Here is a 57671-nt window from a genome sequence, read left to right as displayed (position 1 = left end):
CTCTTTCTACGTTAGCACCTAAGTCTCGTAATTTTTGGTCGAAATTAACGTAGCCACGATCTAAATGCTGTAGTTCGGTCACAATGGTGTGCCCTTCTGAAATTAAGCCAGCAATGATTAAAGCCGCAGCAGCGCGTAAGTCAGATGCTGCAACCTCAGCCCCTTGTAAAGCAGACGGGCCCTCGATAATCGCACTACGACCTTCAATTTTGGCGACAGCGTTCATTCTTCTGAATTCTTCAACATGCATAAATCGGTTTTCAAATACGGTTTCACTAATGACACTGGTCCCTTTAGCTCTCATTGCTAATGCCATGAATTGAGATTGTAAATCTGTTGGGAAACCAGGGTATGGCAATGTCTTAATGTCTACGGCTTTGAGTGAGCCATTGCCGATGACGCGAATGCTATTTTCATATTCTTCTATTTTGACACCCATTTCTCGCATTTTCGCAATTAATGAGCGTAAATGATCGGCAATCGCGCCTTCAACGGTCACATCACCACCCGTAATCGCAGCAGCAATCATAAAGGTACCTGCTTCAATACGGTCTGGAATGATGGAATGTTCAATCCCTTTTAATGTTTGCACACCTTCAATACGTATCGTTTCCGTGCCAGCACCTACGACTTTACCACCCATTTTATTAATATAGTTTGCTAAATCTACTATTTCAGGCTCTCTAGCACAGTTTTCGATGACAGTTGTACCTTCTGCTAGGGCGGCAGCCATCATTAGGTTTTCGGTTGCACCAACACTAGGAAAATCTAAATAAATACGCGCGCCGACTAGTTTTTCTGGAACAAATGCTTCCACATAGCCATTACCAACATGGATTTTAGCACCCATGGCTTCAAATCCTTTCAAATGTTGGTCAATTGGGCGTGAACCAATGGCACAACCACCAGGCATGGCAACTTTTGCGTGACCATACCTCGCTAATAATGGCCCCAATACTAATACTGAGGCTCTCATTTTTCTAACATATTCAAATGGCGTTACAGTATTTAATTGATTAGAAGCGTCAATAACTAATTCGCTTTCGGTATCTAAAACATTTATATTCATATAACGTAAAACTTCACTAATGGTATCAACATCGGCTAAATCAGGTACTTGGTAAAGGGTACTTTTTCCTTCACTAGCCATTATACTAGCTGCAATGACAGGTAGTACGGCATTCTTTGCGCCTTCTACTCTAACCGTACCACTTAATTGGTTTCCACCGGATACTATGATTTTTTCCAAGGTTTTTCCCTCCGTGTCGATATTCCGTATGTTATTTAATATTCAATTACTAGGATAGGTGTTCCAATTGTAACGGTTTTCTTGTTATTTTTCCCTTCACGCACGGCAAATTGAATATTAATTTTTCCTTCGTCCATAGGTATATATTGTTCAAATTGATCAGATATTCCGCTTATTACGATAAATTTTTCTTCATCTATTACTTTAGTATTTTTGACATCGAAATAATTTACTATTTTATTAGTTATAAAATTACTTTTTATTTTACCATCAAAATTCGACTGAAAACAAGAGAATATTTGTCCATTTTTAAAAAATTGTCGAAAATTATCATTTGAAAGTTGATTTTCTAGATACTTTTTAACGTCTTGGTTCCACCCATCACTTGTTAACTCATAGATGACTTTCACTAGATTTTGGTTTAAAGGAACTACATCATATTGTTCGTCAATGCTATCTGGTTTTTGGGCGTTACCCTGCATCTTTTCTATAAACGCTTCAGCTTCCGCACGATCAGCTTTCGTATGAATCAATATCCCCGTATGATTAATTTCCCAATTTTGTTCTTCAAAGAATTTCGCCATGTCATCCGCAGCTGACAAATCACTTAATGCGGAGCTGCTAGATTGATAGAAAAACGGAATACTACTGACCAATAAAGCTACAATTAATAAAAATCGCATGCTATCTCCTCCCCTTACGTAACCTTGAAATTTATGATTAATACAAGGTTGGACAATAGCGTGCGATTTTAAACATTAATTAACCAAAAAGATGTTGTAGCTGTCTAGACCAGCGTATGAAATCGATGAAGAAATTGCTGACTGTCGTCCCGATGACAATGGATAACATAATAAAAAATATTCGGCTTTCTACCACTCTATTTTGTTTAAAAATCTTTTCGATATGAACGGCTTCTAACGATTTCCAAGCGATAATGATAAATATAATGTGCGAAAACATAAAAATAACTGAATCAATCGCTAAATCTGAAAACATACCTTCACCCCTAATTTATGATTATTTTCTGCATTTCCCAGGAAATATCGACACGAAATATGGGAAATAAGTCAAACTTAAAAGGCTAACAACTTCAACCCACCCATTGTATGAAAAGGAAAAAAGACCTGACATTCTCCGTCAGGTCTTTTCTTATTTTTCCGAAACATCTATACGATTGATCGCGCGTTGTAATGCTAATTCCGCGCGTTTGAAATCAATATCTTCTGCTTTTTGGTTCATACGTTGTTCAGCGCGTTCTTTCGCTTGTTTCGCACGATCAACGTCAATGTCGGAAGGTTGTTCTGCTGCTTGTGCTAGGATTGTCACATGATCTGGTCGTACTTCAACAAATCCGCCGGTCACAGCAAGATATTCAGTTTGACCTTCCTTTTTCAAGCGCACTGCACTGATTGTTAATGGAGCAACTAATGGGATATGGTCCGGTAAAATACCAAGCTCTCCACTCTCTGCTCGACAACTCACCATTTCATATGAACCTTCAAGTGCAGGGCCGTCAGGAGTGACAACACTCACGTTTAGTGTTTTCAATCTTACCCCTCCTCGGGCACGTGTGGAGCGGTGAATGATTCACCGCTTACGCTCCCATTATTGTTGTTCCATTTGCTCAGCTTTTTCAACAACTTCTTCGACACGTCCAACAAGACGGAACGCATCCTCTGGTAGGTCATCATATTTACCAGTTAGGATTTCTTTGAATCCTTTGATCGTTTCTGCAACTGGTACATATGAACCTGGTTGTCCCGTAAACTGCTCAGCAACGTGGAAGTTTTGAGATAGGAAGAATTGGATTCGACGAGCACGAGCAACGGTTTGCTTGTCTTCGTCTGATAATTCGTCCATACCTAGGATTGCAATGATATCTTGCAATTCTTTATAACGCTGTAGTGTTTCCTGAACTTCACGCGCAACTTCATAGTGTTCTTCACCAACTACGTTAGGGTCTAGAGCGCGAGAAGTTGATGATAGTGGGTCCACCGCTGGGTAGATCCCTTGCTCAGATAAACTACGTTCTAAGTTTGTTGTTGCATCTAAGTGTGCGAACGTTGTCGCTGGAGATGGGTCTGTATAGTCATCGGCAGGTACGTATACCGCTTGTATTGACGTGATGGAACCTTTATCCGTTGACGTAATACGCTCCTGCAGTTGACCCATTTCCGTTGCAAGTGTTGGCTGGTAACCAACGGCAGATGGCATACGGCCAAGTAGGGCGGACACCTCTGTACCTGCTTGCGTGAAACGGAAAATGTTGTCGATGAATAATAATACGTCTTGACCTTCTTCATCACGGAAGTATTCAGCCATCGTTAGACCTGTTAATGCGACACGCATACGAGAACCAGGTGGCTCGTTCATCTGACCGAATACCATAGCTGTTTGTTTAATAACTCCAGAGTCGCTCATTTCGTAGTAAAGGTCGTTACCTTCACGTGTACGCTCACCTACACCAGCGAATACTGAGATACCGCTGTGCTCTTGAGCAATGTTGTTAATAAGCTCCTGGATGAGTACGGTTTTACCAACACCCGCACCACCGAATAGACCGATCTTACCACCTTTTACATATGGTGCTAATAGATCTACTACTTTAATACCTGTCTCTAAGATTTCTGTTTCAGTCGCTAAGTTTTCGAACTTAGGTGGTTCGCGGTGAATCGGTTCACGTGGAACGTCTGCAGGGATCTCATCACCTAAATCAATATGATCACCTAATACGTTAAACACACGACCTAATGTTGCTTCACCAACTGGTACTGAGATTGGATTGTTTTTGTTTTCAACTTCAACGCCACGGACAAGTCCGTCAGTTGAACCCATCGCGATAGCACGTACCATATCGTCACCTAAGTGAAGAGCAACTTCAAGTGTTAGTTCATCACGGCTGTCATCACCGCTAATGACTAGGGCGTTATAAATTTCAGGTAAGTCGCCGCTGTCAAATTTGACGTCAACAACTGGACCCATTACCTGTGTTACGCGTCCTTTACTCATCTTTTTCCCTCCTCACGAATTCATGTCAAACGTTATTCTAACGCTGCTGCACCACCAACAATTTCGGTAATTTCTTGCGTGATGGCTGCTTGACGTGCACGGTTGTATGAAAGTGTTAAATCATCAATTAATTCATCGGCGTTATCAGTCGCACTACGCATGGCTGTCATACGTGATGCGTGCTCACTCGCCTTACCATCTAACAATGCACCGTAAACAATGCTTTCTGCGTATTGTGGCAATAGTGTTTTAAGAATCTGTTCTTCATCTGGCTCATACTCATATGAGCTTAGTTTCTTACCTTCTGTTTCAATATCCGTTAATGGCAATACTTTTTTATCCGTTACTTTTTGTGAAATAGCACTGATGAAGTGGTTGTAGAAAATGTGTAATTCATCAATTTCTTCATCAGAAAAGAGATTCACAGCGTAACTTGCGATTTCTTTAATTTCAGCGAAATCAGGTTGGTCTGGCAAGCCTGTTACTTCTTTAGCGATTGGCATGCCATTTTTCTTACAAAAGTCACGGCCAACTTTACCAAGCGGTACAACGGTGTATTCATCTGTTGATGAATGGTTGTTTTGTACCTTTTGGTTAAGGGCACGTAAAACGTTACTGTTGTAAGGTCCTGCTAACCCACGGTCTGATGTGATCACAATGTAACCAGTCTTTTTAACCGGTCTGGATTGTAACATCGGATGATCAGCACCTGTGTTTCCGCCGGCAATATTAGTCACAACGTCTTGTATTTTATCCATATATGGGACGAAAGCTTTTGCGTTTTCTTCTGCTTTATTAAGCTTCGATGCAGAAACCATTTCCATAGCTTTCGTGATCTTTTGCGTACTTTTCGTCGAATTAATACGATTTTTGATGTCACGAAGCGATGCCACTACGTCTCACCACCTTTTTTCGAGACTTCATCATCATTACTCACTTACAGCAAATGAATTTTTAAAGTCTTCAATTGCTTTGTTGAAATCTTCTTTTTCTGGTAATTGACCTGTTTCGCGAATATGGCTGAGAATGTTTGATGCATGTTGATCTAGGTAATCATGCAACTCAGCTTCGAAACGTTGAATATCTTCAACTGGTAGATCATCTAGGTAACCGTGCACAAGTGCATAGATAATCGCTACTTGATATTCAACTGGTTGTGGTTTGTTTAGACCTTGTTTTAGAACTTCTACTGTACGCTCACCACGATTTAGTTTCGCTTGAGTCGCTTTATCAAGGTCAGAACCGAACTGCGCGAATGACTCTAGCTCACGGAATGAAGCTAAGTCTAGACGTAGCGTACCGGCTACTTTCTTCATCGCCTTGATCTGTGCGGAACCACCTACACGTGATACCGATAGACCTGGGTTGATCGCTGGGCGTACACCAGAGTGGAATAAGTCAGATTGTAAGAAAATCTGTCCGTCTGTGATTGAGATAACGTTCGTTGGGATATACGCACCAATGTCACCCGCTTGTGTCTCAACGAATGGTAGAGCTGTTAATGAACCTCCACCTAAATCATCGTTTAACTTCGCCGCACGCTCTAGTAGGCGTGAGTGTAGGTAGAATACATCCCCTGGGAATGCTTCACGACCTGGTGGACGGCGTAATAGTAATGACAATTCACGATAAGCTGCTGCTTGTTTAGATAAGTCATCGTAAGCAACTAAAACGTGTTCACCGTTATACATGAACTCCTCACCCATTGATACACCAGCATATGGAGCTAGGTATAGTAATGGAGCTGGGTCAGAAGCACCTGCGTTAATCACGATGGAATAATCTAATGCACCGTTTTTACGTAGTGTCTCAACGAAACTACGTACAGTCGAATCTTTTTGACCGATTGCAACGTAGATACAAATAACGTCTTGGTCTTTTTGGTTAATGATCGTATCCATGGCAATGGATGTTTTACCTGTTTGACGGTCACCGATGATTAACTCACGCTGACCACGACCAATTGGTACCATGGAGTCGATAACCTTAATACCTGTTTGTAGTGGTTCATCAACTGATTTACGAGCCATAACACCTGGTGCTGGCGATTCAATTGGACGAGATTTACTTGTTTCAATCGGGCCTAAACCGTCTACGGGCTGACCTAATGGATTGACAACACGTCCTATTAATTCTTTACCAACTGGTACTTGCATAATGCGTCCTGTACGACGAACTTCATCGCCTTCACGGATGTCTGTAAATGGTCCAAGGATGACGATCCCTACGTTGTTTTCCTCTAGGTTTTGCGCCATACCCATGACACCATTTGAAAACTCAACTAGCTCTCCGGCCATGACATTATCAAGACCGTGAGCACGTGCGATACCGTCACCGATTTCGATAACTGTACCGACTTCGTTTGTTTCAACTTCAGAATCATAGTTTTCAATTTGCTGCTTTATAAGCGCACTAATTTCTTCTGCTTTGATGCTCATCCATTTCACCCCTATCTTTACTTGTTTGCAGTTACTAACTTCTGTTCTAAACGTTTAAGCTGTGTCTGGACCGTTCCGTCATAGATTTGGTTACCGACACGAATTTTTATTCCACCTATAATCGATGGGTCTACGGTGTTGTTAATGCGAAGGGTGTTAATCGTCATTTTTTTCGCAAACACATCTTGGATTTGTTTCGTTTCCTCATCCGTTAATTCACGAACAGAATAAACGTCAGCTTCTGCAATTCCTCTTGATTCATTCTTCATTTCGACAAATGCTTTTACCACATCTTCAATGGAGTCGATTCGACGTTTATCGATGAGTAAAAGCAGTGTATTTAATGTGTCTTGTGAGACGTCTTTAAAAACGTTACGAATGAATTCTTTTTTCTGATCCCCAGATACGCGAGGATTATCTAAAAAAGCGTTTAACGATTCGTCATTTTTAAAAACATCGTCGATCACACGTAGTTCTTCTTCTAGTTGATCTAAATTAGATTTACCCATTCCAATTTCAAACAAGGCTACGGCATAACGCTTTGCAACTACTGATTGACTCATTTGTTTTCGCCTACTTTATCTAAGTATTCTTTAATGAGATCATCTTGTTCATCTGCAGAAAGCTCTTTTTCAATAACTTTACTAGCAATTTGAACAGAAAGCGTAGCCACTTGTTCTTGTAATGCCTGAACCGCTTTGTCGCGTTCTTGGGCAATGTCTTCACGAGCGCTTTCTTTAATACGCTCGGCTTCTTTCCTTGCATCGTCTAGCATAGAAGACTCTTGTGTTTTAGCTGTTTGTTTAGCATCTTCAATAATCTTCTGTGCGTTTTGACGAGCCTCTTTTAATTCAGCATTAGCGTCATTCATCAAGCGCTCTGCTTCTTGACGATTGTTTTCAGCTGTATCTATTTCATTCGCAATATGATCCTCACGTTCTTTCATTACTTTCATGAGTGGGCCCCATGCGTATTTTGCTAAAAGAGCTAAAAGGATAATGAAAATAACTAATTGCGCTAACATATCACCGAGATTAATAGACGCACCTAAAACTAAGTTGGTACCTAACACAGCCTTCACTCCTTTCGACTAACTCTTCACGTTTTCTACATAAAGGAATGGCGAAGTTTGTCTCAATCAACTTCGCCATTTAATTGTCTATTAGTGCTTCACTACATGGACATGAATGCAATAACAACAGCGATGATCGGAAGCGCCTCAACTAACGCAACCCCGATGAACATTGTTGTTTGTAAAGTACCACGAAGTTCTGGTTGACGAGCAATACCATTAACTGTACCATTTACGATTAAACCGTTACCAATACCTGCACCTAATGCACCTAATCCTACTGCGATTGCAGCTGCTAACATAATAAATTCCTCCTCAAAAGATATATTTAAGTTTTGTATTTTTTATACTTTCAAAGTCTTATAGAACGAAAGTATAAGGACAAACTACGTTCTTGTTACAAGACATAGTCTGTGCGCCTATAGCCTCACCTTAAGGATCACTTTAGGCAATGTTTTATGATAATACTTGACGTTAATCAAGTACTAGTTCACTAACATTAGTGGTCACTGCTCACTTTGTGAGACATGTAAACCATGGTTAACATTGTAAAGATGAATGCCTGAATAGCACCGATAAAGATACTAAATCCTTGCCAAGCGATCATTGGTATGAAACCACCAAGCGCTCCGGCAACAGTACCTGATGCAACTAAACCTGCGAGTAGTGTTAATAGAATTTCACCCGCATAAATATTCCCGTAAAGACGAAGACCTAATGTCAACGTATTGGCAAACTCCTCAATAATGTTGAGTGGGAATAAGAATGGTAGTGGACGGAAATAGTCTTTCGTATATTCCTTTGGTCCTTTCATTTTCACACCGTAATAGTGTGATAACACAACTACCATTGTTGCCAATGTTAATGTAATACCTGGGTCTGATGTCGGTGATTTCCACCATAGTTCATGGTCGAATGTCACCATGGTGATAACCCCAAGCATATTGGATACGAAGATATACAATAATAATGTAAGTCCTAAGCCCATAAAGCGGCGTCCCGTTTCGTAATCCATCGTGTTTCCGATCATATCTTTTACGAATTCGACGATCCACTCCATGAAGTTTTGGAAGCCTGTTGGTTTGCGTTGTAGTTTACGACTTGCAGCTACAGCAAGTATAAACACAATGGTTGATGCAACCAACATCATGAGCACGTTTGAAAGGTTGAAGTCCAGCCAAGGGATTCCAAACACATCGCGTGCCATTGGATTTTCGTGATCCACTTCATTCACCTCTCTTCCTCGTGGTTAGTTCGGTTTGATGAAACAAATAATCTATGATAATGACCAAATAAGGTGTCATTAAACCAATAATCACGGCAATCATGTCGAATATTTCCGGGTAGCGAATCGTTATGACGGCTGCCAAAGCAGCTGTAGCTAGTCTTGTTAACATTCCGAGGGTACGTTTTTTCTCATCACGGTCGACAATGCCTTGTCCAATTCGATTAATTTTGACCTGTAAAAACCACAAATTAAACGCACTGATCCCAGCACCTAATATCATGCCGGAGAAGAATGTTTGATAGTCTGTAAATCCCCAACCCAAAACCAGGATTGCTAGAAGATAGAACATCCATTTTAATTGGCGCCTCATCATGTATGAATAGTCGCTCATGTCACTCGTCTCCTAGAAACTTTTTAACCAACACAATCATACCATACACGCCTGAAGCCAAACCAATTAACAGACCTATAATTAGAAATAGCGGGGAAGTTTCAAAGTATTGATCTAGCCATCTACCTAAAAGTATGCCGACAATCGTCGACCCGGATAAATAACTCAAAATACTCGTTGTGATTGCGATACCTCGAAGTGGATATTTATTCAGAATCACCACTCCATTCCATTTTGTAGGTGGAAAACAAAAGCTTTCCGAACTAGCAGGAATTTTGCTCAAAAATGAACAAGTAGATTTTATAATTCTTGGGTAAAATGTTAGAAAAATTTCTTCATCAAAAACTCTTATAAACATCTACCCACACTAAATTAGATTACAATACGAGTATATTAAAGTCAATTGTAAAATCATAGAATTTGAAACAACTTTGTGACAGATATCACATTTTATTTGGAAACGGTTACATTAGCCTTTTATGTCAGGCAAAAAGATTTCTTTTTCTTCGGTAAATGTTTCACCATTTTGTTCAATTTCAAAGATCGCTTTAAATTGTCCAGTCGGTAAATTCTCGAATTCAAATTCGCGTTCAAACTGACCTGATTTGATATCTGAAGCTGTGAAAAACTCGGTAAAAGTTAAGTATTTTTCATCAACTAACGTGACGTTCAGCTGATCAATTTTTTCCGGCACGTAAAATCTTAAGGTCAAATGCTCTTGTTGAAAAGGGGAAACATCCAATTCTAGACCGGTAATTCTTGGATAGTCGGTTGTTTCATTTACAAATAAGTAAGGTAGATGTTTGGTGTCATGGTTGAATTCGACCTCAATAAAACCTTCATGTGTGCCTTGTTTTAGGCGGTCAGTCGTAATGGATGCGCCGACTTCAAAGGTACGTTTCGTTTGTGGTGAAAGCGTCGTGCTTAAAGGTAAATCCCAAACGATTCCGGATTGTCGTTTTGGTATATCCCAACGAATCGTGACCGGCTTCGTATCATGGTTCGTGATCGTAATCGATTGTTTAACCCTGCTTAGTGTATCGTTTACTTTGCCGAAATTTAGCCGGCTGTGGTTAATCGTGTATTGAGAGGTTAACGCCTCTTTCGTATCGACAAATCCTGTCCCTTGCTCAGAGGGTGGAACATCTTTTTCGTCATTTTCAAAAGGATCTGATGATGAGAGCAGGCGTGCTTTAAGCTGCTCAGGCGTATCGTGCGGATAAGCTTCTTTTAATAACGCTACGACACCTGTAATATAAGGTGCCGCCATACTCGTGCCCTGAAGTGACGCATACCCGTCTGGTACGGTGCTGACGATATCAACACCTGGCGCTAATATATCGGGTTTAATATTCCAAGATGATGCGACAGGGCCGCGTGAGCTAAAAGGGGCTAATTCATTTTTAACGGTTTGGTATGTGGTTTCCACCCACTCATCACCTTTTGTCAGTTGTTCTGCTTCCTTTTGCGTCACATAAGCAACTGGGAATGACGCTTCTGTAAACTGCCATTTGTTTGGGTCGTCTTCTGGGGGATTGTAAATAAGCACAGCCGTCGCCCCCTTTTCCTTTAATTGCTGAATTAGCTGGCCATATGGGGTGTCCCCTTTTTCGATTAACACAATACGGTCGTGAATGGATGACTCAAGCTCTTCGATTGATGGTGGTGCTATGATTGGTAAATCCTTTTTAAACGTCCATTGTTTTGACATTGGAAGTTGACGCACCTCGATTGGGAGCGAATATTTTGTCTGGATGGTCGCCATCTTTTGTTCTGTAATGGCTGCCCCTACAGAAATGGCTTTCTCAGACGTGGCAGGGGAACCGACCGTCCACTCTTCGGGACCACTATTTCCGTTTGCGACGATTACCGTTTTCCCCAGTTCTACCGCACGCGTCACCGCTCGTGTCATCGGATCATCAGGGCTATTAATGTCATTACCGAGCGATAAATTAATAATATCCATACCATCATCGACTGCCTGTTCAAGTCCGGCGATGACCTGCGCTGTCGTTCCCGAACCACCCGGACCTAACGCGCGATAAGCATAAATTTCCGCATTGGGGGCGACACCTTGCATCGTGCCGTTCCCACCAATAATTCCCGCCACATGCGTGCCATGCATCGTCGGTAGACCTTCATGGGCTGTCGTTTCCATCGGGTCGTCGTCATGTTCAACGACGTCAAACCCGCCCGCATAATTTTGATCCAAGTCAGGGTGATGGTAATCAATCCCTGTATCAATCACACCCACCTTGATACCCTCGCCCGTAAATGGAATCCCGTTCGGATGATAACGAGCGTCTTCAGGGTGGAGTTTTTGCTGTTCATCATTATTTTTAGAGTTAGGAACAGAATACGTTCGAACCGGATTAACCTTTTTAATAAACTGCTCGTCGTGAAGCTTCTCAACGCGACGCTGCTCTCCTGTTACAGCCAAGGCCTGCATAAGTGTGTCGTAAACATACTCGACCTCAAGGAGCGGATAGTAAGCCTTGATGTATTGCTCAATCTCATGCGGGTCGCGATCAACTTCCACGATCCACGTCGTATCTTCGGCTTGGAGCTTGGTTGTTGGTATAAGCATGAGTAAGATGATTAGCGTTATGATCTTCCGCATATGTATGGCACCTCTTCTGTTGGATTTTGTAGGCTTAGTGTATGGAAAAATACGGTTATCATGCTTGTTTGGATGGATTCTTTGTGAGTTTAGGCGCTTTGAAGGGTGCTGTACCACCATTGATGAGAGTTATTTGCCCACTGAGGCGTGCTGTAACCCATTGACGAGAGGTTTTTGCCCATTGAAGGGGGCTGTTTCCCCATTGATGAGAGCTTTTTGCCCAATGAAGGAGGCTGTTTCCCCATTGATGAGAGGTTTTTGCCCATTAAGGCGTTATAATTCCCCGTTGATGAGAGGTCTTTGCCCATTAAGGCGTTATAATTCCCCGTTGATGAGAGGTCTTTGCCCATTGAAGGGGGCTGTTTCCCCATTGATGAGACATTTTTGCCCAATGAAGGAGGCGAACTCGGGCACTTAGCTCGCTGTCTCAAGGCACTATAAATTGAAAAATCCCGCCGGGGCGGGATTTTACCTTATCTAAATTCATCTGGCTTGTCAGGTGAGGCATCAAAATAAAAGCGAATCGCATCTGCAATGCGGCGTGATGCTTGACCGTCACCATATGGATTGTATGCGTGTGCCATTTTTTCATGTTCACTAGCATTTGATAATAACAGATCAGCCATTTTGAAAATATTTTCTTCATCAGTTCCGGCTAGTTTCAAGGTACCAGCTTCAATGCCTTCAGGACGTTCAGTTGTATCGCGCAGCACTAATACCGGGACACCGAGTGATGGTGCTTCCTCCTGTACGCCACCCGAATCGGTTAAAATGAGATGCGCGTTGGCAGCGAAGTTATGGAAATCAATGACTTCTAGTGGTTCAATCAATTGAATCCGCTCATGATCACCGAGCCACTTTTTCGCCGTATCCTGAACAACCGGGTTCAAGTGTACAGGATATACAACTTCGACATCCTCATGCGCATCGGCAATTCGGCGTATCGCACGGAACATTTGGTCCATGTTTTGACCTAAATTTTCACGGCGGTGCGCTGTTACTAATACTAAGCGCTTCCCTTCAGCTTTCTGTAAAACTTTATGCGAATAATCCTTGGAAACCGTTGTTTGCAAGGCATCAATCGCTGTGTTTCCTGTAACAAAGATGTTTTCTTCAGCTTTGTTTTCTTGCAGTAAATTATCTTTAGACTGCGTGGTCGGACTAAAGTGTAAATCCGTAACGACACCTGTTGCCTGACGGTTTATCTCCTCTGGAAACGGGGAGTATTTATTCCAAGTACGGAGCCCAGCTTCCACATGGCCGACTGGAATTTCGTTATAAAATGCTGCCAGACTTGCCGCAAAGGTCGTTGTCGTATCACCATGCACGAGCACCATATCTGGCTTGGCTTCTTTCATGACGTCATCCAAGCCTTCAAGCGCACGCGTTGTAATTTGTGCCAAGGACTGCTTTTTCTTCATAATATCTAAGTCATAATCAGGTTTAATCGCAAAAATGTTTAACACTTGATCGAGCATTTCTCGGTGCTGTGCGGTTACCGTTACGATCGGCTCGAATTCATCCGAACGCTTTTGTAATTCGAGAACAAGTGGCGCCATTTTAATCGCCTCAGGTCTTGTCCCGAAAATCGTCATCACTTTAAGTTTTCGCAAACCTTTCACCTCTAGCTCTCGTTATTTCGTCCCAAACAGACGGTCACCAGCATCCCCTAGGCCTGGAATGATGTAGCCTTTTTCATTCAGCTTTTCATCCAATCCAGCGACATAAATGTTAATATCAGGATGCGCCTCTTTAACCGCTTCAACGCCTTCAGGTGCTGCGATGAGACACATTAAGCTGATTTGTTTTCCGCCACGTTTTTTCAAGGCGTGAATGGCTTCAATCGCCGATCCACCTGTTGCTAACATTGGATCAGTCACAATCAATTCCCGATCATTAATATCAGATGGCAGCTTGATATAATATTCGACGGGTTTTAGTGTTTCTGGATCACGGTACAAGCCAACATGTCCAATTTTGGCAGCTGGAACGAGCTTCACAATGCCGTCGACCATGCCTAAACCTGCGCGTAAAATTGGGATTACGCCAAGCTTTTTACCTGCTAAAACCTTAGATTTCGCGGTTGCGACCGGTGTTTCAACTTCTACTTCCTCTAACGGAAGCTCACGCGTAATTTCAAACATCATTAGCGTCGCGACTTCATCGACGAGTTCACGAAACGCTTTTGTACCTGTGTTTTTATCACGAATAATCGTTAGTTTGTGTTGAATTAAAGGATGATCAAAAATATATACTTTTCCCACGAGCCAATCTCTCCTTTATTAAATATCTATTGAATTGTAGCGAAATATCAGCCATGATGCAACAGAAATTGAAGTTTTGTTGACGAATTGAAATATTATTTTCCCCAAACACCAAGAATTTTTTCTCAATCCGTCTAAACGACATGAAAAAAGTAGCGGGAAATCCGCTACTTTTATTGATACATCGGGAATTGATCCGTTAACTTCTTCACGCGTGCTTTGGCTTCTTCAAGTTTTGCCTCATCTTCATGGTTTTTAAGCGTAAATGCGATAATTGAAGCTACTTCATCCATCTCCTCAGCACCGAAATCACGTGTCGTTACCGCTGCAGTTCCAAGTCGAATACCACTTGTCACAAATGGACTTTCTGGATCAAATGGAATTGTATTTTTATTTGTTGTAACGCCAACTTCATCTAGGGCTTTTTCAGCCACTTTACCTGTTAAGTTAAGGGGACGAAGGTCGAGTAATAATAGGTGGTTGTCAGTGCCACCTGATACGAGGCGAACGCCTTCATTGGTAAGAGCTTCCCCTAAACGTTTCGCGTTGTCGATGATATGTTGTGCATAGTCTTTAAATGATGGGTCTAAGGCTTCTTTAAATGCCACACCTTTAGCGGCAATCACGTGCATCAGTGGTCCACCTTGCATGCCAGGGAATACGTTTTTATCAATTTTCTTCGCGAATTCTTCGCCACATAAAATCATGCCACCACGTGGGCCGCGTAATGTTTTATGAGTCGTTGTCGTTACGAAATGTGCATGAGGCACTGGGTTTTGGTGAAGTCCTGCTGCGACAAGGCCTGCGATGTGCGCCATATCAACCATTAAGTAAGCCCCTACTTCGTCTGCGATGTCACGGAACTTTTTAAAATCGATTTGTCGCGGGTATGCTGAAGCACCTGCCACGATTAATTTTGGTTGAACTTCCTTCGCTTTTTCTAAAACTTGATCGTAGTCAATCTGTTCGGATTCTTCATCGACACCGTAGTCAACAACGTTATATAGCTTTCCACTAAAGTTCACTGGACTACCGTGCGTCAGGTGTCCACCGTGGTTTAAGTTCATGCCAAGAATCGTATCACCAGGCTCTAATGCCGTAAAATAAACCGCCATGTTCGCTTGTGCCCCAGAATGTGCTTGAACATTTGCGTGCTCTGCGCCAAACAGTTTTTTCGCGCGATCACGAGCTAAATTCTCTGCGATATCAACGTACTCACAGCCACCATAATAACGACGGCCAGGATAGCCTTCAGCATACTTGTTCGTTAAAACAGAACCAGCTGCTTCCATCACCGCTTCTGATACGAAGTTTTCTGATGCAATCAGTTCAATTTTGTCATGCTGACGACCTTTTTCCTTATTAATCGCTTCTAGCATTTCAGCGTCTACCTGGTGCAGTTGATTTGATAGATGAGTCATAGAGAAAGCCTCCTTATGTCAATTTAATAGATTTTCTTCCGTCCGGAACTACTTCCGGTAAATCGCACGCTCGCCACCGATTAATTTTGGTCTCGTATAGGCAAACGTCGCATGTGCGTGCCCGAGGGAGTTTTGCTTGAATCGGAGTGGGACCGCGACTTTTTTCAAATGCATGCCGATGAATGTATCGCCGAGATCCATGCCGTAATCTGCTTGAATCTCCTCAACTAAAACCGGGTCTTCCATGTGCTCAAAGGCGTACGTCGCCATCGAGCCACCCGCTTTAGGATGGGGTACGGCGCTCACTTCATCCAGACGCATGTTTTCTTGAACACGGCGCTCAATAACTAACGCGCGATTAAGATGTTCACAGCACTGGAAGGCAAACGCTACGCCTGTCTCCTTTTGAAACGCTTCCAACTCCGCATAAATGGTTGCGGCAATCTCCGTGCTTCCGGAAGTTCCAATGTGCTCCCCCGCAGTTTCACTTGTCGAGCATCCGATCACCAACACGCCATTTGGCTTGACGATGTTTTGCTCTTTCCATTGATTCATTATAACATGAATTTCGCGTTGAATCTGCCCAATATCCAAAACAATCCCTCCCTTTGAATATGTAAAAATAGGGGCTGGGACAAAGTGTTTTTATCAACCCGCTACGGAAATATACTACGCTAAATCTTAGTATAGTTCATCTTTATCCCAGCCCTCTGTTATTTAATTTTCTTCGTAAGCCATGATTTTGTTAACACGATTTTCGTGACGTCCGCCTTCAAATTCGGATTCTAAAAAAGCCTTGACAATTTCTCGTGCAAGACCAGGTCCGATGACACGCTCACCCATCGCAATGACATTCGCATCATTATGCTGACGCGTCATTTTGGCGCTAAAGACATCATGAACTAACGCACAACGAACCCCTTTAACTTTATTCGCAGTCATGGACATCCCGATCCCGGTTCCACACACTAATATGCCAAAATCAAATTCGCCATTGGCCACACGTTCAGCCGCTGGAATTCCGTAATCTGGGTAATCGACTGAGCCTTCACAATCACAACCAATATCTTCATATTGGATCTTCATTTCATCAAGTAAGGAAGCAATCTCCTTACGAATGTTCACACCACCATGGTCTGATGATAATACGACTTTCATGAAATACCTCCTACGAATCAATGAGACGATTAATATAAATTTCAATTTCCTCAAGTGTTTGTTTATAAGTATCATTCGACAAGCCGATTGGATCGGCAATGTCAGGATTTAAATCCTCGTCAGTTTCTTGTCTCGTGTACTCTTTTAAGGTAAAAACTTTTTCTTTGTATGTTGGATAATCCATTTCTAGGTTTAACTTGTGATGCGATGTCATCGTCAAAACAACATCAGCCCATTCCACTAGTTCATCTGTTATGGGCTGGGACATATGATCACAAGGTATCCCCTTTTCAGCTAATGCTTCAACTGCTTTAGCATTCGCCGCCTGGCCATGTCCCGCCATTATGCCAGCGGATTGAACTTCAAGATCTTCTCGTTTATGTTTAAGCATCGCTTCCGCCATTGGACTGCGACACGTATTACCTGTACAAACAAAAAGTATACGCTTCAATCCCGAACCCTCCTCATAGTCTGTTCAATTGAACTATATCATAAGTTGTGGATTTGTTGTTAGGTTTTTTATTCTAAACTAAGAAAAGGGATTGCCCTATTTGCAACCCCTACTCTTATTCATTATATAACCATTTGCACGCCAAGAACAATGAGAACGATGCCTCCGAGTGCTTCAGAGTATTGACCGAATAGCATTTTTCCTTGCTTCGCTAACATGATGCCAAGTGTCGCCATGATCATACTCATAAGACCAAACATCATAATGATAGCCGCCTGGTTGAGCCCAAACATGCCTAGGCTTAAACCAACGGAAAAGCTATCTAGACTTACGGTAAAAGCTAAAACGACAAACCCTGTCAGCTTCATATGCCTCACCATGTCTTTTTGTAAAAGGGTGGCGACAATCATTTGCGCCCCAATCATAATGAGGATCCACCCTCCAATGAGTTGCGCAATGATCCCAAGCTTATGCGATAACAAGTGCCCCAGCGTTACACCTGCAAGTGGCATAAGTACATGGAAGGCTCCAACTAATAAGATAAACGCTGCTATTATCCTAAGACGGATACGCATTAAGCCGACGGATAAACTGACGGAAAAGGCATCCATACCGACAGCAATTGCTAATAATAATATAGGAATGATACTTTCATAAAATAAAGTCACAATCGTTCCTCCTATGCCATGGACATGCTAGTTCAATCTATGCATGTCCCAAACAAAATAGAAGGCAATCGTGACTTTTTTAACCATTGTTCTATTTATAGTCGCTTGCGGCGCGCTCTAAGCGGTTCATGAGTGCTTCACCAATTCCCTTTTTCGGAAACCCCTCAGCTAGTACGAGATCAACGTCTTTTTTATCGACTTGACGTAGTGCATCATAAAGCTGACTCGTCAGTTCCGCTAAATTATAGCGCGAGCCGAGGATTAACGCATCTTTTGCTTTAAGCTCGTCCGCTCGCTCTTGGCTTACTAAAAATTGTACCTTTTGACCATTATTTGTAGCCTCTTGGGCCAGCTGCCGCATTCGTCCGGCACCACCCTGCACAATCCATATCGGCGTATCCGGCGCATAGTGTTGATACTTCATTCCCGGTGAGCGTGGCGACTCATCTTTTTTGACAACAGAGGGTGCTACATCCACTGGGCCGATGACCGACTCAAGATCCTGTCGTGTCACACCACCCGGACGTAGAATGATCGGTGTGCAGTGTGAGCAGTCGATGACGGTAGATTCCACGCCAACGCCAGTCCGACCACCATCAACAAGGCCATCTATCCGGCCATTTAAATCATGATAAACATGCTCAGCAGTCGTCGGGCTTGGCTTACCAGAACGATTCGCGCTCGGAGCGGCAATCGGACGCTCACATGCCTTTAGCAATGCTAGAGCATGAGAGTGATCCGGCATTCGCATCCCAATGGTATCAAGCCCTGCCGTCACGTTTTCAGCCAAGGTTTCGTTTGACGGCATAATAATTGTCAGTGGCCCGGGCCAGAAAGCATCGATTAATTGTTCAGCTTTTGTTGGTATATGACGTACATATTTTTTTAAAACATCACGCGAACCAATATGCACAATCAACGGGTTATCCGAGGGTCGACCTTTTGCTTTAAATATATGTGAAACAGCCTCTTGATTTGTCGCATCTGCCCCGAGTCCGTATACGGTTTCAGTCGGGAAAGCGACCGTTTTGCCTAATTGTAAGTAGTGAGCCGCTTCTTGTATAGATGGATCCTCTATGAGGTTTTCTTGTGGATTAATTTCCCAAACCTTTGTTTCTTTTGTTGCCATACGTGAACTCCTCTTTTTTATGAATATCAGTGCAATCATTATTATATCACGTATGGCTGGAAAGATTGATCATAACTCCTTCATAAACCAATCAACACCGCTTGGGTTTTGCATAGGCACTTCGTAAGCTGGCTTAAAGCGATTCATTTCAAGAAGTGGCGCCGTATTCTCATCTTGAACATGAACGTATAATTCGTTATAGTTTTGTTCCATCGCTTTTTCTGCCACCCAATCAAACGCTAAAATCAAGATCGCGGGGTTCGTCTGTTCGCGCATGACTAAGCGTCTTAACCAGACTTTGCTTTCATTAATCGGATATAAAACGAAAAATCCGAGCTGCTTTCCATCTAATTCTAAGAAATATCCGTGCTCCTTCACCCATGGTTCTTCAAATAATTCTTCCTTATCCCTCTCTTGTTTAAAAAACTCATCGTATTCGTTCGGCGTTTGTTCTTTTACTGGTGTAATTGAAATCATCATCCCACTCTCCTCAAATCTAGTTTTTCTATGAACTTATGAGCGAAACTTTTAAATTATGATAAGTTTAATAGAAAAAGTTTTGGCAAAAAAATAAAACCCGCACCGTTTTAAATGCGGGCTTCTTCCTATATATTAAAAATTTTTTTAATCCATTCCCATAAGAAAAACTTCACTTCAACGTCGTCCTCATCCTCTTTTTCTTCTTCTGAATCGTTATCTTCATCTGATTCCTCGTCATGCTCCAGGACGGTTGCGCCATTGGCAAAGTCGACAAAGCATAACGGCGGAAAGAGTACGCACCACCAGTTGTCGCCTTGACCTTCCCCAATAGTGATTAAAATCGCTTCATATGTTCCGGCAGGATAGACATAGTTATCATAAATTTTATCTGGAAATTCAACATCCCCAAACTCGACTGAGAACGATTGACCATTCACTGTATCAGCGACAATCGCTTCAATTTGATTCATGTTTTGGTTAATCACGTGACGAGCTTGTTCAATCGACGTTAGGTCCTCGACCCATTCCGTAATTTCAGCGTTGACTCGGTCGCGAACCTCACGTTTAATCGCCTGATCCTCATCACTGTTCGAATTCGCTAAAATCCTTAGTCGAATCGCTTCATCTGGAATGACCTGATAACCTTCACTTGGCTCGGCTGCGGTTTGCATATAAAAAACTTGTATAACAATAATAAGTCCAATTCCAATCATTATATATCGCATGACTATCAACCTCTCTCGTATTCTAGTAATCCCTTAAGGTTTAAAAACATTATGAACAAGATTGATAGATTTTATACATCAAAAAAAATATTATTTTGTATTGCCTTTTAAGCGAGGAATGGTATGATAGATTTTAAAAACTATTGGGGGGAGCACGATGTTTGTTCATACGATTGACGAAGAGCTAAGTTTACGACTCATTGACAACGGAGATGCGGAGGAAATTTTTCAGTTAACAGATAACTCACGCGATCATTTACGAGTGTGGCTTTCCTGGGTTGATGGGACGAAGGAAGTCTCAGATACGAAAGGTTTTATAGATTTTTCTAAAAAACTATATGCTAATAGTACAGGCATGACCGCCGTTATTTTATATCATGGAGACATTGCCGGTTTAATTAGTTTTAATAAGCTGGATTGGCAAAACAAGATTGCACATATCGGTTACTGGTTGGCACAGGAGTTTACCGGAAAAGGGATCATGACCCGTGCGGCACGAGCGATGACGGATTATGCGTTTAGTGGCCTTAACATGCACAAGGCTGAAATTCGGGCAGCGGAGAATAATGCCGGAAGTCGTGCTGTTCCGAAGCGATTAGGTTTTGTTGAAGAAGGGCGTATTCGTAGCGCTGAGTGGTTGTATGATCGGTATGTCGATCATATCGTTTATGGGATGCTGAATGATGAGTGGGGGAAATAGATGTAAAATTTTGAGTAGCCAACAGCGCAGCGGACGTGCGTGAATGCCCGTTAAAAGGGGATGATTCTCCAATGTGAGCGGCTGAATACCCAATCAAGTGACGTGAGTGCCCATTGCGATGCTATGAGTCCCCAGTGGAAAGGGTTAATTCCCCAACGGAAGCGGCTTTTTCCCCATTGCGGGCCTATAATTCCCCAATGGGAGTGACTTTTCCCCATTGCGGGCCTATAATTCCCCAATGGAAGCGGCTTTTTCCCCAATCAGGTGACGTGAGTCCCCATTGTGGTGCCATGATTCCCCAATGAGGGTGGCTAATTCCCCAATAAATCGCTTTGAGTGCCCATTGGAAGGGGATAATTCCCCAATGATCCATCATAATTGCCCAATCAGATCAAATCAATCTGAAAAGCCCTGCTCGAAAAAGCGAGCAGGGCTTACCTATTTTAATTTTTCCATAATACAATACGGTCTTTCCCGTTAATATCCTGTAATACCTCAACATGGGCGTCGGGACAATTCGATTTAATTAACTGCGGGACGCTCTCACCTTGATCATAACCGATTTCAAACGCGACCAATCGGGGGAGTCGTCTTAACTGCATAACCTGCTCAACAATCTCTCGGTAAGCCGCCAATCCATTTTCTTCGGCAAAAAGAGCGGCTTCGGGATCATACAACACGGTCGCATCCAGTTCTGAACGCTCCTTCTCAGGTATATACGGCGGGTTTGAGATGATCACGTCAGGCACTTCACCAGTTTCCCTAATTGGCTCAAGAAAATTGCCTTCAAAAAATTCGGCCTCAGCATCAAGCTGTTCACTATTTTCCTTTGCTACCGCCAAGGCGCGCTCACTTAAATCCGTTGCCAGCATCCGGACGCTTGGCATTTCTTTTTTTATCGTCAAGGCGATAATCCCGCTACCCGTTCCAATATCGACGACGACATCGCCTGCGTGAAGGTGAGGCATAATAGCAACAATCAATTCCTCAGTTTCTGGTCTTGGAATTAGCACATCACGGTTAACCCAAAACTCTCGTCCATAAAACGTAGCTCTTTCCGTAAAATGTTCAAGCGGCTTCCCGGTTCGTGCATGTTCCATTACCCACGACTCATACATTAGCCAAACGTCATCTGACAATTCCTCTTGCTGCTTTAACAAAAACTCCGAGAGATCAACATCCAACAAATGTTGCAACATCAACTCTGCTACACGAGGTTCACGATTTTGTTTTTCTAAAAAAGAAGAAGCCCATACGCGGGCCTCTTTAACGGTATTACTCACATTATTCACCGACTTCTTCAAGCTTTTTCGTTTGCTCTTCAATAATGAGCGCATCAATAATCTCGTTGATTTTACCTTCCATAATCTGATCTAATTTATTAATGGTTAAACCGATGCGGTGGTCTGTCACACGGTTTTGCGGATAGTTGTACGTGCGGATACGCTCAGAACGGTCACCTGTACCAACCGCTGATTTACGGTTTTCATCGTATTCTGCCTGTGCTTCTTGCTGGAATTTTTCATAAATACGAGCGCGAAGTACTTTCATCGCTTTTTCCTTATTTTTAATCTGTGACTTTTCATCCTGACAGGACACGACAATGCCCGTTGGCTCGTGTGTTAAACGAACGGCTGACATCGTGGTGTTAACGCTTTGCCCACCTGGACCGCTTGATGCGAATGTGTCGACACGAATATCTTTTTCGTTAATGTCGACTTCAACCTCTTCCGCTTCTGGTAAAACTGCGACTGTTGACGTTGACGTATGAATGCGTCCGCCTGATTCGGTCTCTGGAACACGCTGAACGCGGTGTGCACCGTTTTCGTACTTCAGCTTCGAGAAGGCGCCTTTACCGTTAATCATAAAAATAATTTCTTTATAACCACCCATGTCAGCTTCGTGGTATTCGATGACCTCGGTTTTCCAGCCTTGAGCCTCTGCATAACGGGAATAGAGACGGTATAGGTTGGCTGCGAATAACGCCGCTTCCTCTCCGCCAGCTGCCCCGCGGATTTCCAAAATAACGTTTTTCTCATCGTTCGGGTCTTTTGGAATTAAGAGTAGCTTCATTTCTTGTTCAAGATCTTCTACTTCTGGCTCGAGCTCATTTAATTCCTCGCGTGCCATTTCGCGTAAATCATCATCCGATTCATCTTCTATAATAGACTTCGCGTCTTTTATTTGTTGTGTGATTTCTTTATAGCGGCGGAATTTTTCCACAACCTCTTGAATATCTGATTGTTCTTTAGAATACTCGCGCAATTTATTTGAATCGTTGATGACTTCAGGATCCATCAACAGTTCTGTTAGTTTATTATAACGATCTTCAATACTTTGTAACTTATCAATCATTTCCGTACACCTCCACAATATATCATATCACACATGGTCAAAACATTTCGTATAAGGGCGGAAAAAGCTTAAATGCTGGGGACATTTAAGCTTTTAAAAACGAGAATGCTCGCTATAGAGACGTTTACTTGAACGTGGGTGGTTCGGAACTTCATGATGATGGCGGCAACGTGGTTCATAAGATTCCGATGCCCCGACTAATATGACGGGATCATCGTACGAAGCAGGCTCGCCATCGATTAGACGTTGCGTTCGACTAGCTGGTGAGCCGCATACCGGACAGATCGCATTAAGCTTCGTAACGGCCTCACTTAATGCCATCAGTTTAGGCATTGGGCCGAATGGTTCCCCGCGGAAGTCTTGATCTAAGCCGGCTGCCATGACACGAATACCACGGTCCGATAAGTCTTGCGCGACATCGACAATGCCCTCATCAAAAAATTGTGCTTCGTCTATTCCGACAATATCAATGTCCTCTGTGATGTATCGTTCGATATCACTTGAATCATCGATTGGGTGGGCGATGACGGAATCGCCATTATGTGAAACGACCTGTTCATCGTCGTAACGGTTGTCCAACGCGGGTTTAAACACAACCACCTTTTGATTGCCATAAGTTGCGCGACGAACCCTGCGAATTAATTCCTCCGATTTACCTGAAAACATACTACCACAAATGACCTCTAACCAGCCTTTGTGTTCCATCACATACATCATGCTTGGCACCTCATTTTATCTTTCTTTGTTCGTTTTCGACAATTATCGACTATATCTATTATGTCGTCCTATTATACAGGATTTTAAAGGGTATTATGTACTAAAATAACTCAAATAAGCATAAAGAAAACGCCAATTTATCACTGGCGAACCCTATGAAAAATAAATTAAAAAAGCTGACCGCTCAAGCCGAGCACCATGTGTAAGGTTATATCTTGTTATAACAATTACGATGGTGTTCAGCTGATGTGAACGGCCAGCTTCATTTTTAAAACATCCTAAATTAGTTAAGGTTGTATTTTTTCTTGAATCGGTCTACACGGCCACCAACTTTGTCAGCTTTTTGCTTACCTGTGTAGAACGGGTGAGAAGCTGAACTGATTTCAACACGGATTAATGGGTACGTGTTACCGTCTTCCCATTCGATTGTTTCATCAGAATCTAATGTAGAACCGCTTAGAAATTTGAAATCAGAGCTTGTATCTAAGAATACAACTTTACGATATTCTGGATGGATTTCATTCTTCATGCTATACACTCCTTCTTGCCCTGAATCCTTTGGAAACAGAGTTAATTTAACCGTCCTTGACGGGAATCCACATTCTTTTCATACAGAGAGATTATATCAACTTGCTTCATTTTTTGCAAGAAGTTTTTCGCCCTACTTTCGTGAGGAGCCACGCATTTCATCATCCATAATTTTGAAAAACTCGTCGTTCGTTTTCGACTGACGTAGACGACGTAGGAAACGTTCCAAGAAATCGTGTTGATCCTGCATCGTTTTGCGGATTGCCCACATTTTATCAAGCTGCTCTTTTGGCAGTAGTAATTCTTCTTTACGTGTTCCTGAGCGAAGTACATCAATCGCAGGGAAGATACGGCGCTCGGCCATGCTGCGGTCAAGGTGTAGCTCCATGTTCCCTGTACCCTTGAATTCTTCGTAAATGACGTCATCCATACGCGAGCCTGTATCGACTAGAGCTGTCGATAAAATCGTTAAGCTTCCACCCTCTTCGATATTACGCGCAGCCCCGAAGAATCGCTTCGGACGGTGGAAAGAAGCCGGGTCAATACCACCTGATAATGTACGGCCACTTGGTGGAATGACAAGGTTATAAGCGCGCGCCAAACGCGTAATACTATCGAGCAATATCACGACGTCCTGCTTATGTTCAACAAGACGCATCGCACGTTCTAGCACAAGCTCGGACACTTTAATATGATTTTCCGGTACCTCATCGAATGTTGAGCTGACAACATCGACATTATCATCAACTGAACGCTCAATATCCGTAACCTCTTCCGGACGCTCATCGATTAGTAGAATGATCAGCTTCGCATCTGGATGATTTTGCGTAATACTATTCGCAGCCTGCTTTAAAATCATCGTTTTACCCGCTTTAGGAGGTGCTACGATTAAACCACGTTGACCAAAACCGACTGGCGACATCATATCAATGATTCTCGTCGATAGAACGTTACTCTTCGTCTCAAGATTCATTTTACGGTCAGGATAAAGCGCTGTTAACCCTGGGAAGTGAATGCGTTCCTTCGCATTCTCCGGGTCATCCCCGTTTACCGCGTCAACATGCAGCAGACCAAAGTAACGTTCATTTTCCTTCGGTGGACGTGCCTTACCCGACACCAAATCCCCATTTCTCAAATCAAAACGACGAATTTGCGAGGCGGATATGTAGATATCCTCTGGACTTGGCGCATAATTAATCGGACGCAGGAAGCCAAATCCTTCGTTCTGAATGATTTCTAAAACACCGTCGACGAACATTTTGCCGTCTTTTTCAGCCTGCGCTTTTAAAATCGCAAAAATTAATTCTTTTTTATTTAATTTTGCATAGTAAGAAACGCCATAATCACGTGCTAAGGCATACAGATCCTTAAGCGTCTTCGTTTCTAATTCTGCAATCGTTAATGTCTCTACAGCCACAAAAACACCACTCTTTTAATATTTATTTGTTTCTTAACATCCTTGATGGATTTTGTAAAACATAATTGGATTGGTTCTGGATTGTCCATGAAGTGAGAAAAGGAAACACTTGAGGTTGGGTTGCTCCTTTATTTTATCCTTTTTAAGTCGAACAAGCAAGTTTATTTGGAAAAATGTTTGAGTGAGCCGGATTATTGTAGGAATGTTGCTAGCTGAATATGAGATAAATATGGTTCAGATTGAGAACTATTCTGTGGACTTTGAGTAATATTGAACGATTATTGAGAGCAACTCAACAACCATTGAGAAAAAAGAAAAAACTGGCGCGAGCGCCAGTTTTCCTCTATTCTTTAATGACTAAGTCTGGTTTTTTATTTAGGCTGTGCTTGCCATCGATGAAACGGACCGTACCTGATTTGGCACGCATAACGATCGTTTCGGTTGTAGCTTTGCTGCCTTTAAATTGAACGCCTTTTAGAAGTTCACCGTCTGTAATGCCTGTTGCGGCAAAAATGGCATCGTCACCACCGCAAAGGTCTTCCATTTTTAACACTTTGTCGACATCGGTAATTCCCATTCGGTGGCAGCGTTCGATTTGTTCGTCGTTTTTCGGCTTTAAGCGGCCTTGGATTTCACCGCCGAGGCATTTTAATCCGACAGCGGCTAACACGCCTTCTGGTGCGCCGCCTTCACCGAATAAAATATCTAAGCCAGTGTGGTCGAAGGCGGTGTTGATCGCGCCTGCGACGTCCCCTTCAGGAATGAGCTTAATACGAGCACCGGCTGCACGAATTTCATCAATAATTTCTTGGTGTCGTGGGCGGTTTAAGACAACGGCAACGACGTCTTCTACGTCTTTACCTTTAGCTTCAGCAACGGCTTTTAAATTCTCGGTCACGGATGCATTCAAATCAATCTTACCGACAGCTTCTGGGCCAACAGCGACTTTTTGCATATACATGTCTGGTGCATGAAGCATTTTGCCACGATCGGCAATAGCCACCACAGCTAATGCGTTCCACGAACCTTCTGCTACAATATTGGTCCCTTCCACAGGATCAACTGCAATATCGACTTCCGGACCAGAGCGGGTACCGAGTTCTTCACCTATGTATAACATCGGAGCTTCGTCACGTTCACCTTCTCCGATAACGACTGTTCCTTCCATTGGGATCGTGTCAAATACGGTACGCATCGCTTCAGTGGCTGCATCGTCAGCTTCTTCTTTTTTGCCTCGTCCCATCCAACGAGCTGAAGATAAGGCCGCTGCCTCTGTCACACGCACGATTTCCATTGATAGACTTCTTTCCATTGCTTCAGTGCTCCTCCCCTAAAACCTTTTAAGAATTTTGGTATTGTTTAATCTCTTCTTCCTCTAAATCTTCACGCCATATTTTGGCACCTAAGTTTTTCAATTTATCCGTTAAATGTTCATAGCCACGATCGATGTGCTCAACACCGACGATTTCAGTGACACCATTGGCCATTAATCCTGCGACTACCAAGGAAGCACCTGCTCTTAAATCACTGGCTTTGACCTTGGCGCCTTGGAGTGGTGCTGGGCCGGTTACAACGGCTGAGCTTCCTTCAACCTTAATGCTCGCATTCATCCGGCGTAGTTCATCGACATGCTTAAAGCGGGCTTGATAAATCGTATCTGTTACGATACTTGTTCCGGTAGCTTGAGTGAGTAACGATGTAAACGGCTGCTGTAAATCAGTGGCAAAACCTGGATATACTAAGGTTTTGATATCGACACTGGATAATGTTTTATCGCTTGAAACTATTAAGCGATCGTCTTCAGCGACAATTTTCACGCCCATTTCACGAAGCTTTGCCGTCAAGGACTCGAGGTGAATCGGAATCACATTATCGATTACGACTTCATCTCCTTTTGAAGCTGCAATAATCGTATAAGTACCCGCTTCAATTCGGTCTGGAATAATCGTGTGGCGGCATCCTGTTAATTGGTCAGCCCCTTCAATCCGAATAACGTCTGTTCCAGCCCCTTTAATGTTTGCGCCCATACTGTTCAGAAGTGTTGCGACATCGATAATCTCAGGCTCTTTCGCAGCGTTTTCAATGACCGTTTTCCCCTTAGCCTTTACAGCCGCAAGCATAATATTAATCGTTGCGCCAACACTAACGACGTCGAGATAAATTTTGGTACCTATTAATTCATCAGCACGTAGATAAATCGCACCCTGCTCGTTCGTTACCTGAGCACCAAGCGCTTCAAAACCTTTAATATGCTGATCAATCGGGCGCGGACCTAAATTACAGCCACCTGGCATACCAATTACGGCTTTTTTAAATCGTCCAAGCATTGCCCCCATGAAATAATAAGAGGCTCGCAATTGTTTGACTCGACCGTTTGGTAGTGGCATCGATACCATATCGGAAGAATCAATCGTGATATTTTCACCGTCCTGTTCGACTTGACCACCGATGTCTTCTAGTAAGCCATTTAATATTTCAATGTCTGAGATATCCGGAAGACCTTCTAACGTCACTTCGCCCTCAGCTAAGATCGTTGCTGGCAGTAATGCGACAGCACTGTTTTTCGCACCACTAACGCGGACAGTTCCACGAAGTGTGTGGCCTCCTTCGATGAGTAATTTTTCCATGATAATACTCCTCTTAAATTATTCTATCTTTAGTATGTGTGAATCGTTTGAAATCATGCTTTATAAATTGTGTCAAAACGTTGACAGAATTACTGGTTTGCTTGCTCCCAATCAGCTAGGAACTTTTCAATCCCTTTATCTGTTAATGGGTGTTGCACGAGCTGCTTGATCACTTTAAACGGAATGGTAGCGATATGTGCCCCGTGTAAAGCGGCTTCTGTTACGTGCATCGGATGACGAATGCTTGCCGCAATAATTTCGGATTCAATATCGTGTTGGTCAAAGATAGCGGAAATCTCCGAAATTAAGTTCATACCGTTTTGACCAATATCATCTAAACGACCTAAAAACGGTGATACATACGTGGCACCCGCACGTGCCGCTAGCAATGCTTGGTTAGCCGAGAAAATGAGGGTAACATTCGTTTTTACCCCTTTATCGGTTAAAATTTTACACGCTTTTAAGCCTTCTATCGTCATCGGAAGCTTAATCGTAATATTCGGTGCAATCGTAGCGAGTTCCTCGGCTTCCTTTAACATACCCTCTGAATCCTCTGAAATAACTTCGGCGCTGACAGAGCCTTCTGTGACAACTTGTGTTATTTCTTTTAACCGATCATGGAACGATACGTTTTCTTTTGCGACTAAGGATGGATTAGTCGTCACCCCAGCTAGAATCCCTAGACTGTGGGCTTCTTTGATATCATCAATATTCGCTGTATCAATAAAAAACTTCATGCTATTTCCTCCTATAGATAGAAATACGAAAAGGCCAATCCAAACCAACATGGATTAGCCACTTTCATATTAACATTATGCTTTTTGCGAAGAACCAAATTCGCGCATTTTACCGATGACGGTTTCTTTAATTTTGTCGCGACTTGGTCCTAAATATTTTCTTGGATCGTAAAGCTCAGGTTTTTCATCTAAAACTTGACGCACAACTTTTGCTTGCGCGATTTGATTTTCCGTATTGACATTGATTTTAGCTGTTCCTAAAGAAATCGCATGTTGTATATCTTTTGTTGGGATACCAGTTCCGCCATGTAGTACTAATGGTACGCCCGTAAGCTTTTGAACTTCTTCCATACGGTCGAAGCCTAGGTTCGGTTCGCCTTTATATGGCCCGTGAACAGAGCCTAATGCTGGCGCAAAGCAATCAACGTTCGTTTCACGCACTAACTGATCACATTCAGACGGGATAGCATAGGCTGCCTCAGCATCTTCTACAATCACTTCGTCTTCCTGCCCACCAATACGACCTAGCTCTGCTTCAACAGATACACCATGAAGATGAGCTAACTCTACAACTTTTTGAGTTAAAGCGATATTATCTTCTAATGGCATGTGTGATCCATCAATCATGACTGAAGTAAAACCTGCGTGAATCGCTTCAGCGCATTTTTCAAAGCTTGAACCGTGGTCTAAATGAATTGCTACAGGTACGGTTGTATGATACGAGTCCATTAACGATTTGATCATGGCGACCGCCACATTAAAGCCACCACAGTACTTAGCTGCCCCCTCCGAAACTCCTATAATAACAGGGGACTGCTCTTCCTCAGCAGCTTGTAAAATCGCTTGAACATATTCCATATTATTCATATTAAATTGGCCAACTGCATAGCCTTCATCTTTTCCTTTATTGAGCATTTCTCTCATCGAAACTAATGGCACAACTGGTTCCTCCTTTTGACGTTTCTAATCACTAATTATAGCATACCAACTGCACCACGAATTCGCAACTATACGCCTGACTCATTCACTCCTATTACGCCATTTATAATCCGCTTTACATCGCTTACAGAGAATGGTTTTTCTAATATATGACAAATGTCTAACTCGTTTAGTGTTTCCTTTAGCTCCTGACTTGCCATACCGCTCATAAGAACAACGGGAACATCAACATGAGCTTCTTTCAATTGTTTTATAAATTGATCACCACGAATGGACTCCATTAAATAGTCTAAAAATATCAATTTTGGTGGGTTATCTAATGCTTCGTTTAGGGCGATATCCGGACGTTCGAAAGTTTTTAACTCAAAACCTTCTTGTCCGATAATCTCGGAAAGTAATAACCGAATTCCCGCCTCATCATCCACCACATAAATTTCACCCTTATTCATTATATCCCCCTCTATTTTTAGACGTTCTTATAAGTCGTCTAATTCAACTTTACCAAAAAATAGGGGAGATTCAATAAGATATTTTGTCGAAAAAATATTCCATTTAGACTATTTTTGTTCTAGACTATATCCGACAAAATCTCTAAACAGAGGTTGCGGACGAGTCGGACGTGACTTGAATTCTGGGTGGAACTGCGATGCTACAAACCATGGGTGATCTTTGATTTCAATGATCTCAATCAAACGATCATCAGGGCTTTTGCCTGAAAATACGAATCCGTGCTCTTCCATCTGCTTTCGATAATGATTATTAAATTCATAACGATGACGATGGCGTTCATAAACGACTTCATCACCGTAAGCGTCATGGGCTTTAGTCTCATCTTCTAATCGGCAGGCATAAACGCCTAGGCGAAGAGTCCCACCTAAATCTTCTACTTCTTTTTGTTCAGGCAAAAGGTCAATTATTGGGTGCGGTGTATCTGGATCAATTTCTGCTGAATGAGCTCCCTCTAGCCCAAGGACGTTTCGTGCAAATTCTACGGTCGCAAGCTGCATACCTAAGCAAATTCCTAGGAATGGAATTTTGTTTTCACGTGCATAGCGAATCGCTGTAATTTTACCTTCAATCGCACGGTCGCCAAAGCCACCTGGCACTAAAATGCCATCGACGTCTCGTAAATATTCTTCTACATTTGATTCGTTTAATTCTTCAGAGCTGATAAATTTAACATCAACATCCGTATCATGGGTAAATCCTGCATGTTTTAAGGCCTCAGTAACTGAAAGATAAGCATCCTGTAAGGCAACGTATTTTCCAACTAGTGCAATCGTTAACGTGCTCGTTAAATTTTTAACCTGTTTAATGAGTGCCTTCCAATCATCCATCTTAGCTTCTTCACAATCTAATTCAAAGTGATCGCATGCGAGCTGATCGAGGCCTTGTCGTTGCATTTCTAACGTTATTTCATATAACACTTCACAATCACGCGCTTCAATAACCGATTTTTCATTAATGTCACAGAAAAGCGCGATTTTCTCTTTCATTTCCTGGCTAATCGCCATCTCTGTTCTTAGCACAATGACATCAGGCTGAATCCCTAATGAGCGTAATTCTTTAACAGAGTGCTGGGTAGGTTTTGTTTTCATCTCACCCGCTGCTTTAATGTATGGCACTAGTGTACAGTGAATGTACATCACATTTTCACGGCCAAGGTCGCTCTTCAACTGACGGATTGCTTCCAAAAAAGGCAAGCTCTCTATATCCCCAACGGTCCCGCCAATTTCAGTGATGACGACATCTGCGTTCGTTGCCTTTCCAGCCTGGAATACTTTGTTCTTAATTTCATTTGTAATATGTGGGATCACTTGAACTGTACCACCTAAGTAATCGCCACGGCGTTCCTTTTTAATGACGGTAGAATAAATTTTACCGGTTGTGATGTTACTGTACTTATTTAAATTTATATCGATAAAACGTTCATAATGTCCTAAGTCAAGATCTGTTTCTGCCCCGTCTTCTGTGACAAAAACCTCCCCGTGCTGATAAGGGCTCATCGTCCCAGGATCAACATTTAAGTAAGGGTCAAATTTTTGGATCGTGACATTTAAGCCACGGTTTTTTAATAGTCGTCCGAGTGAAGCTGCGGTTATTCCTTTCCCAAGTGATGAGACGACACCACCGGTTACAAAAATATACTTCGTCATGATTTATCCTGCCTTTCTGTTAGATCTATTTGAGGGAGTTTGTCATTAGTTTTTCCTTATAAGTCAATTAAATTGTATAAAAATAAAAAAAGCCCCCGAACAATGTCGGGAGCTTGTATTTTTTTGAGAGCCCACATAGAATATTAATGTTTTCCTAGAAAGAAGTCAAGGTAAATTATAATTCTTCACTTCTATATTCATCCGTATCTTCTTCTGGTTCTTCGTCATTTAGTTCATCATGAAATAAATCTTCTTCATCATTTTCTTCGTCGTCAACGTTTTCACCTTCACCTGTCACTTCATCAACGAAATCGTCCTCATGAATGGCTTCATCATCTTTTTTCTTATTCTTTTTCTTCTTTTTCTTTTTCTTAGGTGCTTCTTCATTAAATGAAATCGTATCATCTTCTTGTTGATCAAACGGATACCAATCCTTTAAGCCCCAGATGTTTGAACCAACAGACATGAAGCGACCATCAATGTTTAGATCTGTATAAAATTGAACGATGTATTTTTCCTTTTCTTCCTGTGTATATTCTTTCGCCTCGGCAATAAGATCGAAAACCTCATTGAAGTTCATCGCCTTTTTTTCTTCAGATAAAATGTCGTATGCAATTTGAACCATTGAAACTTCTTGGATATCTTCCTTTGAGTATTTTTCCAACGTCACTTCCAGCACTCCTTTACCCGAGAACATTCGGTACCATATTATTGCTATTTTTCTAGTTTACAGAATACCACAACCATTAGTCAATACAAGAGGGGTATTGTTGCTCGACAATCTTTGTGTACCGTGTTCAATTGTTGCCAAATAGTTGGTCGGTTATTCATTTTGTTGCGGGTTTAGTGGATGGATTGAGGATTCGTGATGATTTATTGGGGAATAAGATGGGTTCAATGGGGAATTATCGTGCTGCATTGGGCGAAAAGCACTCGCCATTGGGGATTCAGCACGCCTTATTGGGGAAAAACCTCTCATCTTTGGGGATTCAGCACGCCTTATTGGGGAAAAACCTCTCATCTTTGGGGATTCAGCTCACCTCATTGGGCAATAGTTGCTATTTATAGGGTGAAAAAAGTCTTCGCGAGCCTTGAGGCTTCGCGAAGACTTCCTTTTACATATTGCGGCGATATTGTCCGCCGACTTCATATAGTGCATTAGTAATCTGACCAAGACTGGCGACTTTAACTGTTTCCATTAGTTCTGCGAAAATGTTGCCGTTTGATGCGGCCACTTCTTTGAGTCGTTTGAGTGCCGCTTCAGCTTCAGCTTGATGACGGTCTTGGAATTCACGTAGGTGCTTAATTTGCTGTTCTTTTTCTTCTTGTGAAGCTCGTGCGACTTCCATTGAGTTAATCTCGTCTTCAGAAGGTGGGTTCGGGTTAACATATGTGTTAACGCCGACAATCGGTAGTTCTCCCGAATGTTTTTTCCCTTCGTAGTAAAGCGATTCTTCTTGGATTTTACCGCGTTGATACTGACGTTCCATCGCACCTAACACACCACCGCGGTCATTAATGCGTTCGAATTCCTGTAAAACCGCATCCTCGACCAAGTCGGTGAGCTCCTCTAAAATGAACGACCCTTGTAGTGAGTTTTCGTTTTTAATTAAGCCAAATTCTTTATTAATGATCATTTGAATCGCCATCGCACGACGGACGGATTCTTCAGTTGGCGTCGTAATCGCTTCATCGTAGGCATTCGTATGCAGTGAATTCGTATTATCTTGGATCGCAATTAACGCTTGAAGTGTTGTACGAATATCGTTAAAGTCTACCTCTTGTGCGTGAAGCGAGCGCCCTGATGTTTGGATGTGATACTTCAGCTTTTGGCTTCGTTCATTTGCCCCGTACTTATCACGCATGACCACAGACCAAATGCGTCGAGCCACACGGCCGATCACCGTATACTCTGGGTCCAGTCCGTTTGAGAAGAAAAATGATAAGTTTGGTGCAAATTTGTTAATATCCATGCCACGGCTTAAATAATACTCCACATACGTAAAGCCGTTTGCGAGTGTAAACGCGAGCTGACTAATTGGATTCGCACCCGCTTCGGCAATGTGATAGCCTGAGATGGATACGGAATAATAGTTACGTACTTCGCGATCGATAAAGTATTCCTGAATGTCCCCCATCATACGCAACGCAAACTCGGTTGAGAAAATACACGTATTTTGGCCTTGGTCTTCTTTTAAGATATCCGCTTGAACCGTCCCGCGTACTACGGAAATTGTTTCGTCTTTAAGTAGTTCGTATTCTTCAGCATTCGGTTCTCGGCCATTTTCTTCTTTAAACTTATTCACCTGCTGATCAATCGCGGTATTAAAATACATCGCTAAAATAATCGGCGCTGGCCCGTTAATCGTCATCGATACAGACGTCATCGGATCAATTAAATCGAATCCATCATACAGCTTCTTCATATCGTCGAGTGTACAAATGCTTACGCCTGACTCACCGACTTTACCGAAAATGTCTGGACGTTCGTCTGGGTCTTCTCCATATAACGTCACCGAGTCAAACGCCGTACTTAAGCGCTTCGCCGGTTCGTTTTTCGATAAATAGTGAAAACGGCGATTCGTCCGTTCTGGTGTCCCTTCGCCGGCAAACTGACGTGTCGGGTCTTCCCCTTTTCGTTTAAATGGAAAAACGCCTGCTGTAAACGGGAAGGAGCCGGGAACGTTTTCCATCAGAATCCAGTACAAGCGGTCGCCCCAGTCTTGATACTTCGGCAGCGCCACTTTTGGTACTTTAAGCCCTGAAATGCTCTCCGTGTTGAGTTCCACGGTAAATTCCTTATCGCGCACCTTATAAGTTAATTCATCCTGAGTATAGGTTTCTTTTAGCTCATCAAACTGTTCAAGCTTTTTTTTGTTCGCTGGTTCGAGTTGTTTTTCATATTGATCAATCATTTGTTTTAATTCCTCAACTTCACCGATTTCTTCTTGTGTTCCTTTTAATCGATAAAGCTTGCGTGCTAGCTCACTCTGTTCCTTCGCGCCTTCCCTATAGCCTTGAACGGTCTGTACGATATCACGTAAATATTGACGGCGATCGGGTGGAATGATTAAGTTTTGCTTTTCGACCAATTTAATTTTTGTATCAAACGGAACGTCTTCATCCCAGCCGTAGCGTTCGTTTATCGTTTCGACAATCGCGGCAAATAGCGTATTCGTTCCTGGATCATTAAACTGAGAGGCAATCGTTCCGAAAACCGGGAATGTGTCCGGGTCTTCGTGGAACAGCATCCGACTGCGACTATATTGTTTGCGCACTTGATTAAACGCATCCTCTGACCCTTTTTGTTCGAATTTATTAATGACGATATAATCTGCAAAATCAATCATGTCGATTTTTTCAAGCTGTGTTGGAGCCCCGAACTCTGCTGTCATGACATACATCGATAGATCCGTGAATTCGGTAATTTCCGCATCGCCTTGCCCAATCCCACTTGTTTCCACGATGATAAAGTCAAAATCAGCTGCTTTTACAACACGAATCGCGTCCATAATCGATTGAGATAGCTCCGTTTTTGAATCACGAGTAGCCAATGAACGCATGTAAATACGGTCGTTAAAAATCGCGTTCATACGAATACGGTCACCGAGTAGTGCACCGCCCGTTTTCTTCTTCGTTGGGTCAACCGATAAAATCGCCATCTTCTTGTCTGGAATTTCATTGATAAAACGGCGCACGAGTTCATCAGTTAAGGAACTTTTACCTGCCCCACCTGTACCAGTAATCCCTAAAACCGGCACATCATCACGTGTAATCGTTAACAGCTCTTCTAACTGTTCACTCGAAACTTCTTCATTTTCAACATGCGAGATCAAACGAGCAATGGCCTGATAATCACCCGTTTTCACCTGTTTTGTATCCTTCTCTAAATCGAGCGGTGTTGGGTGGTCACATTCTTCAAGCATGGCGTTAATCATCCCTTGAAGACCTTGTTCGCGACCATCATCTGGTGAAAAAATTCGTGCCACACCATGGTCGTGTAGCTCTTTTATTTCACGAGGTAAAATAACCCCGCCGCCGCCACCGTAAACACGAATATGGCCAGCACCTTTTTCATTCAATAAATCAACCATATACTTAAAATATTCGACGTGACCACCTTGGTAAGACGAAATCGCAATCCCTTGTACGTCCTCTTGAATCGCCGCGCTAACGACTTCTTCAACGGAACGGTTATGCCCAAGGTGAATCACCTCTGCTCCGCTCGCCTGCAAAATCCGGCGCATAATGTTAATCGAGGCATCATGGCCGTCAAACAAGCTTGAAGCTGTGACAAAACGAACAGGATGCTTCACTTTGTAGATGTCCTGTTGCATGAGATCATCCTCCTCTACCTATGATTTTTCGCCCGCTGTCCGAGCTGACTTTTTAACAAGTCAAATTGTAAATCGGTATATTGTTTAAGCGTAAATTCCTTTTGTAAAATCCAGCGCCTGAAGCCCCACATCTGCCCTTGGATGAAGATATTGTTCGTAATAATCGATAGCTCTTGCTCCGATAAGGCTGGGTAACTGTTTTGAATCACCTTTTCTAAAAGAGTTACCATTTCCTTTTCCTTATCTAAAACGTACTCCTGCGCATCCTTTGGTAAGGCCTTTAGTTCCTGATAAAGGACGAGTACTTCATCCTGCATGTCATCCATCAATTGAAAATAAGATTTGACCGCCTGATGTAAAGCTTCTTCCGACGTTTCCTGCGTATCAATGACCGCTTCCATCCGGGCCTTCACCTCGTCGTAAATCGCATCACAAACGAGGAAAAGGACATCTTCTTTTTTTCGAATGTATTCATAAAGCGTCCCGATTGAAAACCCCGCTGCTCTGGCGATTTCTCTTGTCGTCGCACGGTGAAAACCTTTTTGCTTAAAAAGCGAGACCGCTCCTTTTTGAAGCTCCTCGCGACGCTGCTCTATTAATTTTTCATCTTTAACCGATGAAACGATGTGTTTAACCATCCGATTCACCCACTCTTTTCCATTCCGACAGCCATTTTTGCGCTAGCTGATACGGATCATTAACCTGTTTAAGCTCTTGTCGTTTGGATTTATCTTGCTCAATCATGTGATGCACATCTTTCCATAAGGCTTCTTGGATCAATTCATACACTTCATAGCGTAGTTGTTCTTGGCGTTTTTCCTGGCCAGCTTCGGTTTTATCTAGGTATTCTCGATGCGTCTCGAAGGCATCAAATAACTTAGTAAACCCGAAGTTTTCGTTCACACTCGTTTCGACCATGATTGGCTCAAACCCCCGGTGGCCGGCAATATGAATAAGATCCTTTAACGTGTTTTTAAGCTTTTTCACACCCGGTAGATCGGCTTTATTTAAAATGAAAAGGTTTGCGATTTCCATAATCCCTGCCTTGAAAATTTGCAGGATATCACCACTATTTGGGGTTAACATCACCGCTGTTGTATCCGCGACCTTCATAATATCAAGCTCCGACTGACCGACGCCGACGGTTTCAACGAAAATATAATCAAAACCATATGCATCACACGCTCGAATCGCATCCTTCGTCGCTCGGGCTAACCCTCCGAGGCTACCGCGTGTTGCCATACTGCGGATAAAGACGTCTTCATCCGTAAAGTGTTTATGCATACGCACGCGGTCACCGAGGAGCGCACCGCCACTAAACGGACTTGTTGGATCAACGGCAATCACTGCAATGGTATAGCCTTTTTCTCTTAATAGCGTTATCATCTGATCAACGAGCGAGCTTTTACCCGCGCCTGGCGAACCGGTAATTCCAATATAGTGTGCAGCCTTTTTCTTTTCGTTGAGTGCACTCATGAGGCTAAGCTTATCTGGGTGGTCATTTTCGATTAAGGTGATGGCTCGAGCCAGTGCCCGCTGATCTTGATTAGCGATTCGTTCTGCCAGTTGATCCATTCCGTGCTTCATCCTTTCGCTAGGAAAATTGTTTAAGTTGTGAGTTTTTTTATTCAAGTTAGACCGATTGTTGTTTAAGTTTACTGATTCATTGTTTAAGTTTTAGCGAGAATTATTTAAGTTTATAAAAAATTACTTCGTTACCATGCGTCCAATGACTAAGCGTTGAACTTCTTGTGTTCCTTCGTAAATTTGTGTAATTTTCGCATCGCGCATGAATCGTTCAACCGGATAATCCTTCGTATAACCGTAGCCTCCGAAGACCTGAACCGCTTCAACGGTCACCTTCATCGCGGTATCACCGGCATAAAGTTTTGCCATGGCGGATTCCTTTTGGTACGGTATACCTTCTGACTCATTATATGCGGCTTGGTACGTTAGCAAGCGGGAAGCTTCTACTTGTGTCGCCATGTCCGCTAGTTTAAAGGAAATACCTTGGTTATGGGCAATCGGTTTTCCGAATTGTTCACGCTCTTTCGCATAGTCTGTTGACGCATCCAGAGCACCTTGGGCAATTCCGACTGCTTGAGCGGCAATACCATTACGTCCACCATCAAGTGTCGTCATTGCGATTTTGAAGCCTTGACCTTCTTCGCCGAGTAAGTTTTCTTTAGGCACACGGCAGTTTTCAAAAATTAGCTCGGTCGTTGGAGAGGAACGAATGCCTAGCTTCTGCTCTTTTTTACCGAATGAAAAACCATCTGTGCCTTTCTCTACGATAAACGCTGAAATCCCTTTGTGCTTCGCATCGACATCCGTTTTTGCAAATACAACATAAATGTCTGCGACGCCACCGTTTGTAATCCATACCTTGTTCCCGTTTAACACATAATGGTCGCCATCTAATTTTGCCGTTGTTCGCATGGATGCGACGTCACTGCCGGCACCTGGCTCAGATAAAGCATAAGCACCTAACGCTTCACCTGTTGCGAGACGTTGCAAGAAGTTATTCTTCTGATCTTCGTTGCCGTACGTATAAATCGGCCAGCTAGCTAGTGAAATGTGTGCCGATAGCGTAACACCTGTTGAAGCGCAGACACGCGATAATTCCTCAACCGCGATCGCATAGCTGACAAAATCAGATCCGATTCCGCCATACTCTTCAGGCCAAGGAATACCCGTTAAGCCAAGCTCAGCCATTTGATCAAAAATTTTGCGATCAAAACGCTCCTCTTCGTCCCGTTCAGCTGCTGTTGGAGCGACTTCATTTTCTGCGAAATCGCGGACCATTTTACGCAGCATTTCCTGCTCTTCTGTTAATTGAAAGTTCATCTTGCATTCCCCCTATTTCAGTAGTTGTCTGCTAATCACGAGATTCTGAATTTCAGTTGTGCCCTCATAGATTTGGGTAATCTTTGCATCTCGCATAAAGCGTTCAACTGGATAATCTTTAGTAAAGCCATAGCCTCCATAAACTTGAACCGCTTCAATTGACACATCGACCGCTGTCTGTGACGCAAGTTTTTTCGCCATCGAGGCTTCCTTCGCACTGTCAATCCCCGCTTCATGCCGTGATGCTGCATTATAGATTAATAGTTTGGACGCCTCAACGGCCGTTGCCATATCAGCCAGTTTAAACGATACGCCTTGATGGTGAGCAATCGGTTTACCGAATTGCTCGCGTTCTTTCGCATAGTCTGTTGCTGCCTCTAATGCCGCTTCTCCAATTCCTAGTGCCTGGGCACCAATACCAATACGACCGATATTCAAGTTGGATAAGGCAATTTTATAGCCTTCACCTTCCTGTCCAAGCAGCTGACTCGCTGGTACGCAACAATTATCAAAGGTTAAAGGAACGGTTGCCGATCCGTGTAATCCCATTTTTTCTTCAGACTTCCCAATTTCAAATCCTGGCGTATCCTTTTCAACAATAAAGGCTGACATACCTTTAGAACCTGCATCCGCATCGGTTTTCGCAAACACGATATACGTATCGGCATATCCGCCATTCGTAATGAAAATTTTCGAGCCGTTTAGGACATATTCATCACCATCTTTAACCGCTCGTGTTTTCAGCGACCCCGCATCACTTCCTGCTCCAGGCTCCGTTAATGCAAAGGCACCTAAATACTCACCCGTTGCTAGCTTTGGAATGTAGTGATTCCTTTGTTCTTCTGTTCCGAACCGATAAATCGGGAACGTCCCAACCGAGGTATGAACGGACAAAATAACGCCTAATGTGGCACTCACCTTCGACAGCTCATGGATGGCGATGATGTACGAAACATAATCCATCCCAGCGCCACCGTATTCATCGGATACAGGAATACCCATGAGGCCGAGCTCGCCCATTTTTTCTATGATTTCAACTGGAAAACGGTCCTCTGCTTCCATTCGTTCAACAGCTGGAGCGACTTCATTCTGTGCAAAGTCGCGCACCATTTTTCGCATCATTTCTTGCTCTTCGGTGAAATTCAAGTTCATCGTGCTGCCCCCCCTTATTCGTACACATAGAAGCCGCGACCTGATTTTTTACCCAACCAGCCTGCACTTACATATTTTTTCAGTAACGGACAAGGGCGGTACTTCGTGTCGCCAAAACCTTCGTATAATACTTCCATAATGTATAAGCACGTATCTAGGCCGATAAAATCAGCAAGCGTTAACGGCCCCATTGGATGATTCATGCCGAGTTTCATCACTTCGTCTACCGCTTCTGTCTCAGCCACACCTTCGTACACTGTATAAATCGCCTCATTAATCATTGGCATAAGTACGCGGTTCGATACAAACCCTGGATAGTCATTCACTTCAACCGGCGTTTTCCCTAACGCTTTTGCCGTTTCTTCGACTGATTGATACGTTTCATCTGATGTCTGAATCGCCCGAATCACCTCAACGAGCTTCATGACTGGTACCGGGTTCATAAAGTGCATGCCGATCACTTGATCTGGACGTTCGGTTACTGCGGCAATATCCGTAATTGGTAGTGATGATGTATTAGTCGCCAAAATCGCATGCTTTGGTGTGATTTGATCGAGCTGTTGGAACACTTTTGTTTTTACGTCCATGTTTTCGACGACAGCTTCAATCACTAAATCTCGGTCGCTTGCATCGTTTAACGACGTCGTTGTGGTCACACGGTTGAGTGTCTCTGTTTTTTCCTCTTCCGTCATACGTCCTTTTTCGACGTTGCGTGATAAAAATTTCTCCATCGTTGCTAAGCCTTTTTGTAGTGCTTCTTCTGATAGGTCATTTAGCTTCACGTCAAATCCTGCTTGCGCGAATACCTGCGCAATCCCAGACCCCATCTGACCTGCTCCAATGACCATGACATTTTTGATTGTCATAAAATCCCCTTCCTTTTCTGTACTTTTTCAAATGACGATTTTACTGCTTCGGTACTTCGATTAGTAGGGCGTCACCTTGACCACCGCCTGAGCAAATCGATGCAATACCCAAACCGCCACCGCGACGTTTTAATTCATACGCTAGAGTTAGCACGATGCGCGCACCACTTGCTCCGATTGGGTGACCAAACGCAACCGCACCTCCATTGACGTTTACTTTTTCAGGATCTAAACCGGCAATTTTGCCACTTGCAAGTGAAACCGCCGCAAACGCTTCATTCACTTCAAATAAATCAATGTCATCTAAGCTGTAGCCTGTTTTTTCTAGTAATTGATTAATGACAATTCCCGGCGTTTCAGGAAAACGATCCGCTTCAACCGCGACTTCTTCGTGTCCGATAATCGTTGCCAACGTTTCTTTTCCTTCTGCTTTTGCTTTTTCCTCTGACATTAAGACCATGGCAGCTGCACCATCATTAACGCCTGGTGCATTACCTGCCGTAATCGTGCCATCCTTATCAAAGGCTGGACGAAGCTTTGCTAGCTTTTCAGATGTCGTACCTGGGCGTGGTGCTTCGTCTGTATCAACCACAACTGGTTCTCCCTTACTCTGTGGTACTTCTACTGGAACAATTTCTTCTGCTAGTTTTCCTTCATCAATTGCTTTTAACGCACGCTCATGGCTTCTCGCTGCCCAGTTGTCCTGATCCTCACGGGATAGTTCAAACTTGTTAGCTGTACGATTTCCGTAAGTCCCCATATGCACATTTTCAAATGAACAAGTCAATCCATCATGAATCATCATATCAACGGCCTTATTATCGCCCATGCGCATGCCCCAACGCGCATTTGGTAAAAAGTATGGTGCATTACTCATGCTCTCCATACCACCGGCCACAATCGTTTCTTCTTCACCTAAACGGATCAGGATATCACCTAACGCCACACTGCGCAGACCGGATGCACAGACTTTATTAATCGTTTCTGTTTTCGTCTCCCAAGGTATATCTGCATGTCGCATCGCTTGACGTGACGGAAGCTGACCTTGGCCACCTTGTAATACCGTCCCCATAATCACTTCTTGCACATTTTTTCCTTCAATCGAAGCACGCTTAAGCGCCTCTTTAATCGCAATTCCTCCTAATTGAGCAGCTGTCAGTGGCGCCAACCCACCACTAAATTTACCAAAAGGTGTTCTCGCACCCGCTACAATAACTGTTTTAGACAACGTAATTCCTCCCTTTTTTCGTCTATGTAAACGCTACCACCATTATAACATATTTCCGACTGAACGCTCGCTCAATATGTGATTTTTCTTAATAATTTGTCTTATGGATGGCTGTGTTCCGTTGCTTTTAAGGAAAATTTGTGGCCTTGGTGTCCGAGTTCTCTATCTAATTGTCCAAGTTTTCAATCTGAGTGGCCAAGTTGATCGTCCGAGTGGCCAAGTTCCGTTCTAAGTGTCCGAGTTATCCACCTGAGTGGCCAAGTTTGTCTTTTAAAAAAGGCAGTTATTGAACTTTTCTAATTAATAAACTTGTACTCACTCTAATAAAATGATGAAGAGGGGGGTACAAGATGAGAAATAGTCGTGGAAAAGGTTTTATAATCATTGTATTTGCAGGTCTAATTGTTGTTTTACTCATTTTTAGCTTATATCGATTATTCTACTCTGCAGAAAATCAAGCGACTGAAGCTGTCCATCAATTTTACTCCCTCGAACAAGACGGAACCTTCTCTGAATCATGGGAGTTATTTCACCCTCTTATGCAGCAAAAGTTCGACAAGGCTTACTACATTCAGGATCGTGCACATGTCTTTATGAATCATTTTGGCGTGTCTACTTTTTCGTATTCTTTAAGTGACGCAACTAAAGTTTCGAATTGGATGATGGATAGTGATACGGAACCGATCGATGAAGTCTTTCATTTTACCGTCTATCAAACATATAAAGGAAAGTATGGGAAATTTACGATTGCGCAAGATGTTTATGTCACCGAAGTAAAAGATGAGTGGAAAATTTTATGGAACTATAATAAATGAATCCCGCCGAGGCGGGATTTTTACATTCTAACAGGGATATTTCTGACTACTAACCAAATTAACCAAAGCGTCAACCCGGAAACAAACATGGATAATATTATTGTAAATAGAAATGAGAAATTTGTTTCATCTAAGTTAATCCCAAAATATGAAACACTTTCTCCCCATCCCCAATCAAATATAACTTGAATTGAAAGCGCTAATAATATAAAACCTAATCCTTTTAACCAAGCATAACGATAAAAGCCTAAAGTAATAAACCATCCTATAATATAACTAAAAAATAATGCGGTAACATATTCTGCATATGTTGTTAAAACAGCAGAACTGATCGAAATAGAAGGATCTATGAGTTGAAATGCGATCGTTTCAAGTAATGATAGTAACACGGTTGCTATGAAAAACGATCCAGTCAAGCCGATTAAAGAAAAAATGGTTCCCTGATAATAATCCCTTCTTGAAATACCATGCGAGACCATGGGCCCTAAAAATGCATAGGTTGAAAACAGCCCAATCACAAGCATATAAACCACCGTGACATCGGCTGAGAAAGAAATAAAAGGTTCAATAGGATTCAATTCATCTCTAAAACTCGCTAGGACGTAATAACCCACTCGTGCAAGGATTAAGAACACCATAAACCAAACCGACCACTTCAATTGTTCCAAATACATTTCTTTTGTAACTAATTGATGTTTTTTCATATTCATCACCATCCTGAAGATCTCACATTTTAATTCGAATACGTCTAGTTATTGACCGGATGCTAGTTAACAAGATTATAAATAATATGACTGAAGAAATGAGTGAGAAAGCAATTGACGGGTTATCCACATTAAATGGTAGCCATTTAGCTGCACCCTTCAAAAACTCAACTTCCCAAATATGGTCATTCAATCCTATTAGGATAAAAGATATACCAATAAATACGAAACCGATGACCCATCCATATCGGTAATAGCCGATACTGATAAACCAACCGATATAGTACATGATTAGAGATGAAATACTATAGTAAAGGGTAACTGCTGTCCAGTTTCCCGAAAACTCTCCAAGTAGTGAGTGCACTGCCTCTGGCTTAACTAGACTGTAATCAAGGAAAGTCATCACTAACGCTGCGAATGTTAATACCACGGTTAATCCAACTGCTGAAACACTCCCACCCATGAAATAATCTTTTCGCGTGACACCATTCTGAATTAATCTAGGCATAAAGCTATAAGCACTGAGAATCCCCAGAGTGAGCATAAATATGGTTACAGAGCTATGTGAAAATGTTATAAAATCATCTCTTTCAAAGGCATAAATTGTTGAAAGAATGGCAAGTCCAATGTGAATGAGTGTGATGACTAAAAAGTAGATAGCTGCCCACTTCAATTGTTCATACATCATGTGTTTGGTTACTTTTTTCCAAATCATTAAGATTCTCCTCCCGTTAGGTGGATAAATAAATCTTGTAAAGAGATTGGTTGAAGATCTAACCCTTGTTGTCTAGCTTCAGCCTGTTCTTGTTCAGTTAGCGTTTCATAAACCATAACAGCTTTTGTACCACCTAATTTTTCCTCATTTAATATCTCTTTTCCATTGACGAAATGATCGACCGATTCAGCAGCACCTGTAATTTCTACACCTCTATTAATCAACGTGTCATAGTCTTCATGAAGTAGTAGCTCCCCCTGATCGATTATGACAATTTCGTCGAATAAATGATCCATTTCTGAGACGAGATGCGTTGATAAAATGATCATTCTTGGGTGGTTCGTTTGGTCCTCAAGCAATTCCTTATAAAAAATCGACCTTGTCGGTGCATCCATTCCTAAATAGACTTCATCAAAAATCGTAACCGGTGCACGGCTCGCTAAACCAATTGCGGCATTGACTGCTGATTGCATCCCTTTTGATAGTTTCTTTACTGATTTCTTTAATGGTAGCTTAAATCGTTCCACTAAATGCATTGCATACTCTTCGTCGTAGTAAGGGCGAAACTTCTTTACATGATCAAGCATCGACTGGACTGTGTAATCAAGATCTTTATTGTTACTGTCATAGACTAAAAAGACATCCTGCATAACTTTTGGATTTTCAAAGATTTTTTCTTGATTTGCTTCTAAAACCCCCCGTGATACATCACGAAAAGCAGCCAAAAGCGATAAAAAAGTTGTTTTACCAGCTCCATTTCGACCGATCATTCCAATAATTTTATTACCCTCAAGTGAGACCGAAATATCATCTAATGCTTTGAAATCTTTATAAAAAACCGATACATTTTGTGCTTTAATATTATAAGTCATTTAAATCACGACCTTTCACTTTTTTGATCATTTTAACTATTTCACTTTCAGATATATGCAACTTATCTGCTTCTTGAACGAGTTGAACAATGTATGAGTCTAAAAAAGCTTCCTTACGTTTATGAATCAATTTTTCTTTCGCTCCTTCCGCTACGAACATACCTACCCCTCGTCTTTTGTATAATATCTCTTCATCTACTAACTGGTTAACACCTTTGGATACAGTGACATGATTTATTTTGTAAAAGTTAACGAGTTGATTCGTTGAAGGTGCTTGATCGCCTTCTTTCAACTGTTCGTTTAATATTTGGTCTTCAATAATCTCCCGGACTTGTTGGAAGATGGGCTTGTCTTTGTCAAATTCCTTATTCAACCAGAATCACCACCTGAACGTTTCTCTATTATTTATATGGTTATATAGTTAAGTATATAACCATGATACCATAAAAGAATTTTGTGTCAATTATTTTTAGGTTATAGGCTGTTTTCACAAAGTTTTCGCTATAATCATCGCAGTAGAAATACACTTCGCTTTCCGCGGGCAACGCTTCAGCCTCCTCGTGAGCTACCGCTCACTGCGGGGTCTTCAGCTGTTGCTTTTCCCGCAGGAGTCTTCGTGTATTTATACTGCTTGTGGAGGTCTATAATATAAAATTATCTATTTTAAAAAACAATCTTGTAGAAACCAACCTAAATTAAAAACGCACACAGAATTAGTGTTCTGTGTGCGAATCAAATAATATATTATTTTAAAACTTGACCTTGATTCCTGCAGGGTCTTCCACTACATAATGTCCTTCCGCTTCACTGACTTGATCACTCAAATTTTCTTTCGCTTTTTGCCGATCTTCTTCTGTCATTTTAACGGAATACCAATTTAGACCGATATCGTTTTCTAACTTTTTCTCTCCATTTCGGCTATTCCAGACGTTCATGCCAATATGATGGTGATATTTTTGATCGGCCATAAAGAGCGCCTGTGGTCCATATTCGGCTACTACATCAAAGCCTAGTGCTTCATAAAATGGTTGAACGGATGCTATGTCATGAACTTGTAAGTGGATATGTCCGATTTTACTGTCTTTCGGAAAGCCGTTCCATCCTTCATCTGTTCGTTCTTGTAGTATTCCATTCACGTCAAGTGGAATCGTGTCCATTTCGACTCGTTCATTGTTCCATTTCCATTCATTCGGTTCACGATCACGGTATATTTCAATGCCGTTCCCATCAGGGTCTGCTAAATACAACGCTTCGGAAACACGATGGTCTGATGCACCTTGTATAGGTAATTGGTTTTTCCAAAAATAATAAACGGCATTAGCTAAATCTGAACGGGTTGGTACGAGATAAGCGACGTGAAATAATCCGGTTTTTCTTCGATCTAACGGATTGACTGATTCTGGTTGTACCAATGTCAGGATCGGTTGTTCACCATCAAAGGTCATAACGGCTTTGCGATCACCATTTTCTAAAACTTGCATGCCTATTGTATTTGAATAAAAGTCTATCGATCGTTGTATATCGGATACATTGAGTGAAAGCTGATCAATGTATTTTGTCGGTAGTTGATGATAATTCATGTTACCACTCACTTTCCTGTGTGTTAACATTACTATATCACAAATCGACATTACTTAAAATAAATAAATTACAAAAAGTAACCTAATAAACCAAAAATAGACCCAAGAGCTTTAAAGCCCTTGAGTCTATCTCAACTCGTATTACTCAGCCACAGCTGGTTCTTCTTGAGTGACACCAAGTTCATGAAGGTATACACCATGACTCTTAGAATCAGAGTGCATGTCATAATTAACAACTCGGTTGTTAGCTGGTAATAATAGTGAACGATATAAAGTAGGGAATACTGGAATTTCCTCTACCATTAGTTGTTGCCATTCACTATAGATTTGTTGACGGGTCTCAACATCAAATGCTTCTTCAGAAATACCCTCTTGTAGTAAGCGATCGTTTTCCTCACTAGCATAACGTGGGTAGTTATATGGAGCTGTACGTCCATATAAACCTGAAGGGTCAACATCATAACCTACACCCCAAGCACCTTGATAAATATCAATTGCTTGGTCATCGTTTTCAACACGTTCATAGAATGAGTTAAACTCAATTAGGCGTCCGTCAACTAATTGTACGTTTAAGCCAACTTCGCCCCATTTTTGAATGTAGTAACGAGCTAATGGTTCCGCTGTGTCTCCACCAGACATTGAAGCAAAGTTAATGACTAACTCTTCACCTTCTGGCGTTTCACGCATTCCATCACCATTAACATCTTCATAGCCAGCTTCATCTAAAATACGTTTAGCTTCTTCTTGGTCATAAGTTGGTGCTTCAATTGAATCATCATGCCAATCTGGGTGAGAAGGTGGAATTAACGTTGTTGCATTCCAACGCAGTCCGTTATAGAATCTCTCACCTACTGCTGAGTTATCCACTGCATGCCACATCGCACGACGTAAGTTTACATCTCCCATTTTCATGTTTTCAGGATCATAAACAACTTCGCCTGCTTCTTCATCCCAATGACCTAACTTGAATCCAATGTAAGTGTATGCTTGGTCAACTCCACCAACGAATTCAACGTTAGGCATATCAGCATTTGCAGGGTATTGATCAACTGGGAAAGTTGATACTAAATCAACGCCACCCGTTTCTAATTCATTAACAACGACGTTAGGGTTGATTACTCTAATTGTTACACCGTCAAGGTTTGGTGCACCTCTCCAGTAGTCTTCATTTGCAACCATTGTAACTGATTCACCCGGTACGATTGATTCAACTTTGAATGGACCAAAGCCGATTGGGTTTTGACGTACCGCGTCAGATGCAGCCATATCTGCAATTGGAATACCCTCAAAAATGTGTTTAGCTAGTGGGTAACCCCAAATACCACCTGTTAATAGAGATGGTGTTAGTCTTTCATAGTGAAATGTGATGGTTTTCTCATCCACAACTTCAATACCTGCGATTGAATCTGCTTCACCATTACGGTAAGCATCGATTCCCTCTAATAAGTTAAAACCAGCAGATGCACCACGAGGCCCATCGTATTCTGGATGCGAAATAACTTCATAAGCGTAAGCCCAGTCTTCTGCTGTTACAGGCTCACCATCATGCCAGTTTACATTTTCATTAATCGTAAACGTAATCGAAGAATTCTCTTGATCTACTTCAAAAGTTGCAGCACCTTCTTGTGTAGCATTAAAGTTTTCGTCATACGTTAGTAATGACTCATCAAACCATTCTAAAATCTCAGCATCATGAGTTCCAGAGTAGAAAGCCCAATTTAATGTGCCTTCAAACGCTGTGTCAGTTACTAAACCGTAAGTGATTTCTCCTCCATCAATTGGCTCTCCATCATTGGAGACTCCTTCGCTGAAGTCATCAATACTATAAATTTGGTCACCATCAGCTTCAGATTCAGGTTCTTCTTCTGATGATTCTTCATCTTCTGATCCTTCTTCAGATGACTGTTCAGAGCTGTCACCTTCGTTATCTGAAGGCTCTTCTTCGCTTCCTTCATCGTTACAAGCAGCGATCAGAAGCATAAAAGCGAGCATTAAGACAAATAGAAATTTGCCAAATAATGACTTGCTCATGTGTAAATTCCTCCCCCTATTTTTTGTTCAGTCATAAGACTGTTGTTAATGTATATACTCAACGCCGGTTCAATTAAGAACCAACATCAGTATCAATGATTCATTATGCCCTTCTTTGTCGGGCATCTGCAGCACGCTTTAAGGCTTCTCCTACGTTACGAACAGCTAGCATTAACACTAATATTAATATAGCTGCCGGTAACCAGATCCACCAGCGCTCCTCTAAAGTTACAGGGTTTGTAGCATAACTCAGTAATGTACCTAGACTCGGTGTATTTTCTGGGAAACCAAAGCCCAAGAACGATAACCCTGATTCAATTCCTATATTTGCCGCTAGGTTTAGCGTCATCGTTACGACAATTAAGGACGTAATATTCGGTAAGACCTGTTTAAAAATAATACTAAAATGTGATGACCCTAATGTTCGAGAGGCTTGAGCATAATCAAGCTCCTTTTCCTGTAAGGCTTTCGAACGTATCAACCTGGCGATTCCCATCCATAAGAATGCTGTCATAATCAATGAAAAGGATAGGGTCGAATATTCGGGTACAATTGAAACAAACACGATAATCAACATCGTACTTGGTAATACCATAAAGAAGTCTAATATACGCATTAGAACGTTATCGATATGTCCACCAAAGTATCCTGATACGACACCGACTACTATCCCAATAAAACCTGACAATGCTGTAACTAAAAACCCAATCCATAGTGAGTTTCTTGTTCCTATGATTAATTGTCCAAAAACATCACGTCCACCGTAGTCTGTTCCTAAAATAAAGTCTCCACCTGGTGGCTGATGAATCGCAAATAAGTCAACTTTAACAACCTGCTCTTTATCTAGAATTAACGAGACTGTAAATACAATCGCTGTCACAAGTACAAAGAAAATAAGTGAAAATAAAGCTAACTTATCCTTTAAAATTTCTTTCCAAAATATCTTTATGCCTGATGGCGTTTTTTGAATGACTTGTTCTTGTTCATTTTGAGTTTGCTTCTCTTCCATTCTCGGCTCACCTCCTAAGATGTCAATCCATTATTTAATACGAATACGAGGGTCTACAATACTCAAGATAATATCTGATAATAGAGCCCCGACAATAGCCCCTACACCTGTGATTAATACTAGTGCTGTTACAACAGAGAAATCCCGTTGTAAAATTGATTCAATGAATAAATTCCCCATTCCAGGGTAGGCAAAAATTTGTTCAATGAATATCGTTCCATTAATTAAGTTAACAATCTCGTATCCAAAGAACGCGGCAATGGGTAAGATTGAGTTTCTAAAGATATGCTTATTGTATACTCTTCGCTCTGGAGCACCCTTTGCTCTCGCAGTTAAAATAAAGTCCTTCTGCTTCGTATCAATAATTTCACTTCGTAAATATTGCACTGTTCCTACTGTACCAATCAACGCGATGGCCAAGGATGGCAGCAATAAATGTTGTAGTTTACTTAGGATATACTCCAATGTTCCTGGTTCCAATCCAGGTTCTACGGATCCACCTGTTGGGAACCAACCGAGCATAAAACCAAATACCCATAAAGATACTAGTCCGAAAATGAATATTGGTGTTGCAAATCCGATATAGGTATAACCCGTAATTAATTGGTCAATAAGTTTATCATTATAACGACCACTAATAATTCCTAATGGTAGACCAATAGCATAGATAAAGAATACGGAAACTAATGATAACCAGAATGTATTAACGATTCGTTGCCATACAAGTTCGGATACATCCATTTTATATCTAAATGACTCGCCAAAATCACCTTGTACAGCACCTGCTAACCAATCTTTATACTGAATATACCAAGGATTATTCAGCCCTAGTTGTTCACGCATCTCTTCTTTACGTTCAGCCGAAATATTAGGATCAATCAGTCCAGTTAAAGCATCCCCTGGCATCTGCTTAGCTAACCAGAAGATGATAATACTAAGTAATAAGATTTGTGGTGCACTGATTAGTAAACGTCTTACGGTAAATTTCCACATTGTATGATCAACCTTTCTCTGGTAACGCTACTCGATGTGTATCGGTAATAGGTTTTAATTGATATGCCAAGCCTTCTTCATTGAAATAATCATAATAAGAATTAGAATACTCATCTTTGACTCGTTCACGGAAATCGATATTCTCTTTTCGATTCCTCGGATCAATATCAGGAATTGCTGCCACGAGTCGCTTCGTATAAATATGTTGTGGATCGTTGAAGATATCTTCCTTCAAGCCTTCTTCTACAAAGCGACCGTTGTACATAATTCCTATTCGATCACACATATGTTTAACAACACCCAAATCGTGGGAAATAAATAAATAAGTTAAATTTAATTCCTTTTGGATTTCTTGCATAAAGTTCAATACCTGTGCCTGAACGGAAACATCTAACGCGGAAACCGGCTCGTCCATGATGATTAACTTAGGCTTTAATGCAATAGCACGGGCAACTCCGATACGTTGTCGTTGACCACCCGAGAACTCATGTGGATATTTCACCATGCTTTCCGGGCCTAATCCTACTCGGGATAATAATCGTTGCACGGTTTCTTTCTCTTCTTTTTTAGACATTTTTTCATAGTTTCGTAGTGGTTCTGCAACAATGTCTAAAACGCGTTTACGTGGATTTAAACTTGAATATGGGTCTTGGAAAATCATTTGAATATCTTTACGAATATCAACTTTTTGACCTTTTTTATCTGCGTTTAATAATTCACCATCGTAATAGATTTTTCCTTCTGTAACATTGTTCAAGCCCATAACTGCTTTCCCAGTTGTCGTTTTACCAGAACCAGACTCACCAACTAAGCCATAAGTTTCACCTGGTTCAATGTCGAAACTGACACCGTCAACGGCTTTAATATCACCTATTTTTCTGTTAAAAACTCCACCGCGTACGGGGAAATAAACTTTTAAATCCTCAACTTTGAGTAATGTCATGGCTCTGATCCTCCTTGTTCTCTTCTGGGAAGTAGAAATGCTTATAGCATGTACAACGAACAAAGTGACCTGGACTAATTTCATGAAGCTCTGGATGTTCTTCATGTACGTCATCGTCAATCCAAGGCATCCTTGCACTAAAACGGCACCCTTCACGCGGTAAATTTTTTAGTGATGGTACAATACCGTGAATAACATGAAGTCGATCCTGTTCATCCTCTAAAAGTGGGATGGAACTTAATAACGAGCGTGTATAAGGGTGTTGCGGATTGTTAAATAACATATCAACATCAGCAACTTCTACAATTTGCCCAGCATACATGACAGCTACTCGGTCCGCCATTTCAGCTACAACACCTAAATCGTGTGTAATTAAAATAACACCAGAATTTAAATCATTTTTAAGTTCCCGTATCAAATCTAGTATTTGCGCTTGAATCGTAACATCTAAAGCTGTCGTAGGTTCGTCAGCAATTAACAGTTCGGGTTGGTTGGCAATCGCAATCGCAATAATAACACGTTGTCTCATACCACCGGATAACTCATGTGGGAATTGGTTATAAACATGCTCCGGTCTAGGTATTTCAACTCGTTCCAATAATTCAACAATATATTCCTTGCGCTTAGCTTTCGGAAGTTTACTGTTATGCAAAAATAATACTTCGTCAATTTGTCTTCCAACTTCCATTAAAGGATTAAGAGCCGTTAATGGATCTTGGAAAATCATCGATAATTCTTTCCCGCGAATTTTATTAAGTTTTTTAGGGGGTAAATTCGCAATGTCGTTCCCTTTAAATAAAATTTCGCCTTCGATTTTTGCACGATTATGAAGTCCCATAACAGAAAAAGCTAGGGCGCTTTTTCCTGAGCCTGACTCCCCAACAATGGCTAAGACTTCATTTTCATTAACTGTTAACGAAACATCGTCAACAGCAGCGTAATACTCTTCCCCGATTCTGAATGATGTTTTTAAATTTTTAATTTCTAATAATGGATTACTCAACTTAATCACCCTAATGTTATATTTTCTCGATGACTTTAGGCCTAAGGGTTAAATATAACCAATTTTGCGAAAATTTGTACTTAAAAAATAAAGTCTTACACTTGTCTATATTGGTAGGTAAGAATACTTAATCTTATCTTGCCTGTTAAGTGCTACTATGTCTCTGACTCCGCCTAAAATGCTCGTCAATCAACAAGTTCTTTATAGTAACCCAAAAATAAGTCTATTCGAGAATCCCCATAATATTTGTCAGATAAGTTTAATATCTTTTATTTTAAGAAATCTGTCATCAAATTGCAACATCTTTTTTATACTTTTCTAAAAATAAGCAATATAAAAAATTGGTAATAATGCCGTGCAATTGGCATTTTTAGTCCTTTTCTCTATAATCTTTAACATTTTAAAGAATTAATATAGGAAATTTTATGAAGGGGGATTTTTGATAAAAAATTTAAACGGACTTTTATAAAACTATAATACAATTTACGGGTTCATAATTGAGGTGGATAGCACTGATAACTTACGCCTACAACAGTTAAATCGTAGACTTATTAAATCACAATATATTGGGAAACATTATGAAGAGGTGATGATATGAATAAGGAAGAATTAAAATTAACATCTGGTGAAATAGGTACATTATGGGGAGAATATGTAAATGGCACCGCTATTGATATTGTCAATAAGTATATGTTGTCCATTATTGAAGATGAGAAAATAAGATTACTGTTCGAAGACGCTATAAAAATATTTGGTACACAAAAAAGGCAAATAAAACTATTCATTGAAAACGAGGGTTTTCCCGTTCCATATGGATTTACTGAATCAGACCTAAATAAAGATACCAAAAGGTTGTTTTCTGACATTTTCTGTTTACATTATTTGAATATCATGACGCTTCACGGTTTATTAGGCCATTCGACATCGCTTAGTTCTTCAGTTAGGAAGGATTTAAGACACTTTTACGAATCATGTATTAATGATGGAATCAGTATGTACCACCGAACAACTGAATTATTATTGGAAAAGGGACATTTTCAAAGAGACCCTTATTTTTACCCTGAAAAAAATCCTGAGTTTATTTCTGGACAAAAATTTATCAATGGTTTTTTTGGGGACAATCGTCCTTTAGCTTCAACAGAAGTTATTGCTCTTTCTCTTAATATAAAAAAGAAAATAATGGAGAAATCCCTTTCTATCGGTTTTAGTCAGGTAACACAATCAAAAGAGGTAAGGAAATTTCTAAAGGGTGCCCAAAATGCCTCAAATCAACAAATTAAATCACTGAGTAAAATACTGAAAGGAGATAATTTGCCTGTTCCAATGTCTTGGGAATCAGAAGTGACAAATTCTCAGGATTCACCATTTTCAGATAAACTTATGTTGTATCATATTGGTTTTTTATTACAATCTTCACAAGCATACCATGGGTCTGGTCTTGCTACTGCAATGCGAACAGATTTGGTTACAACTTATGAGAAAATAATTTTGAAAAATTTAACGATCACAAAAGAATGGTTCAATTTAATGACCAAAAACAAGTGGTTAGAAGAGCCGCCATTGGCTCCAGACAGGAAAGGAATTGCTAAGGACAAGTAATATTTAATTGAAATGCTACATATCAATAATAAACGTCCCAATTCATATATGAAATGGGACGTTTATTATACTGCTAATGATAATCTTGCCTCAAATTTGAACTCCTTATCAATCAAGATTTTTCAACTATATTTAGGCTGGTTGGTCAATTTTGGCTGGCTCACCAAAAATAGAACGTTCTAATACTTCTGCGACATCTTGTGTTGTTACATCGTCTTCTACTTCTTTAGCCTTCGTTCCATCTGTTAACATGGTTAAACAATAAGGGCAGGCACTTGAAATGGTGCTCGGCACTACCTCTAAAGCCTGTTCTGTACGAGCGATGTTTACACGGTTACCTGTTGTTTCTTCAGACCACATCATACCGCCACCAGCACCACAGCACATACCGTTTTCTTTGTTACGTTCAATTTCGACATATTGTACGCCCGGTATGGACTCTAGGATAAAGCGAGGTGGATCATACACTTCGTTGTAGCGTCCTAAATAACAAGAATCATGATACGTGATTTTTTCATTAATCGCTTGTTCCGGTTTTAAGCGACCTTCATCAAGTAATTGCGCTAACAACTCAGTATGGTGATAAACCTCCGCCTCAAATCCGAAATCCGGATATTCATTCTTGAAGATGTTATAAGCGTGAGGGTCAATCGTAACAATCTTCTTCACATCATTTTTCTCAAATTCTTTAATGTTTTTCTCGGCTAACTCTTGGAATAAAAATTCGTTTCCTAAACGACGAGCTGTGTCTCCGGAGTTTCGTTCCTTATTACCTAAAATCGCGAATTTTACACCCGCTTTATTCATGAGACGCGCAAAGGCTAATGCAATTTTTTGGCTCCGGTTATCATATGAACCCATTGAAGAAACCCAGAATAAGTATTCGAATTCTTCGCCTTCTTTTTTCAGTTCTTTAACTGTAGGGATGTGAAGCGTTTCATCAGTTTCTCTCCAGTTTTCACGATCTTTCTTAGAAAGACCCCATGGATTACCTTGACGTTCAATATTCATCATGGCACGTTGAGCTTCAGGGTCCATTTTACCTTCAGTCATAACTAAATAACGACGAAGATCAATAATGGTATCAACGTGTTGGTTCATAACCGGACATGCGTCCTCACAGTTACGGCATGTTGTACAAGCCCAAAGCTCTTCTTCTGTTACAACATCGCCAATTAAGTCTTTTTCCATCACTTGTTGCGCTAATGAACTATTAGGATCAGCTGCTATCTGGTTTCCTTCAGTACCTGCAAAGGCATAAGAAGGCACCCAAGCTGACTTCCCTGTTACAGCAGCTCCTTTTTCCGTTAAATGGTCACGTAGTTTTACGATAATATCCATTGGTGACAGCATTTTACCTGACCCTGATGCCGGGCATACATTGGTACAACGACCGCATTCAACACAAGCGTATAGATCTAATAATTGTAATTGGTCTAGGTCTTCGATTTTTCCGACACCGAATGTAGGCTCTTCATCTGATTCTTCCATTTCATCAATATCAAAATCAATCTTTTTCAGCTTACCATGCTGCTTATCCTTCGTTAAAAAGACGTTTGCTGGTCCAGCTAATAAGTGTGCGTGTTTAGATTGTGGTACATAAACTAAGAAGCTTAATAAAGCGATTAAGTGAATCCACCACATAACGTAGAATAATACTGCACTAGCAGTTGGACCCATCCAACCGAAAACAACAGCTAATGATGATGCAACTGGCTCTGTCCATGTTAAATCATGGCCGTGCCAAACGATCGCAGCACCGTTACCTGCTAAAACCGATAACATGAGTGTCGCAATGAAAATTAATACAAGTCCTGCTTTAAAACCTCGTTTTAATCGAACAAGTTTTTCAATATAACGGCGATAAAACGCCCAAACAACTGCGACTAATATCGTTAATGTAACAAGCTCCTGGAAGAAGGTAAAACCCGGATAAAAAATCCCTAGTGGAATGTGTGAATCAGGTGCTAAACCTTTCCAAATAAAATCAATCGCACCGAACTGAACGAGTAAAAACCCGTAGAACATCATGACGTGAATCGCACCAGATTTTTTATCTTTTAATAGTTTCTTTTGACCAAACACAAACGTCAAAATATCTCGGACGCGTTGTTTCATGTTCTGGTCAAATTCTGCTTTTTTTCCTAATTTAATATAGGCAATTCGTGTGCGTACGACTTGCACAAATAGGAAAATCCCGTAAGCGGTTACACTTAAGAAAGCAAGCCAGTTAATCCATAATAGTGTCTCCATCTTTGTCCCCCCACCGAAGTTTCTTTTCATTGTATCATGAAAAATATAAATTCCATGAAAATTCTTTCTGTTACTTTAATTATACAATGAATGAGCATTCAGTCAACGTTAAAATCGTATAAGGTTAATTCTTTATTAACATACTACATTGGAAAGGGGGAGCGATCGTGTGGGTATTAATCGTCGTCATCATCCTTGTTATCGTTACCATCATCATTCTACAACCGACTGAGAAGGTTTCA

58 protein-coding genes (2 of these 58 running past the window's edge) are annotated in these 57671 nt (G+C 41.5%); 4 read left to right on the top strand and 54 right to left on the bottom strand.

Annotated features, from left to right (window positions below; translation table 11 throughout):
- The 24 genes from murA to spoIIR all read right to left on the bottom strand — a co-directional run.
- Positions 1-1249, bottom strand: partial view of a UDP-N-acetylglucosamine 1-carboxyvinyltransferase gene (gene murA / locus BLP77_RS02355; protein ID WP_093855489.1) — the 5' portion only. Its footprint begins 62 nt before the window's first position; the window shows 1249 of its 1311 coding nt (coding positions 1-1249); the start codon lies at positions 1247-1249; its stop codon lies off the left edge, out of view.
- Positions 1250-1284: 35 nt separating this feature from the next.
- Complete coding sequence (locus BLP77_RS02350) at positions 1285-1932, bottom strand: YwmB family TATA-box binding protein (RefSeq protein WP_093855488.1); 648 nt, start codon at positions 1930-1932, stop codon at positions 1285-1287.
- A gap of 79 nt (positions 1933-2011) precedes the next feature.
- Positions 2012-2248 carry a DUF1146 family protein gene (locus BLP77_RS02345; RefSeq protein WP_093855487.1) on the bottom strand — a complete coding sequence of 79 codons (237 nt, stop codon included), beginning with the start codon at positions 2246-2248 and terminating at the stop codon, positions 2012-2014.
- A 153-nt stretch (positions 2249-2401) separates the two neighbouring features.
- Positions 2402-2800, bottom strand: coding sequence for a F0F1 ATP synthase subunit epsilon (locus BLP77_RS02340; RefSeq protein ID WP_093855486.1), 399 nt, complete (start codon positions 2798-2800; stop codon positions 2402-2404).
- A 57-nt stretch (positions 2801-2857) separates the two neighbouring features.
- A complete protein-coding gene (atpD, locus tag BLP77_RS02335; protein ID WP_093855485.1) occupies positions 2858-4261 on the bottom strand; it encodes a F0F1 ATP synthase subunit beta in 1404 nt (467 codons plus the stop codon).
- 32 nt (positions 4262-4293) lie between these two features.
- Entirely contained in the window at positions 4294-5154 is an 861-nt protein-coding gene (atpG, locus tag BLP77_RS02330; RefSeq protein WP_093855484.1) for an ATP synthase F1 subunit gamma, read from the bottom strand.
- A 36-nt stretch (positions 5155-5190) separates the two neighbouring features.
- On the bottom strand, positions 5191-6699 hold the full coding sequence (gene atpA / locus BLP77_RS02325; protein ID WP_093855483.1) for a F0F1 ATP synthase subunit alpha: 1509 nt from the start codon (positions 6697-6699) through the stop codon (positions 5191-5193).
- Positions 6700-6716: 17 nt separating this feature from the next.
- Positions 6717-7262, bottom strand: a complete 546-nt coding sequence (locus BLP77_RS02320; RefSeq protein WP_093855482.1) for a F0F1 ATP synthase subunit delta — start codon at positions 7260-7262, stop codon at positions 6717-6719.
- Positions 7259-7771, bottom strand: a complete 513-nt coding sequence (gene atpF, locus BLP77_RS02315) for a F0F1 ATP synthase subunit B (protein WP_245686781.1) — start codon at positions 7769-7771, stop codon at positions 7259-7261. The genes BLP77_RS02320 and atpF overlap by 4 nt, the downstream gene beginning before the upstream one ends.
- A 101-nt stretch (positions 7772-7872) precedes the next feature.
- On the bottom strand, positions 7873-8073 hold the full coding sequence (gene atpE / locus BLP77_RS02310) for a F0F1 ATP synthase subunit C (protein WP_054754779.1): 201 nt from the start codon (positions 8071-8073) through the stop codon (positions 7873-7875).
- A gap of 197 nt (positions 8074-8270) precedes the next feature.
- Positions 8271-8996, bottom strand: coding sequence for a F0F1 ATP synthase subunit A (gene atpB, locus BLP77_RS02305; protein WP_093855481.1), 726 nt, complete (start codon positions 8994-8996; stop codon positions 8271-8273).
- Between the two features lies 1 nt (position 8997).
- Complete coding sequence (locus BLP77_RS02300; RefSeq protein WP_093855480.1) at positions 8998-9390, bottom strand: ATP synthase subunit I; 393 nt, start codon at positions 9388-9390, stop codon at positions 8998-9000.
- 1 nt (position 9391) lies between these two features.
- Positions 9392-9610: an AtpZ/AtpI family protein gene (locus BLP77_RS15975; protein WP_307723634.1), complete on the bottom strand. Its 219-nt coding sequence runs from the start codon at positions 9608-9610 to the stop codon at positions 9392-9394.
- 249 nt (positions 9611-9859) lie between these two features.
- Positions 9860-12010, bottom strand: a complete 2151-nt coding sequence (locus BLP77_RS02290; RefSeq protein ID WP_176752932.1) for a S8 family serine peptidase — start codon at positions 12008-12010, stop codon at positions 9860-9862.
- 473 nt (positions 12011-12483) lie between these two features.
- Positions 12484-13605 (bottom strand): non-hydrolyzing UDP-N-acetylglucosamine 2-epimerase, encoded by a 1122-nt coding sequence (wecB, locus tag BLP77_RS02285; RefSeq protein ID WP_093855567.1) that lies wholly within the window; start codon positions 13603-13605, stop codon positions 12484-12486.
- A 39-nt stretch (positions 13606-13644) separates the two neighbouring features.
- Positions 13645-14274 (bottom strand): uracil phosphoribosyltransferase, encoded by a 630-nt coding sequence (gene upp / locus BLP77_RS02280; RefSeq protein WP_093855477.1) that lies wholly within the window; start codon positions 14272-14274, stop codon positions 13645-13647.
- Positions 14275-14447: 173 nt separating this feature from the next.
- Positions 14448-15695 (bottom strand): serine hydroxymethyltransferase, encoded by a 1248-nt coding sequence (locus tag BLP77_RS02275; protein ID WP_093855476.1) that lies wholly within the window; start codon positions 15693-15695, stop codon positions 14448-14450.
- Between the two features lie 48 nt (positions 15696-15743).
- Complete coding sequence (locus tag BLP77_RS02270) at positions 15744-16289, bottom strand: TIGR01440 family protein (RefSeq protein ID WP_093855475.1); 546 nt, start codon at positions 16287-16289, stop codon at positions 15744-15746.
- Positions 16290-16412: 123 nt separating this feature from the next.
- Positions 16413-16853, bottom strand: coding sequence for a ribose 5-phosphate isomerase B (gene rpiB, locus BLP77_RS02265; protein WP_093855474.1), 441 nt, complete (start codon positions 16851-16853; stop codon positions 16413-16415).
- 10 nt (positions 16854-16863) lie between these two features.
- On the bottom strand, positions 16864-17304 hold the full coding sequence (locus BLP77_RS02260; protein WP_093855473.1) for a low molecular weight protein arginine phosphatase: 441 nt from the start codon (positions 17302-17304) through the stop codon (positions 16864-16866).
- A 122-nt stretch (positions 17305-17426) separates the two neighbouring features.
- A complete protein-coding gene (locus BLP77_RS02255; protein ID WP_093855472.1) occupies positions 17427-17972 on the bottom strand; it encodes a manganese efflux pump MntP in 546 nt (181 codons plus the stop codon).
- A 91-nt stretch (positions 17973-18063) separates the two neighbouring features.
- Entirely contained in the window at positions 18064-19101 is a 1038-nt protein-coding gene (locus tag BLP77_RS02250; RefSeq protein WP_093855471.1) for an L-threonylcarbamoyladenylate synthase, read from the bottom strand.
- A gap of 69 nt (positions 19102-19170) precedes the next feature.
- Positions 19171-19578 carry a hypothetical protein gene (locus BLP77_RS02245; RefSeq protein ID WP_093855470.1) on the bottom strand — a complete coding sequence of 136 codons (408 nt, stop codon included), beginning with the start codon at positions 19576-19578 and terminating at the stop codon, positions 19171-19173.
- A gap of 128 nt (positions 19579-19706) precedes the next feature.
- Positions 19707-20306 (bottom strand): stage II sporulation protein R, encoded by a 600-nt coding sequence (gene spoIIR / locus BLP77_RS02240; protein WP_093855469.1) that lies wholly within the window; start codon positions 20304-20306, stop codon positions 19707-19709.
- Positions 20307-20463: 157 nt separating this feature from the next.
- Here spoIIR and BLP77_RS02235 point away from each other — a divergent pair, with 157 nt between their 5' ends.
- Positions 20464-21006, top strand: a complete 543-nt coding sequence (locus BLP77_RS02235) for a GNAT family N-acetyltransferase (protein WP_093855468.1) — start codon at positions 20464-20466, stop codon at positions 21004-21006.
- 443 nt (positions 21007-21449) lie between these two features.
- Here BLP77_RS02235 and prmC read toward each other — a convergent pair whose 3' ends face one another.
- The 19 genes from prmC to BLP77_RS02135 all read right to left on the bottom strand — a co-directional run bounded on the left by prmC (position 21450) and on the right by BLP77_RS02135 (position 42912).
- Positions 21450-22343 (bottom strand): peptide chain release factor N(5)-glutamine methyltransferase, encoded by an 894-nt coding sequence (gene prmC, locus BLP77_RS02225; RefSeq protein ID WP_245686779.1) that lies wholly within the window; start codon positions 22341-22343, stop codon positions 21450-21452.
- Complete coding sequence (prfA, locus tag BLP77_RS02220; RefSeq protein ID WP_093855465.1) at positions 22291-23361, bottom strand: peptide chain release factor 1; 1071 nt, start codon at positions 23359-23361, stop codon at positions 22291-22293. Before prfA ends, prmC begins: the two co-directional genes overlap by 53 nt.
- Before the next feature lie 93 nt (positions 23362-23454).
- A complete protein-coding gene (locus BLP77_RS02215; protein WP_093855566.1) occupies positions 23455-24075 on the bottom strand; it encodes a thymidine kinase in 621 nt (206 codons plus the stop codon).
- Between the two features lie 286 nt (positions 24076-24361).
- The gene (locus tag BLP77_RS02210; RefSeq protein ID WP_093855464.1) at positions 24362-24607 is read right to left on the bottom strand and encodes a type B 50S ribosomal protein L31; all 246 of its coding nucleotides are present in this window, start codon (positions 24605-24607) and stop codon (positions 24362-24364) included.
- A gap of 132 nt (positions 24608-24739) precedes the next feature.
- Positions 24740-26023, bottom strand: a complete 1284-nt coding sequence (gene rho / locus BLP77_RS02205) for a transcription termination factor Rho (RefSeq protein WP_093855463.1) — start codon at positions 26021-26023, stop codon at positions 24740-24742.
- 343 nt (positions 26024-26366) lie between these two features.
- Positions 26367-27335, bottom strand: coding sequence for a class II fructose-bisphosphatase (glpX, locus tag BLP77_RS02200; protein WP_093855462.1), 969 nt, complete (start codon positions 27333-27335; stop codon positions 26367-26369).
- 28 nt (positions 27336-27363) lie between these two features.
- The gene (locus BLP77_RS02195) at positions 27364-28650 is read right to left on the bottom strand and encodes a UDP-N-acetylglucosamine 1-carboxyvinyltransferase (RefSeq protein ID WP_093855461.1); all 1287 of its coding nucleotides are present in this window, start codon (positions 28648-28650) and stop codon (positions 27364-27366) included.
- Positions 28651-28739: 89 nt separating this feature from the next.
- On the bottom strand, positions 28740-29387 hold the full coding sequence (gene fsa / locus BLP77_RS02190) for a fructose-6-phosphate aldolase (protein WP_093855460.1): 648 nt from the start codon (positions 29385-29387) through the stop codon (positions 28740-28742).
- 75 nt (positions 29388-29462) lie between these two features.
- Positions 29463-30326, bottom strand: a complete 864-nt coding sequence (fba, locus tag BLP77_RS02185) for a class II fructose-1,6-bisphosphate aldolase (RefSeq protein ID WP_093855459.1) — start codon at positions 30324-30326, stop codon at positions 29463-29465.
- Positions 30327-30394: 68 nt separating this feature from the next.
- Positions 30395-30775, bottom strand: coding sequence for a response regulator (locus tag BLP77_RS02180; RefSeq protein WP_093855458.1), 381 nt, complete (start codon positions 30773-30775; stop codon positions 30395-30397).
- Between the two features lie 108 nt (positions 30776-30883).
- Positions 30884-32482, bottom strand: a complete 1599-nt coding sequence (locus tag BLP77_RS02175) for a CTP synthase (RefSeq protein WP_093855457.1) — start codon at positions 32480-32482, stop codon at positions 30884-30886.
- A gap of 175 nt (positions 32483-32657) precedes the next feature.
- On the bottom strand, positions 32658-33152 hold the full coding sequence (rpoE, locus tag BLP77_RS02170) for a DNA-directed RNA polymerase subunit delta (protein ID WP_093855456.1): 495 nt from the start codon (positions 33150-33152) through the stop codon (positions 32658-32660).
- A 445-nt stretch (positions 33153-33597) separates the two neighbouring features.
- A complete protein-coding gene (gene icmF / locus BLP77_RS02165; protein WP_093855455.1) occupies positions 33598-36819 on the bottom strand; it encodes a fused isobutyryl-CoA mutase/GTPase IcmF in 3222 nt (1073 codons plus the stop codon).
- Positions 36820-36833: 14 nt separating this feature from the next.
- Entirely contained in the window at positions 36834-37457 is a 624-nt protein-coding gene (locus BLP77_RS02160; protein WP_093855454.1) for a TetR/AcrR family transcriptional regulator, read from the bottom strand.
- Positions 37450-38394: a methylmalonyl Co-A mutase-associated GTPase MeaB gene (meaB, locus tag BLP77_RS02155; protein WP_093855453.1), complete on the bottom strand. Its 945-nt coding sequence runs from the start codon at positions 38392-38394 to the stop codon at positions 37450-37452. Before meaB ends, BLP77_RS02160 begins: the two co-directional genes overlap by 8 nt.
- Before the next feature lie 132 nt (positions 38395-38526).
- Positions 38527-39666: an acyl-CoA dehydrogenase gene (locus BLP77_RS02150; protein ID WP_093855452.1), complete on the bottom strand. Its 1140-nt coding sequence runs from the start codon at positions 39664-39666 to the stop codon at positions 38527-38529.
- Positions 39667-39678: 12 nt separating this feature from the next.
- A complete protein-coding gene (locus BLP77_RS02145) occupies positions 39679-40818 on the bottom strand; it encodes an acyl-CoA dehydrogenase (RefSeq protein ID WP_093855451.1) in 1140 nt (379 codons plus the stop codon).
- A gap of 14 nt (positions 40819-40832) precedes the next feature.
- Positions 40833-41684, bottom strand: coding sequence for a 3-hydroxybutyryl-CoA dehydrogenase (locus tag BLP77_RS02140; protein ID WP_093855450.1), 852 nt, complete (start codon positions 41682-41684; stop codon positions 40833-40835).
- Positions 41685-41724: 40 nt separating this feature from the next.
- Complete coding sequence (locus tag BLP77_RS02135) at positions 41725-42912, bottom strand: acetyl-CoA C-acetyltransferase (protein WP_093855449.1); 1188 nt, start codon at positions 42910-42912, stop codon at positions 41725-41727.
- Between the two features lie 350 nt (positions 42913-43262).
- On the opposite strand from BLP77_RS02135, the gene BLP77_RS02130 reads away from it, so the two are divergent.
- A complete protein-coding gene (locus tag BLP77_RS02130) occupies positions 43263-43727 on the top strand; it encodes a hypothetical protein (RefSeq protein ID WP_245686778.1) in 465 nt (154 codons plus the stop codon).
- A gap of 20 nt (positions 43728-43747) precedes the next feature.
- Here BLP77_RS02130 and BLP77_RS02125 read toward each other — a convergent pair whose 3' ends face one another.
- The 10 genes from BLP77_RS02125 to BLP77_RS02080 all read right to left on the bottom strand — a co-directional run bounded on the left by BLP77_RS02125 (position 43748) and on the right by BLP77_RS02080 (position 53577).
- On the bottom strand, positions 43748-44431 hold the full coding sequence (locus BLP77_RS02125) for a hypothetical protein (RefSeq protein ID WP_093855448.1): 684 nt from the start codon (positions 44429-44431) through the stop codon (positions 43748-43750).
- Positions 44432-44453: 22 nt separating this feature from the next.
- Positions 44454-45146, bottom strand: coding sequence for a hypothetical protein (locus BLP77_RS02120; RefSeq protein ID WP_093855447.1), 693 nt, complete (start codon positions 45144-45146; stop codon positions 44454-44456).
- Positions 45146-46018 carry an ATP-binding cassette domain-containing protein gene (locus BLP77_RS02115; RefSeq protein WP_093855446.1) on the bottom strand — a complete coding sequence of 291 codons (873 nt, stop codon included), beginning with the start codon at positions 46016-46018 and terminating at the stop codon, positions 45146-45148. The genes BLP77_RS02120 and BLP77_RS02115 overlap by 1 nt, the downstream gene beginning before the upstream one ends.
- Entirely contained in the window at positions 46008-46391 is a 384-nt protein-coding gene (locus BLP77_RS02110) for a GntR family transcriptional regulator (protein ID WP_093855445.1), read from the bottom strand. Before BLP77_RS02110 ends, BLP77_RS02115 begins: the two co-directional genes overlap by 11 nt.
- A 376-nt stretch (positions 46392-46767) precedes the next feature.
- A complete protein-coding gene (locus tag BLP77_RS02105; protein WP_176752931.1) occupies positions 46768-47598 on the bottom strand; it encodes a VOC family protein in 831 nt (276 codons plus the stop codon).
- Between the two features lie 141 nt (positions 47599-47739).
- The gene (gene opp4A / locus BLP77_RS02100) at positions 47740-49629 is read right to left on the bottom strand and encodes an oligopeptide ABC transporter substrate-binding protein (protein ID WP_093855443.1); all 1890 of its coding nucleotides are present in this window, start codon (positions 49627-49629) and stop codon (positions 47740-47742) included.
- Between the two features lie 103 nt (positions 49630-49732).
- Positions 49733-50638 (bottom strand): ABC transporter permease, encoded by a 906-nt coding sequence (locus tag BLP77_RS02095; RefSeq protein ID WP_093855442.1) that lies wholly within the window; start codon positions 50636-50638, stop codon positions 49733-49735.
- 30 nt (positions 50639-50668) lie between these two features.
- Positions 50669-51631 (bottom strand): oligopeptide ABC transporter permease, encoded by a 963-nt coding sequence (gene opp4B, locus BLP77_RS02090; protein WP_093855441.1) that lies wholly within the window; start codon positions 51629-51631, stop codon positions 50669-50671.
- 7 nt (positions 51632-51638) lie between these two features.
- Positions 51639-52574 carry an ABC transporter ATP-binding protein gene (locus BLP77_RS02085; RefSeq protein WP_093855440.1) on the bottom strand — a complete coding sequence of 312 codons (936 nt, stop codon included), beginning with the start codon at positions 52572-52574 and terminating at the stop codon, positions 51639-51641.
- On the bottom strand, positions 52555-53577 hold the full coding sequence (locus BLP77_RS02080) for an ABC transporter ATP-binding protein (RefSeq protein ID WP_093855439.1): 1023 nt from the start codon (positions 53575-53577) through the stop codon (positions 52555-52557). Before BLP77_RS02080 ends, BLP77_RS02085 begins: the two co-directional genes overlap by 20 nt.
- 594 nt (positions 53578-54171) lie before the next feature.
- On the opposite strand from BLP77_RS02080, the gene BLP77_RS02075 reads away from it, so the two are divergent.
- Positions 54172-55176: a DUF3231 family protein gene (locus tag BLP77_RS02075; protein ID WP_093855438.1), complete on the top strand. Its 1005-nt coding sequence runs from the start codon at positions 54172-54174 to the stop codon at positions 55174-55176.
- Positions 55177-55308: 132 nt separating this feature from the next.
- Here the strand turns inward: BLP77_RS02075 and BLP77_RS02070 are convergent, their stop codons facing one another.
- On the bottom strand, positions 55309-57429 hold the full coding sequence (locus BLP77_RS02070) for a (Fe-S)-binding protein (protein ID WP_093855437.1): 2121 nt from the start codon (positions 57427-57429) through the stop codon (positions 55309-55311).
- Positions 57430-57596: 167 nt separating this feature from the next.
- Here BLP77_RS02070 and BLP77_RS02065 point away from each other — a divergent pair, with 167 nt between their 5' ends.
- Positions 57597-57671, top strand: partial view of a phospholipase D-like domain-containing protein gene (locus tag BLP77_RS02065; protein WP_093855436.1) — the 5' end (the start) only. It continues 1095 nt past the right edge of the window; the window shows 75 of its 1170 coding nt (coding positions 1-75); its start codon is at positions 57597-57599; the stop codon falls past the right edge of the window.

Origin of the sequence: Tenuibacillus multivorans (genome assembly GCF_900103915.1) — a bacterium.
Lineage (GTDB): Bacteria > Bacillota > Bacilli > Bacillales > Alkalibacillaceae > Tenuibacillus > Tenuibacillus multivorans.
This window is presented reverse-complemented; position numbering and strand designations above follow the sequence as displayed.

Coding starts and splice junctions, on each gene's coding strand:
- BLP77_RS02195 (WP_093855461.1), bottom strand. CDS start 28,650: ATGGAAAAATTACTCATCGAAGGAGGCCACACACTTCGTGGAACTGTC.
- BLP77_RS02105 (WP_176752931.1), bottom strand. CDS start 47,598: ATGAATTATCATCAACTACCGACAAAATACATTGATCAGCTTTCACTC.
- BLP77_RS02095 (WP_093855442.1), bottom strand. CDS start 50,638: ATGGAAGAGAAGCAAACTCAAAATGAACAAGAACAAGTCATTCAAAAA.
- atpD (WP_093855485.1), bottom strand. CDS start 4,261: ATGAGTAAAGGACGCGTAACACAGGTAATGGGTCCAGTTGTTGACGTC.
- BLP77_RS02320 (WP_093855482.1), bottom strand. CDS start 7,262: ATGAGTCAATCAGTAGTTGCAAAGCGTTATGCCGTAGCCTTGTTTGAA.
- BLP77_RS02345 (WP_093855487.1), bottom strand. CDS start 2,248: ATGTTTTCAGATTTAGCGATTGATTCAGTTATTTTTATGTTTTCGCAC.
- glpX (WP_093855462.1), bottom strand. CDS start 27,335: ATGGAAAGAAGTCTATCAATGGAAATCGTGCGTGTGACAGAGGCAGCG.
- opp4B (WP_093855441.1), bottom strand. CDS start 51,631: ATGTGGAAATTTACCGTAAGACGTTTACTAATCAGTGCACCACAAATC.
- BLP77_RS02215 (WP_093855566.1), bottom strand. CDS start 24,075: ATGTATGTGATGGAACACAAAGGCTGGTTAGAGGTCATTTGTGGTAGT.
- BLP77_RS02145 (WP_093855451.1), bottom strand. CDS start 40,818: ATGAACTTGAATTTCACCGAAGAGCAAGAAATGATGCGAAAAATGGTG.
- opp4A (WP_093855443.1), bottom strand. CDS start 49,629: ATGAGCAAGTCATTATTTGGCAAATTTCTATTTGTCTTAATGCTCGCT.
- BLP77_RS02350 (WP_093855488.1), bottom strand. CDS start 1,932: ATGCGATTTTTATTAATTGTAGCTTTATTGGTCAGTAGTATTCCGTTT.
- meaB (WP_093855453.1), bottom strand. CDS start 38,394: ATGGATCAACTGGCAGAACGAATCGCTAATCAAGATCAGCGGGCACTG.
- spoIIR (WP_093855469.1), bottom strand. CDS start 20,306: ATGCGATATATAATGATTGGAATTGGACTTATTATTGTTATACAAGTT.
- icmF (WP_093855455.1), bottom strand. CDS start 36,819: ATGCAACAGGACATCTACAAAGTGAAGCATCCTGTTCGTTTTGTCACA.
- prmC (WP_245686779.1), bottom strand. CDS start 22,343: ATGCGCTCATTATTGAAGAGCAAACGAAAAAGCTTGAAGAAGTCGGTG.
- BLP77_RS02130 (WP_245686778.1), top strand. CDS start 43,263: ATGAGAAATAGTCGTGGAAAAGGTTTTATAATCATTGTATTTGCAGGT.
- BLP77_RS02150 (WP_093855452.1), bottom strand. CDS start 39,666: ATGAACTTTCAATTAACAGAAGAGCAGGAAATGCTGCGTAAAATGGTC.
- BLP77_RS02235 (WP_093855468.1), top strand. CDS start 20,464: ATGTTTGTTCATACGATTGACGAAGAGCTAAGTTTACGACTCATTGAC.
- atpE (WP_054754779.1), bottom strand. CDS start 8,073: ATGTTAGCAGCTGCAATCGCAGTAGGATTAGGTGCATTAGGTGCAGGT.
- BLP77_RS02160 (WP_093855454.1), bottom strand. CDS start 37,457: ATGGTTAAACACATCGTTTCATCGGTTAAAGATGAAAAATTAATAGAG.
- wecB (WP_093855567.1), bottom strand. CDS start 13,605: ATGACGATTTTCGGGACAAGACCTGAGGCGATTAAAATGGCGCCACTT.
- BLP77_RS02290 (WP_176752932.1), bottom strand. CDS start 12,010: ATGCGGAAGATCATAACGCTAATCATCTTACTCATGCTTATACCAACA.
- BLP77_RS02175 (WP_093855457.1), bottom strand. CDS start 32,482: ATGACGAAGTATATTTTTGTAACCGGTGGTGTCGTCTCATCACTTGGG.
- BLP77_RS02120 (WP_093855447.1), bottom strand. CDS start 45,146: ATGATTTGGAAAAAAGTAACCAAACACATGATGTATGAACAATTGAAG.
- BLP77_RS02300 (WP_093855480.1), bottom strand. CDS start 9,390: ATGAGCGACTATTCATACATGATGAGGCGCCAATTAAAATGGATGTTC.
- BLP77_RS02180 (WP_093855458.1), bottom strand. CDS start 30,775: ATGAATAAGGGTGAAATTTATGTGGTGGATGATGAGGCGGGAATTCGG.
- BLP77_RS02075 (WP_093855438.1), top strand. CDS start 54,172: ATGAATAAGGAAGAATTAAAATTAACATCTGGTGAAATAGGTACATTA.
- BLP77_RS02210 (WP_093855464.1), bottom strand. CDS start 24,607: ATGAAGAATGAAATCCATCCAGAATATCGTAAAGTTGTATTCTTAGAT.
- BLP77_RS02085 (WP_093855440.1), bottom strand. CDS start 52,574: ATGACATTACTCAAAGTTGAGGATTTAAAAGTTTATTTCCCCGTACGC.
- BLP77_RS02140 (WP_093855450.1), bottom strand. CDS start 41,684: ATGACAATCAAAAATGTCATGGTCATTGGAGCAGGTCAGATGGGGTCT.
- BLP77_RS02115 (WP_093855446.1), bottom strand. CDS start 46,018: ATGACTTATAATATTAAAGCACAAAATGTATCGGTTTTTTATAAAGAT.
- BLP77_RS02125 (WP_093855448.1), bottom strand. CDS start 44,431: ATGAAAAAACATCAATTAGTTACAAAAGAAATGTATTTGGAACAATTG.
- BLP77_RS02275 (WP_093855476.1), bottom strand. CDS start 15,695: ATGACTCATCTATCAAATCAACTGCACCAGGTAGACGCTGAAATGCTA.
- prfA (WP_093855465.1), bottom strand. CDS start 23,361: ATGATTGATAAGTTACAAAGTATTGAAGATCGTTATAATAAACTAACA.
- BLP77_RS02245 (WP_093855470.1), bottom strand. CDS start 19,578: ATGATTTCAATTACACCAGTAAAAGAACAAACGCCGAACGAATACGAT.
- BLP77_RS02070 (WP_093855437.1), bottom strand. CDS start 57,429: ATGGAGACACTATTATGGATTAACTGGCTTGCTTTCTTAAGTGTAACC.
- atpA (WP_093855483.1), bottom strand. CDS start 6,699: ATGAGCATCAAAGCAGAAGAAATTAGTGCGCTTATAAAGCAGCAAATT.
- BLP77_RS02250 (WP_093855471.1), bottom strand. CDS start 19,101: ATGGCAACAAAAGAAACAAAGGTTTGGGAAATTAATCCACAAGAAAAC.
- rpiB (WP_093855474.1), bottom strand. CDS start 16,853: ATGAAAGTCGTATTATCATCAGACCATGGTGGTGTGAACATTCGTAAG.
- fsa (WP_093855460.1), bottom strand. CDS start 29,387: ATGAAGTTTTTTATTGATACAGCGAATATTGATGATATCAAAGAAGCC.